The 55224-nt window shown below is 64.6% G+C and carries 58 protein-coding genes, 1 tRNA gene, 1 other RNA gene and 1 pseudogene (2 of these 61 cut by a window edge); 35 read left to right on the plus strand and 26 right to left on the minus strand.

Going from position 1 to position 55224, the window contains the following annotated elements:
- The 6 genes from FAZ69_RS25025 to FAZ69_RS25050 form a co-directional block, all read left to right on the plus strand.
- Positions 1–179: the 3' portion of a type 1 periplasmic-binding domain-containing protein gene (locus FAZ69_RS25025; RefSeq protein ID WP_136897783.1), read on the plus strand. It extends 589 nt beyond the left edge of the window; only the last 179 of its 768 coding nucleotides appear in the window; its start codon lies beyond the left edge, outside the window; it ends in the stop codon at positions 177–179.
- Between the two features lie 223 nt (positions 180–402).
- Complete coding sequence (locus FAZ69_RS25030; protein ID WP_136897784.1) at positions 403–1353, plus strand: branched-chain amino acid ABC transporter permease; 951 nt, start codon at positions 403–405, stop codon at positions 1351–1353.
- Between the two features lie 19 nt (positions 1354–1372).
- Positions 1373–2542, plus strand: coding sequence for an ABC transporter permease subunit (locus FAZ69_RS25035; RefSeq protein WP_136897785.1), 1170 nt, complete (start codon positions 1373–1375; stop codon positions 2540–2542).
- 18 nt (positions 2543–2560) lie between these two features.
- Complete coding sequence (locus FAZ69_RS25040) at positions 2561–3331, plus strand: ABC transporter ATP-binding protein (protein ID WP_136897786.1); 771 nt, start codon at positions 2561–2563, stop codon at positions 3329–3331.
- Positions 3331–4047 carry an ABC transporter ATP-binding protein gene (locus tag FAZ69_RS25045; RefSeq protein WP_136897787.1) on the plus strand — a complete coding sequence of 239 codons (717 nt, stop codon included), beginning with the start codon at positions 3331–3333 and terminating at the stop codon, positions 4045–4047. Before FAZ69_RS25040 ends, FAZ69_RS25045 begins: the two co-directional genes overlap by 1 nt.
- Positions 4048–4171: 124 nt before the next feature.
- Positions 4172–5296 carry a branched-chain amino acid ABC transporter substrate-binding protein gene (locus FAZ69_RS25050; protein WP_240702467.1) on the plus strand — a complete coding sequence of 375 codons (1125 nt, stop codon included), beginning with the start codon at positions 4172–4174 and terminating at the stop codon, positions 5294–5296.
- Between the two features lie 133 nt (positions 5297–5429).
- Here the strand turns inward: FAZ69_RS25050 and FAZ69_RS25055 are convergent, their stop codons facing one another.
- The 4 genes from FAZ69_RS25055 to FAZ69_RS25070 form a co-directional block, all read right to left on the minus strand.
- On the minus strand, positions 5430–6212 hold the full coding sequence (locus FAZ69_RS25055) for a carbonic anhydrase (protein ID WP_136897789.1): 783 nt from the start codon (positions 6210–6212) through the stop codon (positions 5430–5432).
- 191 nt (positions 6213–6403) lie between these two features.
- Complete coding sequence (locus FAZ69_RS25060; RefSeq protein WP_136897790.1) at positions 6404–6880, minus strand: GNAT family acetyltransferase; 477 nt, start codon at positions 6878–6880, stop codon at positions 6404–6406.
- Positions 6881–6894: 14 nt separating this feature from the next.
- A complete protein-coding gene (locus tag FAZ69_RS25065) occupies positions 6895–8079 on the minus strand; it encodes an acetylornithine transaminase (protein WP_136897791.1) in 1185 nt (394 codons plus the stop codon).
- 225 nt (positions 8080–8304) lie between these two features.
- Positions 8305–9336 carry a CDP-6-deoxy-delta-3,4-glucoseen reductase gene (locus FAZ69_RS25070; protein WP_136897792.1) on the minus strand — a complete coding sequence of 344 codons (1032 nt, stop codon included), beginning with the start codon at positions 9334–9336 and terminating at the stop codon, positions 8305–8307.
- A gap of 66 nt (positions 9337–9402) precedes the next feature.
- Here FAZ69_RS25070 and FAZ69_RS25075 point away from each other — a divergent pair, with 66 nt between their 5' ends.
- On the plus strand, positions 9403–10437 hold the full coding sequence (locus tag FAZ69_RS25075) for an NAD-binding protein (protein ID WP_136897793.1): 1035 nt from the start codon (positions 9403–9405) through the stop codon (positions 10435–10437).
- A gap of 71 nt (positions 10438–10508) precedes the next feature.
- Here the strand turns inward: FAZ69_RS25075 and FAZ69_RS25080 are convergent, their stop codons facing one another.
- The 6 genes from FAZ69_RS25080 to FAZ69_RS25105 form a co-directional block, all read right to left on the minus strand.
- Positions 10509–10697 carry a hypothetical protein gene (locus FAZ69_RS25080; protein ID WP_136897794.1) on the minus strand — a complete coding sequence of 63 codons (189 nt, stop codon included), beginning with the start codon at positions 10695–10697 and terminating at the stop codon, positions 10509–10511.
- 157 nt (positions 10698–10854) lie between these two features.
- On the minus strand, positions 10855–11559 hold the full coding sequence (locus tag FAZ69_RS25085) for a pseudouridine synthase (RefSeq protein ID WP_136897795.1): 705 nt from the start codon (positions 11557–11559) through the stop codon (positions 10855–10857).
- An 85-nt stretch (positions 11560–11644) separates the two neighbouring features.
- Positions 11645–12466: a quaternary amine ABC transporter ATP-binding protein gene (locus tag FAZ69_RS25090; protein WP_136897796.1), complete on the minus strand. Its 822-nt coding sequence runs from the start codon at positions 12464–12466 to the stop codon at positions 11645–11647.
- Between the two features lie 18 nt (positions 12467–12484).
- A complete protein-coding gene (locus FAZ69_RS25095) occupies positions 12485–13492 on the minus strand; it encodes an ABC transporter permease (RefSeq protein ID WP_136897797.1) in 1008 nt (335 codons plus the stop codon).
- A gap of 86 nt (positions 13493–13578) precedes the next feature.
- Positions 13579–14619, minus strand: a complete 1041-nt coding sequence (locus FAZ69_RS25100; protein WP_136897798.1) for an ABC transporter substrate-binding protein — start codon at positions 14617–14619, stop codon at positions 13579–13581.
- A gap of 38 nt (positions 14620–14657) precedes the next feature.
- Positions 14658–15797, minus strand: coding sequence for a mandelate racemase/muconate lactonizing enzyme family protein (locus tag FAZ69_RS25105; protein WP_136897799.1), 1140 nt, complete (start codon positions 15795–15797; stop codon positions 14658–14660).
- A 174-nt stretch (positions 15798–15971) separates the two neighbouring features.
- Between FAZ69_RS25105 and FAZ69_RS25110 the strand changes: the two genes are divergently transcribed.
- The 15 genes and pseudogenes from FAZ69_RS25110 (at position 15972) to FAZ69_RS25180 (ending at position 30338) form a co-directional block, all read left to right on the plus strand.
- Entirely contained in the window at positions 15972–17396 is a 1425-nt protein-coding gene (locus FAZ69_RS25110; RefSeq protein WP_136897800.1) for an aminotransferase-like domain-containing protein, read from the plus strand.
- A gap of 106 nt (positions 17397–17502) precedes the next feature.
- A complete protein-coding gene (locus tag FAZ69_RS25115; RefSeq protein WP_240702457.1) occupies positions 17503–17901 on the plus strand; it encodes a DUF2946 domain-containing protein in 399 nt (132 codons plus the stop codon).
- A gap of 107 nt (positions 17902–18008) precedes the next feature.
- Complete coding sequence (locus FAZ69_RS25120; protein ID WP_136897801.1) at positions 18009–18932, plus strand: hypothetical protein; 924 nt, start codon at positions 18009–18011, stop codon at positions 18930–18932.
- 14 nt (positions 18933–18946) lie between these two features.
- Positions 18947–19321, plus strand: a complete 375-nt coding sequence (locus FAZ69_RS25125) for a copper resistance CopC family protein (RefSeq protein ID WP_136897802.1) — start codon at positions 18947–18949, stop codon at positions 19319–19321.
- Positions 19322–19611: 290 nt separating this feature from the next.
- Positions 19612–20814 (plus strand): AAA family ATPase, encoded by a 1203-nt coding sequence (locus FAZ69_RS25130; protein ID WP_136897803.1) that lies wholly within the window; start codon positions 19612–19614, stop codon positions 20812–20814.
- Positions 20811–21401: a DUF4276 family protein gene (locus FAZ69_RS25135; RefSeq protein WP_136897804.1), complete on the plus strand. Its 591-nt coding sequence runs from the start codon at positions 20811–20813 to the stop codon at positions 21399–21401. Before FAZ69_RS25130 ends, FAZ69_RS25135 begins: the two co-directional genes overlap by 4 nt.
- A gap of 109 nt (positions 21402–21510) precedes the next feature.
- Positions 21511–21714, plus strand: a pseudogene (locus FAZ69_RS25140) (copper resistance protein CopC); the annotation flags it as partial.
- Between the two features lie 174 nt (positions 21715–21888).
- A complete protein-coding gene (locus tag FAZ69_RS25145) occupies positions 21889–22902 on the plus strand; it encodes an ABC transporter substrate-binding protein (protein WP_136897806.1) in 1014 nt (337 codons plus the stop codon).
- 104 nt (positions 22903–23006) lie between these two features.
- On the plus strand, positions 23007–23804 hold the full coding sequence (locus tag FAZ69_RS25150) for an ABC transporter ATP-binding protein (protein ID WP_136897807.1): 798 nt from the start codon (positions 23007–23009) through the stop codon (positions 23802–23804).
- A gap of 52 nt (positions 23805–23856) precedes the next feature.
- A complete protein-coding gene (locus tag FAZ69_RS25155) occupies positions 23857–24690 on the plus strand; it encodes an ABC transporter permease (protein ID WP_439654800.1) in 834 nt (277 codons plus the stop codon).
- A 66-nt stretch (positions 24691–24756) separates the two neighbouring features.
- Positions 24757–26127, plus strand: a complete 1371-nt coding sequence (locus tag FAZ69_RS25160) for a sensor histidine kinase (protein ID WP_136897809.1) — start codon at positions 24757–24759, stop codon at positions 26125–26127.
- Between the two features lie 9 nt (positions 26128–26136).
- Positions 26137–26811 carry a response regulator gene (locus tag FAZ69_RS25165; RefSeq protein ID WP_136897810.1) on the plus strand — a complete coding sequence of 225 codons (675 nt, stop codon included), beginning with the start codon at positions 26137–26139 and terminating at the stop codon, positions 26809–26811.
- A 124-nt stretch (positions 26812–26935) separates the two neighbouring features.
- Positions 26936–28138: a porin gene (locus FAZ69_RS25170; protein WP_136897811.1), complete on the plus strand. Its 1203-nt coding sequence runs from the start codon at positions 26936–26938 to the stop codon at positions 28136–28138.
- Between the two features lie 251 nt (positions 28139–28389).
- Positions 28390–30003 (plus strand): methyl-accepting chemotaxis protein, encoded by a 1614-nt coding sequence (locus FAZ69_RS25175; RefSeq protein ID WP_136897812.1) that lies wholly within the window; start codon positions 28390–28392, stop codon positions 30001–30003.
- Positions 30000–30338, plus strand: a complete 339-nt coding sequence (locus tag FAZ69_RS25180) for a DUF3579 domain-containing protein (RefSeq protein ID WP_136897813.1) — start codon at positions 30000–30002, stop codon at positions 30336–30338. Before FAZ69_RS25175 ends, FAZ69_RS25180 begins: the two co-directional genes overlap by 4 nt.
- A 69-nt stretch (positions 30339–30407) precedes the next feature.
- On the opposite strand, the gene FAZ69_RS34055 is transcribed toward FAZ69_RS25180, so the two are convergent.
- Positions 30408–30710, minus strand: coding sequence for a hypothetical protein (locus FAZ69_RS34055; protein WP_240702458.1), 303 nt, complete (start codon positions 30708–30710; stop codon positions 30408–30410).
- Positions 30711–30819: 109 nt separating this feature from the next.
- Positions 30820–31122 carry a hypothetical protein gene (locus tag FAZ69_RS34060; protein ID WP_240702459.1) on the minus strand — a complete coding sequence of 101 codons (303 nt, stop codon included), beginning with the start codon at positions 31120–31122 and terminating at the stop codon, positions 30820–30822.
- Positions 31123–31384: 262 nt separating this feature from the next.
- Between FAZ69_RS34060 and FAZ69_RS25195 the strand changes: the two genes are divergently transcribed.
- Positions 31385–32071 carry a glycine zipper 2TM domain-containing protein gene (locus FAZ69_RS25195; RefSeq protein ID WP_136897814.1) on the plus strand — a complete coding sequence of 229 codons (687 nt, stop codon included), beginning with the start codon at positions 31385–31387 and terminating at the stop codon, positions 32069–32071.
- Between the two features lie 120 nt (positions 32072–32191).
- Here the strand turns inward: FAZ69_RS25195 and FAZ69_RS25200 are convergent.
- The 3 genes from FAZ69_RS25200 to FAZ69_RS25210 all read right to left on the minus strand — a co-directional run bounded on the left by FAZ69_RS25200 (position 32192) and on the right by FAZ69_RS25210 (position 34525).
- Positions 32192–32276 (minus strand) — tRNA-Leu (locus FAZ69_RS25200).
- A gap of 116 nt (positions 32277–32392) precedes the next feature.
- Complete coding sequence (locus FAZ69_RS25205; protein ID WP_136897815.1) at positions 32393–33550, minus strand: ABC transporter substrate-binding protein; 1158 nt, start codon at positions 33548–33550, stop codon at positions 32393–32395.
- Between the two features lie 33 nt (positions 33551–33583).
- A complete protein-coding gene (locus FAZ69_RS25210) occupies positions 33584–34525 on the minus strand; it encodes a CysB family HTH-type transcriptional regulator (RefSeq protein WP_136897816.1) in 942 nt (313 codons plus the stop codon).
- 214 nt (positions 34526–34739) lie between these two features.
- On the opposite strand from FAZ69_RS25210, the gene FAZ69_RS25215 reads away from it, so the two are divergent.
- The 6 genes from FAZ69_RS25215 (at position 34740) to cobA (ending at position 41085) form a co-directional block, all read left to right on the plus strand.
- Entirely contained in the window at positions 34740–36419 is a 1680-nt protein-coding gene (locus FAZ69_RS25215; protein ID WP_136897817.1) for a nitrite/sulfite reductase, read from the plus strand.
- Between the two features lie 28 nt (positions 36420–36447).
- Entirely contained in the window at positions 36448–36999 is a 552-nt protein-coding gene (locus FAZ69_RS25220) for a DUF934 domain-containing protein (RefSeq protein ID WP_136897818.1), read from the plus strand.
- A complete protein-coding gene (locus tag FAZ69_RS25225; protein ID WP_136897819.1) occupies positions 36996–37748 on the plus strand; it encodes a phosphoadenylyl-sulfate reductase in 753 nt (250 codons plus the stop codon). Before FAZ69_RS25220 ends, FAZ69_RS25225 begins: the two co-directional genes overlap by 4 nt.
- 85 nt (positions 37749–37833) lie before the next feature.
- Positions 37834–38799, plus strand: a complete 966-nt coding sequence (gene cysD, locus FAZ69_RS25230; protein WP_136897820.1) for a sulfate adenylyltransferase subunit CysD — start codon at positions 37834–37836, stop codon at positions 38797–38799.
- A gap of 103 nt (positions 38800–38902) precedes the next feature.
- On the plus strand, positions 38903–40216 hold the full coding sequence (locus FAZ69_RS25235; RefSeq protein WP_136897821.1) for a sulfate adenylyltransferase subunit 1: 1314 nt from the start codon (positions 38903–38905) through the stop codon (positions 40214–40216).
- 104 nt (positions 40217–40320) lie between these two features.
- On the plus strand, positions 40321–41085 hold the full coding sequence (gene cobA, locus FAZ69_RS25240) for a uroporphyrinogen-III C-methyltransferase (RefSeq protein ID WP_136898010.1): 765 nt from the start codon (positions 40321–40323) through the stop codon (positions 41083–41085).
- 118 nt (positions 41086–41203) lie between these two features.
- Here cobA and FAZ69_RS25245 read toward each other — a convergent pair whose 3' ends face one another.
- The 3 genes from FAZ69_RS25245 to lptF are packed head-to-tail and all read right to left on the minus strand — an operon-like array spanning position 41204 to position 43845.
- Complete coding sequence (locus FAZ69_RS25245) at positions 41204–41584, minus strand: sirohydrochlorin chelatase (RefSeq protein ID WP_136897822.1); 381 nt, start codon at positions 41582–41584, stop codon at positions 41204–41206.
- A gap of 11 nt (positions 41585–41595) precedes the next feature.
- Positions 41596–42744, minus strand: coding sequence for an LPS export ABC transporter permease LptG (gene lptG, locus FAZ69_RS25250; protein WP_136897823.1), 1149 nt, complete (start codon positions 42742–42744; stop codon positions 41596–41598).
- Positions 42745–42747: 3 nt separating this feature from the next.
- On the minus strand, positions 42748–43845 hold the full coding sequence (lptF, locus tag FAZ69_RS25255; RefSeq protein WP_136897824.1) for an LPS export ABC transporter permease LptF: 1098 nt from the start codon (positions 43843–43845) through the stop codon (positions 42748–42750).
- A gap of 124 nt (positions 43846–43969) precedes the next feature.
- Here lptF and FAZ69_RS25260 point away from each other — a divergent pair, with 124 nt between their 5' ends.
- The 3 genes from FAZ69_RS25260 to FAZ69_RS25270 all read left to right on the plus strand — a co-directional run bounded on the left by FAZ69_RS25260 (position 43970) and on the right by FAZ69_RS25270 (position 46971).
- On the plus strand, positions 43970–45481 hold the full coding sequence (locus FAZ69_RS25260; RefSeq protein WP_136897825.1) for a leucyl aminopeptidase: 1512 nt from the start codon (positions 43970–43972) through the stop codon (positions 45479–45481).
- Between the two features lie 157 nt (positions 45482–45638).
- Positions 45639–46055, plus strand: coding sequence for a DNA polymerase III subunit chi (locus FAZ69_RS25265; protein ID WP_136897826.1), 417 nt, complete (start codon positions 45639–45641; stop codon positions 46053–46055).
- Between the two features lie 100 nt (positions 46056–46155).
- Positions 46156–46971 carry a DUF2486 family protein gene (locus tag FAZ69_RS25270; RefSeq protein ID WP_136897827.1) on the plus strand — a complete coding sequence of 272 codons (816 nt, stop codon included), beginning with the start codon at positions 46156–46158 and terminating at the stop codon, positions 46969–46971.
- Position 46972: 1 nt separating this feature from the next.
- Here the strand turns inward: FAZ69_RS25270 and FAZ69_RS25275 are convergent, their stop codons facing one another.
- Together FAZ69_RS25275 and ilvD are read right to left on the minus strand one after the other, a co-directional pair.
- Positions 46973–47299, minus strand: coding sequence for a c-type cytochrome (locus FAZ69_RS25275; RefSeq protein ID WP_136897828.1), 327 nt, complete (start codon positions 47297–47299; stop codon positions 46973–46975).
- Between the two features lie 94 nt (positions 47300–47393).
- Entirely contained in the window at positions 47394–49067 is a 1674-nt protein-coding gene (gene ilvD, locus FAZ69_RS25280) for a dihydroxy-acid dehydratase (protein WP_136897829.1), read from the minus strand.
- Positions 49068–49210: 143 nt separating this feature from the next.
- Between ilvD and FAZ69_RS25285 the strand changes: the two genes are divergently transcribed.
- Positions 49211–50188, plus strand: a complete 978-nt coding sequence (locus tag FAZ69_RS25285) for a LysR family transcriptional regulator (protein ID WP_136897830.1) — start codon at positions 49211–49213, stop codon at positions 50186–50188.
- Here FAZ69_RS25285 and FAZ69_RS25290 read toward each other — a convergent pair.
- Positions 50185–50730: a phenolic acid decarboxylase gene (locus tag FAZ69_RS25290; RefSeq protein ID WP_136897831.1), complete on the minus strand. Its 546-nt coding sequence runs from the start codon at positions 50728–50730 to the stop codon at positions 50185–50187. The two genes, FAZ69_RS25285 and FAZ69_RS25290, sit on opposite strands and share 4 nt — an antisense overlap.
- 180 nt (positions 50731–50910) lie before the next feature.
- Between FAZ69_RS25290 and lgt the strand changes: the two genes are divergently transcribed.
- Positions 50911–51816 carry a prolipoprotein diacylglyceryl transferase gene (gene lgt / locus FAZ69_RS25295; protein WP_136897832.1) on the plus strand — a complete coding sequence of 302 codons (906 nt, stop codon included), beginning with the start codon at positions 50911–50913 and terminating at the stop codon, positions 51814–51816.
- A gap of 96 nt (positions 51817–51912) precedes the next feature.
- Here lgt and FAZ69_RS25300 read toward each other — a convergent pair whose 3' ends face one another.
- From FAZ69_RS25300 to FAZ69_RS25320, 5 genes are all read right to left on the minus strand, one after another.
- Positions 51913–52623, minus strand: coding sequence for an SIMPL domain-containing protein (locus FAZ69_RS25300; RefSeq protein ID WP_136897833.1), 711 nt, complete (start codon positions 52621–52623; stop codon positions 51913–51915).
- A 135-nt stretch (positions 52624–52758) separates the two neighbouring features.
- Positions 52759–53217 carry an EVE domain-containing protein gene (locus tag FAZ69_RS25305; RefSeq protein ID WP_136897834.1) on the minus strand — a complete coding sequence of 153 codons (459 nt, stop codon included), beginning with the start codon at positions 53215–53217 and terminating at the stop codon, positions 52759–52761.
- Positions 53218–53282: 65 nt separating this feature from the next.
- A non-coding RNA gene (ssrS, locus tag FAZ69_RS25310) (6S RNA) lies at positions 53283–53464 on the minus strand.
- Positions 53465–53652: 188 nt separating this feature from the next.
- Positions 53653–53967 carry a cell division protein ZapA gene (locus FAZ69_RS25315; protein ID WP_136897835.1) on the minus strand — a complete coding sequence of 105 codons (315 nt, stop codon included), beginning with the start codon at positions 53965–53967 and terminating at the stop codon, positions 53653–53655.
- Positions 53964–54320, minus strand: a complete 357-nt coding sequence (locus FAZ69_RS25320; RefSeq protein WP_136897836.1) for an ATPase — start codon at positions 54318–54320, stop codon at positions 53964–53966. Before FAZ69_RS25320 ends, FAZ69_RS25315 begins: the two co-directional genes overlap by 4 nt.
- A 287-nt stretch (positions 54321–54607) precedes the next feature.
- On the opposite strand from FAZ69_RS25320, the gene FAZ69_RS25325 reads away from it, so the two are divergent.
- Positions 54608–55224 carry the 5' portion of a FecCD family ABC transporter permease gene (locus tag FAZ69_RS25325; RefSeq protein ID WP_136897837.1) on the plus strand. It continues 418 nt past the right edge of the window, so 617 of the gene's 1035 nt are visible here — the first part of the coding sequence; its start codon is at positions 54608–54610; its stop codon lies beyond the right edge, outside the window.

Genomic DNA, 55224 nt, shown 5'->3' on the forward strand with positions numbered 1-55224 from the left:
GGCGCGCCGTTTCTATCGATGCGCCCAAGGTGCTGGTTGCGACACCGTCGGCCCGTTTGCACAACGGAACCGTCGGCGCCGTCGCATTCGACGACAAGGGTGATTTGAAAGAAGGCGCCATTACGGTTCACGACTTCAAGGACAGCGGCATCGCGGTCCTCGAAGCCGTGGGCGCGTAGTGACGGAGCAAAACCTGACGGCACCGCACACCCGACGGTGCCGTTTTTGCATCCGCCTTTAACGAGCCGGTCTTTGCATCACAAAGGCGCGACCCGTTGGAAGACGGCTAACCCTTACCGGTCTTTTATATCAGTACCCGCAGTGCCGTTGCGATTCCGGAACTCGCCCGCCTACCCGCGGGGGAGCAACGCGAATCCAGTCGCACGGGCTAAGGAGCTTTAAATGGATATCTTCATCCAGCAGATCATCAATGGTCTGGTGCTTGGTAGTGTCTACGCCATCATCGCGCTGGGCTATACGATGGTGTACGGCATTCTGGGCATCATCAACTTCGCCCACGGCGACGTGCTGATGGTCGGCGCGATGGTGGCGCTCTCTGCGATCACCGTGTTGCAGAACCACTTCCCCGGCTTAGGCCATGTGCTGACGCTCGTCATCGGGCTGCTGATCGCGGCCGGAGTGTGCGCATGCGTCGGCTACACGATCGAAAAAGTCGCATACCGGCCGCTGCGCAAGGCGCCGCGTCTCGCTCCGCTGATCACCGCGATCGGCGTGTCGATCCTGCTGCAGACCTTCGCGATGATCATCTGGGGCCGCAACCCGCTCGCGTTCCCCCAATTGCTGCCGACCGATCCGATCAACGTGATCAAGGCGACGGAAACGACCCCGGGCGCCGTGATCTCGATGACTGAAATCATGATCATCGTGGTGGCCTTCCTGATGATGGGCGCGCTGCTCCTGCTCGTGCACAAGACCAAGCTTGGCCGCGCGATGCGCGCGATCGCCGAGAACCCGAATAACGCGAGCCTGATGGGCGTGAATCCGAACTTCGTGATCTCGGCGACGTTCATGATCGGCTCGGCGCTCGCGGCGCTGGCCGGCGTGATGATCGCCTCGGAATACGGCAACGCGCACTTCTACATGGGTTTCATCCCCGGCATGAAGGCGTTCACCGCCGCGGTGCTGGGCGGCATCGGCAACCTGGGCGGCGCGATGGTGGGCGGCGTCGTGCTCGGCTTGATCGAGCAATTGGGTGCGGGCTATATCGGCGATCTCACGGGCGGCGTGTTCGGCAGCAACTACCAGGACGTGTTCGCATTCATCGTGCTGATCGTCGTGCTGGTGTTCCGTCCTTCGGGTCTGTTGGGCGAACGTGTTGCGGATCGCGCGTAAGGGTTAAGGAGCAACGAACATGACTTCAATTCAACCGATCGAGCCGTCCACGACGCTCATCCCTGAGAAGAACGCGACGAAAACCGCGGTCGTCACCGTGCTGACCACGATCTTCGTGATCGCCGCGCCGTTCATCATCGGCGCGACCGGCGGCAACTACTGGGTCCGCGTGCTCGACTTCGCGATGCTGTACGTGATGCTCGCGCTGGGCCTGAACGTGGTGGTCGGCTTCGCCGGCCTGCTGGACCTGGGCTACATCGCGTTCTATGCAGTGGGCGCCTACACGGCCGCGCTGCTTTCCTCGCCGCACCTGTCCACGCAGTTCGCCTGGATCTCGCACCTCGCGCCGGGCGGCCTGCATGTCTCGATCTGGCTGATCGCGCCGCTCGCGATGGCGCTGGCCGCCGGCGCCGGCGTGCTGCTCGGCGCGCCGACCCTGCGTCTGCGCGGCGACTACCTCGCCATCGTGACCCTGGGCTTCGGGGAAATCGTGCGGATCTTCATGAACAACATGGACCGGCCGCTCAACATCACCAACGGGCCGCAGGGGATTACGGGCGTCGAGCCGGTTAAGGTCTTCGGCTTCAACTTCGCGCAGGCGCACACGATCTTCGGCTTCCAGTTGACGTCGGTGTACATCTACTACTACCTGTTCGTGCTCTGCGCACTGCTCGTGATCTGGACCTGTACCCGCCTGCAGCACTCGCGCATTGGCCGCGCGTGGGCTGCGATCCGCGAAGACGAAATCGCCGCCAAGGCGATGGGCATCAACACCCGTAACGTGAAGCTGCTCGCGTTCGCGATGGGCGCGTCGTTCGGCGGCTTGTCGGGCGCGATGTTCGGCTCGTTCCAGGGCTTCGTGTCGCCGGAATCGTTCACGTTCTGGGAATCGGTCGTGGTGCTCGCCTGCGTCGTGCTCGGCGGCATGGGCCACATCCCCGGCGTGATTCTCGGCGCGATGCTGCTCGCCGTGTTCCCCGAGTTCCTGCGCTCGACGATGGGTCCGCTGCAGAACGCGATCTTCGGTCATCAGATCGTCGATACCGAAGTGATCCGCCAGCTGCTTTACGGCCTGGCGATGGTGATCATCATGCTGTATCGCTCGGAAGGCCTGTGGCCGGCGCCGAAGCATGAAGACAAGATCGCGAAACTGGCTAAGCGCGCGAGCAAGAAGCCGGTGCGTGCTTAACGGACAGGAGAGATTCTAATGAGCAAAATTCGTTTGTCCGTCAAGGGCGTGAACAAACGCTTCGGCGGCCTGCAAGCGCTGTCGGAAGTGGGCCTTCAGATCGAGGAAGGCCAGATCTACGGGCTGATCGGCCCGAACGGGGCCGGCAAGACGACGTTCTTCAACGTCATCACGGGCCTCTATACGCCCGATTCGGGCGAGTTCAAGCTCGACGGCGAAGACTACAAGCCGACTGCGGTGTATCAGGTCGCGAAGGCGGGCATTGCGCGTACGTTCCAGAACATTCGCCTGTTCGGCGGCATGACCGCGCTCGAGAACGTGATGGTGGGGCGCCACGTGCGCACCAAGCACGGTCTGCTCGGCGCGGTGTTCCAGACGCCGGCCGAGCGCCAGGAAGAGCGCGAGATCAAGGAGCGCGCGCTCGAGCTGCTCGAGTACGTGGGCGTGCTGCAATACGCGGACTACACGTCGCGCAACCTCTCGTACGGCCACCAGCGCCGTCTGGAGATCGCGCGTGCGCTCGCAACCGATCCGAAGCTGCTCGCGCTCGACGAGCCGGCAGCCGGTATGAACGCGACTGAAAAGGTCGAGCTCACGAAGCTGCTCGACAAGATCCGCTCGGACGGCAAGACGATTCTGCTGATCGAGCACGACGTGAAGCTCGTGATGGGATTGTGCAACCGTATGACGGTGCTCGATTACGGCAAGGTGATCGCCGAAGGTCTGCCGCACGACGTGCAGAGGGACCCGAAGGTGATTGAGGCTTATCTGGGTGCGGGGGTCCACTGATGGCTACGGCAATGTTGAAAATCAAGGGCCTGCAGGTCAATTACGGCGGCATTCAGGCGGTCAAGGGCGTCGACATGGAAGTGCAGCAGGGCGAGCTCGTCACGCTGATCGGTGCGAACGGCGCGGGCAAGACCACGACCATGAAGGCGATCACGGGCCTGAAGCCCTACTCGGCAGGCGACATCGAGTACATGGGCCAGTCGATCAAGGGCATCCCGGCGCACGAGCTTCTGAAGCGTGGTCTCGCGATGGTCCCGGAAGGCCGCGGGATCTTCGCGCGCATGTCGATCATCGAGAACATGCAGATGGGCGCGTACCTGCGCAACGACACGGACGGCATCAAGAAGGACGTCGACCGCATGTTCGGCTTCTTCCCGCGCCTGAAGGAACGGGCGACGCAGTTCGCGGGTACGCTCTCGGGCGGCGAGCAGCAGATGCTGGCGATGGCGCGCGCGATCCTCTCCAAGCCGAAGCTGCTGTTGCTCGACGAGCCGTCGATGGGTCTCTCGCCGATCATGGTCGAGAAGATCTTCGAAGTGGTGCGCGAGATCTCGAAGGATGGCATCACGGTGCTGCTCGTCGAGCAGAACGCGCGCCTCGCGTTGCAGGCCGCGAATCGCGGTTATGTGATGGACTCGGGCATGGTGACGATGTCCGGCGACGCCAAGCAGATGCTTGACGACCCGAAGGTGCGTGCGGCGTATCTCGGCGAATAAGCGTAGTAGTCGAAAAACGCGGTGCTTGCGCGAATAGCGCAAGCACCGCGTTTTGTTTTACCTGCAGTAACCGTAGTCACTACAACTAGTCTAAACAAGGAAACATGTCGTGAAAGTCAGCGCTTTGAAACATTCGGCAGTTGCCGCTCTCGCATTGTTTGCGGCTTGCAACGTCGCCTCGGCCGACACCGTCGTCAAGATCGGCCACGTCGCGCCGCTCACGGGCGGCTCCGCTCAGCAGGGCAAGGATAACGAGAACGGCGCGCGTCTCGCGATCGAGGAGATCAACGCGAAGGGCCTCGTGATCAACGGCCAGAAGGTCACGCTCGAGCTCGACCCGCAAGACGACGCCGGCGACCCGCGCACGGCGACGCAAGTGGCGCAGAAGCTCGTCGACGACAAAGTCGTCGCGGTGGTCGGCCACGAAACCTCGGGCACGTCGATCCCGGCTTCGAAGATCTACAGCGATGCGGGCGTCGTGCAGATCTCGCCATCGGCGACCAACCCGACGTACACGCTGCAAGGCTTCAAGACGACCTACCGGGTCGTCGCGACCGACGCGCAGCAAGGTCCCGCGCTCGCCAACTACGCTGCCAAGGTGATGAAGGTGAAGAGCGTCGCCGTCGTCGACGATTCGACCGCTTACGGCCAGGGTCTCGCGAACGAGTTCGAGAAGACCGCCAAGGCGATCGGCCTGAATGTGCTGTCGCACGACGCGACCAACGACAAGGCTGTCGACTTCCGCGCGATTCTGACGAAGATCAAGGGCGAAAACCCCGACGCGATCATGTTCGGCGGCATGGACGCCACCGGCGGCCCGTTCGCGAAGCAAGCGAAGCAGCTCGGCATGCGCGCGCGCATTCTGGCGGGCGACGGCGTCTGCACGAGCAGCATCGCGGCGCTCGCGGGCAACGGCACCGACAACATCGTCTGCTCGGAAGCCGGCATGGGCCTCGAGAAGATGGACGGCGGCACGGCGTTCGAAGCGAAGTACGAGAAGCGCTTCGGCCAGCACATCCAGCTCTACGCGCCGTACACGTATGACGCGGTGTACATCGTCGTCGACGCGATGAAGCGCGCGAAGTCGACCGATCCGGCGAAGATCGTCGCGGCGATGCCGGCGACCGACTACAAGGGCGTGATCGGCGAAACCACGTTCGACTCGAAGGGCGACCTCAAGCACGGCGTGATCTCGCTGTACGGCTACAAGGACGGCAAGAAGGCGCTGCTCGACGTGGTGAAGATGTAACGATGCTTCGCAAAGCCGGCGGCGCGTTTGCGTGCCGCCGGCCAGGCATGAAAAAGGGCTCTTCGCAGATGGGTGCGAAGAGCCTTTTCGTTTTTGGGCGGCGCCGCGGCAGCGCGTCGCTTCGGGCCCGATCTCAGTCGACTTCGAGAATTTCGCGTCCGTTGAGCGGTTGCACAGGACGTTGATTGTGATCGTAGAACCCGCGCATCGCCTCCAATTGTGCGCGGCTGATCGTCACCGGTTCCTTCAGTTCGATCCAGGTGACGCCCTCGCTGCACGGCGGCGTCGTCAGCGAGCCGGAGTAGGTGTAGTAGCCCGATTTCGTCGCCGGCAGCAGGCCGAGCGGATTGACGAGCAGCGCATTGTCGGTCTTTTCTTCGCCGGGGTTCATCGGGATGTCGTCGAGCAGTGCGCCGAGCACCGGGTTCGGCGTATCGCCCACGACGAACTGCACAGCGACGACGAGCAGCTTGCCGCTCGCGTCGGCGTGGACCAGATGCAGATCCATCGGCGAGGCGCGGCTGGCGAAACGCTCTTCGCCCGGCGAGTGGAAGTGGAATTGGACCAGCTGGTAGCGCGTGTCGCCGAGCGTGACCGAGTCCTTGCCGGGCGTTGCCGCGAATTGAATCGCGTGGCCGGTGTTCAGGAGATGCACGGGCACCGGCTCGTACGAAAACTGGATGCGCGGCGTGTCGGCCGGTGCTTTCTTGGTCGAGCGGATGTCGATCGGCGATTCCGCCCTGCCGGATTCGCAGGTGTGAAAGGCCTCGCTGATCTGCGCCCAATGCTCGGGGCCGCTTGTGCCCGAATAGGTCCAGTGGGAGGCGCTGCCCGGCGCGTGTGCGTGTGTGGCGTCGTCCGCGAGCGCGCCGGATGCCGCGCAGGCGAGCGCCAAGGCCAGAATTGCCTGTCTCATTTCGGGACTCCTGTTCGATCGTGTTGGGGGAGGGGGCCGATTTTATGCAGGCGGTCGTTTTGGCCGTCTCATTAAGCGGGTGGCCGATCGAGGCAGGGGGCAGGGTGTGTGGCGATGCGAGGACCGGCCGGACGCTTCGTTTCGAAACGTCCGGCCGGAGCAGTAGCGCTATTGCGTAATGAGGCCGACGGCTAGCGATCGCCGGCTGTTGCCGAAGGCGGCGCCATGAGCCGCTTGCCGAGACTCACGACCGCATCGGCGCGATAGCCGATCGCCTCGTAGAAGCCCTGGACGTCGCGCTTCGCCGTCAGCACCTGCAGGTTCACCTTCATGCAGCCGAGCGCCGCGAGCGCGCGCTCGGCATGCTCGACGAGCGCGCGTCCGAAGCCTCGGCCGCGCATGTCGGGCGTCACGGCGAGCGAATAGAGCCAGCCGCGATGTCCGTCGTAGCCGGCCATCACGGTGCCGGCCATGCGGCCGTCGAGCAGCGCGACGAAGAACAGCTCCGGCTGCACCGCGAGCTTGTTCGCGATCGACAGGCGCGGATCACGCTGCGGCTTTTGCGGATCGCGGTACTCGGGAAAGGCGTCCTGCCAGATCGCGAGCACGGCGTCGGTATCGCTTGCCGCATCGAACGGGCGGATCGAGAGGGCGGCGGGTGCTGTCATCGTCACGGGCCCGATCAAAGCGAGTCGAGCACGGTGCGCAGCATCGCCATCATCTGGTCGATCTCGTCGCGGGTCACGTTCAGCGCGGGCATGAAGCGCAGCAGGTTGGGGCGCGCGGCGTTCAGCAGCACGCCGTCCGGCTGCATGAGACGCGCCTTCTCGACGATCTGCGGGCCGATGTCCTTGCCGAGCAGGAGCGCGCGCAACAGGCCTTCGCCGCGCTCGCCTTCGAAGCCACGCTCTTCCGACAGCTCGAGCAGCTTCGCCTTGAGATACTCGCCGCGCGCGCGCACGCCTTCGAGAAAGCCCGGTGCCAGCAGCTGCGAGATCACCGAATGGCCCACCGCCGTCATCAGCGGATTGCCGTTGTAGGTGCCGCCCTGGTCGCCCGCTTCGAACACGGCGATCTCCGCCTTCGACAAGAGCGCCGCGAGCGGCACGCCGCCGCCGATGCCCTTGCCGAGCGTCATGATGTCGGGCTCGATGCCGGACAGCTCGTAGGCGAAGAGCGTCCCGGCACGGCCGCAGCCGCTTTGCACTTCGTCGACGATCAAGAGCACGTTGTGGCGCTTCGTCAGCTCGCGCAGCTGCTGCATGAACTCGCGCGTGGCCGGGATCACGCCGCCTTCGCCCTGGATCGGCTCGAGCATCACGGCAACCGTCTTCTCGCTGATGAGCTTCTCGACCGAGGCGATGTCGTTCAGGTCCGCTTTCGGGAAGCCCGGCACTTGCGGCGCGTAGATCGTGTCCCAGCCGGCCTTGCCGCTCGCCGACATCGTCGCGAGCGTGCGGCCGTGGAAGCTGTGGTCGAAGGTGATGATCTCGTATGCGCCGTGCTTGAACTTCTTGCCCCACTTGCGCGCGAGCTTGATCGCGCCTTCGTTGGCCTCGGCGCCGCTGTTCGCGAAGAAGACCTTGTCGAAGGCGCTGTTTTGCGTGAGCAGCCCGGCGAGCTTCGCCATCGGCTCGTTGTAGAACGCCGGCGACGGGTTGATGAGGAGCCGCGCCTGCTGCTCGAGCGCCGCGATCATCCCTTCGTTGCAATGCCCGAGGCTGTTGACGGCCCAGCCTTGGATGAAGTCGAGATAGCGCTTGCCCTCGTTGTCGTAGATCCAGGAGCCCTTGCCGTGCGTGAAGACGATTTCGGGGCGATTCGTGATGTACATCAGTGACTGCGTCGGATACTCGGTGAATTGCATGGCGGCAGGCTCCAGGAGGTGCAAAAGAAATACACGAAAAAAAGCCACGGATTTCCGTGGCTTTTCATGTTTCGACCGATTGGCGCCTGCGATGTTGCTGCAAGGCGCGAACCCATGACTAGCCGACGGCTTCCCAGGCGGGCAGCGCGCGTCGGCGTCGGAGTTCGGTTTGGATGCGGTTCATGGGCGACAGAATACGATAACGAGATAGCTGGTGTAAACCCGTTATACCGCGTTCGCGAGATCGGCCTCGCTCGTGAACGAGTCCGCGTAGAACTCGTCTTCCGGCAGGCAGTGATGGCTCGTGAAGTCGCGCTGCGCCGATTCGACCATCACCGGTGCGCCGCAGGCGTACACCTGATAGTTCGACAAGTCTGGCAGGTCCTCGATGACGGCGCGATGAACGAAGCCCGTGCGCCCGGTCCAGGCGTCGCTTTCGTCCGGCTCGGAGAGCACCGGCACGAACTTGAAGTGCGGATGGTCCTTCGCCCATTGCTCGGCGAGCTCGAGCAAGTAGAGGTCTTTCTTGCGGCGCGCGCCCCAGTAGAGCGTCATCGGACGGTCGAGGTTCTTGAAGAGCGCGTGCTCGACGATCGCCTTGATCGGCGCGAAGCCCGTGCCCGAGGCGAGCAGGACGATGGGCTTGGCGGAGTCTTCGCGCAGGAAGAAGGTGCCGAGCGGGCCTTCGAAGCGCAGGATGTCGCGCTCCTTCATCGTGTTGAAGACGTGGTCGGTGAACACGCCGCCTTGCATGTGACGGATGTGCAGTTCGATCGGGCCTTCCTGGTGCGGCGCGCTCGCCATCGAGTAGCTGCGGCGCTTGCCGTCCTTCAGGATGAATTCGACGTACTGGCCGGCGAGGTACTGGAGGCGCTCGTTGGCGGGCAGCTGGAGCTTCAGGAGCATCACGTCGTCGGCCTTGCGCTCGAGCGCGTTCACGCGGCACGGCAGCTTCTTCACCTGCACGTCGCCGACGCCCGCGACTTCGCGCACGTCGATCTCCAGGTCGCAGTTCGCGGTGGCGCAGCACAGGAGCGCCATGCCGCGCGTCTTTTCATCGTTCGACAGCGCCGACGACGAATGCGCGCGCTGCTCGACTTCGCCGGCGACGATCGCGCCCTTGCACGATCCGCACGCGCCGTTCTTGCAGCCGTACGGCAGGCCGACGCCCTGGCGCAGGGCGGCGGTCAAGATGGGTTCGTCGGGTTCTACCTGAAACTGCCGGCCGCTTTGCCGGAGGGTTACGTTGTATGCCATAGCTCCATCGAAACGAAGAATCGGAAACAGGTGAGCATCGTCTGCCACCGCTACAATGCGTCCACTATGAATGCGACACGAATTTTGCGCCGGCCGCGGGTGCTGATCGTCGGCTGCGGCGATGTTGGCATGCGCTGCGTGGAACGTCTGCGACGTCTCTACGCTCGCACGCGGATCGTCGCGCTCACGAGCCACCTTGAGCGCGTGGCGGAATTGCGCGGCGCGGGTGTGACGCCGATCGTCGGCGATCTCGACGCGCCGCACAGCTTGCGGCGTTTGAACGGCATCGCATCGACCGTCCTGCATCTCGCGCCGCCGCAAAAGGCCGGCGACGACGATCGCCGCACGCGTGCGCTGATTGCGGCACTTTCCGCGCCGCGCCGCCTGCGGCCCAGCTCGCCGCGCGTGGCTGCGACAGGGCGCCGTCTGGCGGCCGTGCGTGCGCGTCGCGCCGGGATTTCAGCCAGCGAAGCAGCGCGTATTGTACCCGACGCACCTTTCTGGTCTGCGCGGCCGGTTGCGCCGATTCGCCTTGTTTACGCGAGCACGACGGGAGTCTACGGGGATTGCGGCGGTGCCCTGATCGACGAGACGCGTCCGGTCAACCCGGCCAACGAGCGGGCGAAGCGCCGCGTCTCGGCGGAGCGGCAGCTGCGGCGCGCGAGTGCGCGCGGCGTGCTGGCGGCGAGCATCGTGCGAATTCCCGGGATCTACGCGCGCAACCGGTTGCCGCTCGCCCGCCTGGAGAAAGGCACCCCGGCGCTCATCGCAGAGGACGACGTCTACACCAACCACATCCACGCGGACGACCTAGCGGCCATTTTGCTGCGAGCGGCACGGCGCGCGCGCGTCGCTCGCGTGATTCATGCCTCCGACGACAGTGCGCTGAAGATGGGGGAGTACTTCGACCGGGTCGCGGACGCATTCGCGTTGCCGCGTGCGCCGCGCATCACACGCGAAGCCGCCGAGCAGCAGCTCGAGCCGATGCTGCTGTCGTTCATGCGGGAGTCGCGGCGCTTGTCGAATGCGCGGCTCAAGCGCGAACTGCGCATCCGGCTGCGCTATCCGAGCGTCGACGATTTTCTGAGTACGGTGCGCTGATTGATTTCCGGCGCCGCGGCATCGAGTAACGGCGCGCGGCGCCGGTTACAGGCGTGAACCTGCTGTTTGCGTCAGGTAATGGCGGGGAGCGTTTCGAGCAGCAGGAAGCACAGGAACGCGCCGATCAACGCCCCGATGAGATTCGGGTGGTATTTGCGCTTCAAGTGCATGGACGTGAGCAGGGCGCCGATGATGATCGCGCCCAGAGCGGCAAACGCGAGCACCAGGTACGAGATCTCGAAGGTATCGCTGATCACCATGATGCGTCTCCCTGGCAATATTTTGTAATAAGTGACTTAAAGCCAGTATAGAGCGCTTTTTGGCCCAAATCATGCTGTGGCGCAGCGGGTGAAACCCTTAAGTGTTGGATCGCGCACACCAGCGCCAAATACGCGCTTAGGGCCGTTCGAGAGCGTGCTAGCCGGTGCGCAAGGCCTGCAAATCGTCGTCCTCGAGCCACTGCCATTGCCCCGGCCCCAGCCCGTCAGGCAGCGCCAGGCCGCCGACCCGTTCCCGATGCAGCGCCTCGCAGCGGTTGCCGATCGCCGCGACCATGCGCTTTACCTGGTGATATTTCCCCTCCAGCACGGTCAGTTCGAGCAGCCGCTCGCCGCGCGAGCGCGCCGCGACGGCCGTGATCGGCTTCGTTTCGCCGTGCAGCAGCACGCCGTCGCGCAGCGTGGCGAGCTGGGCGTCGTCGAGCGGGTGGCGGGTGGCCGCCAGATAGACCTTCGGCACCTTGCGCTTGGGCGAGGTGTAGGCGTGCACGAATTGGCCGTCGTCGGAGAGGAGCAGGAGGCCGGTCGTATCCTGGTCGAGCCGGCCGACGCACTGCACGCCGCGCGTCGCGAGCGGCGGGGGTAGAAGACTGAACACGCTCAGGTGATGCTGCGGATCGCGCGAGCACTCGTAGCCGGCGGGCTTGTTGAGCAGGATGTAGGCGTGCTCGCGGTAGCGCCATGCGGCGCCGTCGACTTCGAAGGTCAGCGATGCGACATCGAATTCGGCGCCGGGATCGGTGCAAGTGGCGCCGTTCACCGCGACGCGAGCATCCGCGATGAGCGCGCGGCATTGGCGGCGCGCGCCGAAGCCCTGGGAGAAGAGAACGCTTTCGAGATCCATGCGCGCGGCGGGAGATGGCGGATGCGGAAGGAAAGGCCCGCATTCTACCAAGCGCGCCGCGCGCGCCTTGCCTCCAGGCGCGCGCCTACTGCACGCTGGCGCGCCGCTCGACGAAGCGCCGCACGTAGTCGTCGGCGGGGCGGTGGACGATGTCGTCGGGCGTGCCGACCTGCACGAGCAGGCCGTCCTTCAGGATCGCGATGCGATCGCCGATGCGCAGCGCCTCGTCGAGATCGTGCGTGATGAACACGATCGTCTTGTTCAGGTTCGCCTGCAACTGCAGCAACTGGTCCTGCATTTCGGTGCGGATCAGCGGGTCCAGCGCGGAGAACGCCTCGTCCATGAGCAGCACGTCGGTATCCGCGGCGAGCGCGCGGGCCAGGCCGACGCGCTGGCGCATGCCGCCCGACAGCTCGTCCGGATAGTGCTGGCCGTAGCCGTCGAGCCCTACCCTGCCGAGCCACAGCTTCGCTTTCTCGAGCGCTTCGGCTTTCGGCTCGCCGCGCGTCGTCAGCGCGTAGGCGGTGTTGTCGATGACGGTCTGGTGCGGCAACAGACCGAAGTTCTGGAACACCATGCTGACCTTGTAGCGGCGCAGCTCGCGCAGGCCTTTCGGGTCGAGCTTGATGACGTCGCTGCCGTCGATCACGATCTCGCCCGCGGTCGGCTCGATGAGGCGGTTGAAGTGCCGCACGAGCGTCGATTTGCCGGAGCCGGAAAGGCCCATGATGACGAAGATCTCGCCTTCGCCGATATGCAGGCTCACGTCGTTCAGGCCGACGTTGCAGCCGGTTTGCGCGAGCACTTCGGCCTTGCCCTTGCCGCTCTTCAAGAGGTCGAGTACGCGCGAGTAGGCGTTTTGCTGGCCGAAGAGCTTGTAGACGTGCTTGACTTCGATCGCTGCCATGACGGGCTCCTTTGCCGATTACTTGGCGGCTTTCGTGGTGTAGCCGGCTGCGGTTTGCGCATCGGCTGCGCCTTGGTCGCCGGCCTTTGCTTCGGCCGCATCGACCGCCGCGCCGGCCGCCGCGTTGTGATACGGCACGCGCGAGGCTGCTTTCGCGCGCTTCTTCAGCGCGAGCAGCCGCCGCGTGCGGCGGTCCTGGCCGTAGCCCTGGCTGATGCGGTCGATGACGATCGCGAGGATCACGATCGCGATGCCGGCCTGCATGCCACGGCCGACGTCGAGCGTCTGGATGCCCGCGAGCACGTCTTCGCCGAGGCCCCGCGCGCCGATCATCGAGGCGATCACGACCATCGACAACGCCATCATCGTCGTCTGGTTGATGCCGGCCATGATGCTTGGCCGGGCGAGCGGCAGCTGCACGTTGATCAGCAGCTGCCAGCGCGTGGTGCCGAACGCGCGCGCCGCTTCGACGACTTCGGCGTCCACGTGCCGGATGCCGAGGTCGGTCAGGCGGATCAGCGGCGGCAGCGCATAGATGATCGTCGCGAAGATCGCGGGCACCTTGCCGAGGCCGAACAGCATCAGCACCGGTATCAGGTACACGAAGCTCGGCAGCGTCTGCATGATGTCGAGGATCGGCAAGAGCACGCGCCGCAGCCATGCGCTTCTCGACGTGAAGATGCCGAGCGGCACGCCGAGCGCGACCGAGAGCACGGTGGCCACGAGCATCAGCGCGAGCGTCTGCATGAGTTTGTCCCACAGCCCGAAGCAGCCGATCACGTAGAGCAGCAGCACGAAGAAGGCGGCGACGCCGACGCGGCGCGTCGCGTTCCACGCGAGCAGGCCGACCGCCACCAGGATCAGCCACGGCGGCACGGCACGCAGCGCCATTTCGATCGGCACCAGCACGTAGCGCAGGATCGACGTGCTGAAATCGTGGAAGCTGTCGCCGTACGCGGTGACGAACGACTGCACGGCGTTGTTGACCCAGTCGGCAATCGACAGGTGCAGAAAGATCGAATTCATGGTGTTACCTCCTGGGCGTGCCGACCGGAGTTAGCGCTTCAGCACTGACTACAGCCCCATGCAGAGCGCTTACTCCGGTCCCATGCTTACGCGCCCGCAAGCGCCGCTTGCACCTTCTGGGCGACGTCGGCCGGCACCCACTGCTTCCACATCTCAGGATGCGTTTTCAGGAACTCGCGCGCCATGGTCGGGCCGTCGATTTTCTTGCTCGTCATCTCGAGGATCGTCTTGTTCAGGAAGTCCATCGGGAAGCTGACTTTCGAGTAGGCCGCGACGACGTCCGGCTCGGCCTGGGAGAACGGCGTCGACACGCCGACCTTCAGGTGCGACACCAGATACGACGACGCGCATTGCGACGCGCTGCTGTCCGCGCGCAGCGTCTCCCAGCACTTCTGGTTGAACGGCGGCATCTTCAGCTGGACGAACTTGTACTTCGCCATCAGCGCGGCCGGCTCCCAGTAGTAGAAGACGATCGGCTTGCCGCGCTCGTAGGCCGAGGTGATCGCCGCATCGAGCGCGGCGCCGGTGCCGGGACGGAAGTCCGTGTAGCTGTCGTCGAGCTTGAGCACTTTCAGAAGCCGCGTGTTCACGCGCTCGCAATCCCAGCCCGACGGGCAGTTCAAAAAGCGGCCCTTGCCCGGCTCTTCGTCGTCGGGGAAGACGTCCTTGTACTTCGGCAGGTCGGCCACCGACGCGAGGTTCGCCGCGACCGGCTTGATGTTGCGGCCCGGGTCGCCCTTCACGACGTACTCGGGCACGTACCAGCCTTCGTTCGTGCCGCCCGGCAGCGTGTCGCCGACCAGCTTCACACTGCCGTCCTTGATGGCCTTGGCGATGATTTCGGAACGGCCTGTCCACTGCTCGGCCCACACCTGCAGGTCGTTGCGCGAGAGCGCGGTTTCGGTGGCGGCGGTGTTGCCGGGCACGGTGTCGGTCTTGCAGCCGTAACCCTTCTCGGTGATGAAGCGCAGCACCTCGGTCGTGAACGAGCCGCTTTCCCACGTCACGCCGGCGAAGCGCACCGGCTTGCCGCTCGAGCACCACGTGCCCGCGTGCGCCGCGGCCGGCATCAGCGCGCCCGCTGCCAGGGCGATACATGACGCGCGCATCCATTGCTTGATTTGCATCCTCGTCTCCAGTTGGTTCGTTTATTTGAAACGCCTTTTCAGGCGTAGGTGCTGCGCTTCGCGAGCGTGGCGTCGAGCGCGGCTTCGTCGATAGCCAGGCCAAGCCCTGGTGCATCGGACAAATTCAGCCAGCCTTCGGAGTCGATATCGATCGGGGCTTGCAACATGAAGTCGCGACGCTCGATCGACCACTCGGGCGGGTCGTACGGGAACTCGATGAAGGGCGCATTGGCGGCGCCCGCGGTCAGGTGAAGGTTGGCGGCGAGGCCGATGCCGTTGCCCCACGTGTGCGGCGTGAACACCTTGCCGCGCGCCTCGACGGCCTGCGCCAGCTTGCGCAGGCCTTCCATGCCGAGCGTGCAGGCGACGTCCGGCTGCACGACGTCGAGGCATTCGCGTGCGAGCAGCTCGTCGAACTCGTAGCGCTCGCGCGTGAGCTCACCGCCTGCGATGCGCACCGGCGTGCGTTGCCGCAGCTTCGCGTAGCCGTCGTAGTCGCCGCGATGCAGCGGCTCTTCCATCCAGTAGACGTTTTGCTTTTCGAGCTCGCGCGCGACGGCAAGCGCTTCGTCGACGGTCCAGGGCGCCTTGGTGTCCCACGGCATGCGCCAGCCCTGATTGCAGTCGACCATCAGCTCGAGCTTGCCGCCGACCGCATCGCGCACGGCGGCGAGCGCGTCGAGATCGCCGGCGAGGCGCGTGCGGCCGAAGCGGATCTTCAGCGCCGGAAAGCCGCGTTCGACGACGTGCTGCGCCAGCTTCGCCATCTCGCCGGGCGTGCGGTGCACGCCGCTCGATGCGTAGGCGCGCACGCGGTGGCTGCGCCCGCCCATCATCCTCCAGCACGGCTCGCCGCGGATCTTGCCGGCGAGGTCCCAGAGCGCGATGTCGAGCGGCCAGGGGCGGCCTGCGTGGAAGCCGATGTTGTCGAGCACGGCGCTGTGGCGGGGCAGGTCGAGCGGGTCGGCGCCGATGAACAGGTGCTCGTAGTCGGCGAAGCCGTACATTGCGTCGCCGGAGCCGAAGCCGACGCGGCCGGCGTCGTCGGTGATGCGCACGATCGTCGCGGGAAATTTGCGGCGCGGCTGGCTATCCCAGGACGCGGGGAACGGCGGGTCGAGCTCGAGCTGATGGTGCGTGATGTCGATCCGCGTGATGCGGTGGGCAGAGCTAGGCATCCTGGGCTGTCTCCATTAGGTAAGTCGCCAGGGGCGGCGCTTCCGTTTCGGTGTATTGACTGCATCCTATGGGTGCAAAAGCCGCAACTCAATCGCTTCAATCGAAGTAAATGACTGCATTCATTCTGTCCGGGCTCGCGCGCATAATGCGTCAATACAAAAGGAGAGCTGTTCATGGCAATGACTGCATGGCTGCCGAAACTGGAGACAGGAAGCGACCCCAAATACCAGGTGATCGCGCGGGCGTTTGCGCAGGCCATCCTCAACGGCCAGCTACCCGCGGGCGAGAAGCTGCCGCCGCACCGCTCGCTCGCAAGCGAGCTGCGCGTCACCACGGGCACGATCAGCCGCGCGTACGCCGAGCTCGAGCGGCAGGGGCTCGCGAATGCGCGCGTCGGCGACGGCACCTATGTCGCCCAGGCGCGCGCCAGGGAGGCCGCACCGGCGCCGTCCATCGCGCGCGGCGCGGCGTCCTCGCCCTCCACGCTGATCGATCTCGGGCAGAACGTCCCTCAGCCGACCGCCGAAGCGCAGGTGCTCGTCCGGGCGCTGCGCGAGATCGCCGGCGACGAAGCGCTCGCCGCCGAATTGCTGCAATACGCGCCGGAAGCCGGGTTGATGCGCCACCGGGAGGCGGGCGCGAAGCTGTTCGCGCGCGCCGGCATGGCGGCCGCGAATCCCGCGCGCGTGCTCGTCACGCAGGGCGCGCAGCATGCGCTCGCGTCGGTGCTGCGCGCGGTCACGCGTCCCGGCGACACCGTGCTCGCCGAGATCGTCAGCTATCCGGGGATCATCGGGCTCGCGCGCCAGCTGCGGCTGCATCTGGTCGGTATCGAAGTCGATCACGAAGGGATCGTGCCCGCCGCGCTCGATCTCGCGTGCAAGTCGCTGCATCCGCGTGCGGTCTTTTGCGTGCCGACGATCCACAATCCCACCACGGCGACGATGTCCGGTGAACGGCGCGACGCCGTCGCGTCGATCCTCGACCGCTATGGCGTGCTGCTGATCGAGGACATCGTCCCGGCCATGTTGCTCGAAGCGCCGCCCGCGCCCGTTGCCGCGCGCCTGCCGGAGCAGTCGTTCCTGATCACGGGGCTCGCCAAATCGGTGGCGCCGGGGCTGCGCGTGGGCTACGTGCAGGCGCCTCAGGCATGGTGTTCGAAGATCGCGGCGGTGGTGCGCAGCGATTGCTGGATGACCGCGCCGTTGCTCTCGGAGATCGCCGCGCGCTGGATCGAGAACGGCGAGATCGAGCGGCTCGACGGCTTGCAGCGCGCCTATGTCGAGACCCAGCAGACGGTGGCGCGCGAGGTGCTCGCGGGCGTCGCCTACCGGCATGCGGCGGCGAGCTCGCATCTGTGGCTGCCGTTGCCCGAGCCTTGGCGCGCGGCCGAGTTCGCCGCGGCGCTCCGTCAGGAGGGCGTGCTCGTGAAGACCGCCGACAGCTTCGTCATCGGCCGCAATGCCGCGCCGCACGCGGTGCGCATCTGCATGACGGGCGCGCGCTCGATCGCGGCGCTGACGCGCGGCCTGTCGATCATTCGCGCGACGCTCGAGCATGGGCTCGAAGGCGAGGTGGCGGCGCCGTATGCGCCGTGACGTCTCCGCAGCGCGTGTGATCCGCGACATCCGTCGACGCGGCTTGCGCAGAGAAGGGCGCATGGCATAATCCAGCCCCATCGCCGCCCTCCGGCGTCTTTTTCCTGTGCTCGCCGTCAGCATGTTCCGCCGCCGTCTCCAGAAGATCGGAAGCCTGTTGGGATTGCTCGCAATCCTGATGAGCACGCTCGCGCCGACGGTATCGCAGGCGCTCGCGGCGCGTGATCGCGTCGACATCGCGCTCGAAGCGTACTGCACGGCGCAGCCGTCCTCCGCCGAGTCGCGCGACAACGGGCAAGCTTCCGGGCCGCATGCACTGCTGCATTGGCAGGCCTGCGCGTATTGCGGCCTGCTGGCCCATGTGCCGGTGTTGCCCGGCGTGTACGCAAGTTTCGCCGCCGCCTCGATGGCGGCGCGCGCACCGGTCTTCGCCCAGCGCAGCGAGGTCCGCGCCGCTTCCTTCTTCACGGCCGCCCAGCCGCGCGCGCCGCCTGCCGTCTCCTGATTCGAATCCGTTTAGTCCACCGATAAATCGCGCAACGCTTTTTGACGGCGTTGCGGTACCGCCGCTCGCGTGAGCGGCGGTACTTCATATGATTCGAAAGGAACCTCATGCGCACGTTTCTCGAACGGAGACCGGCGTGTCTCGCCTCGGCCATCTACGCGGCCCTCGGCGCGGCGGCGTGTCTGACAGCATCTCCCGCGGCTCACGCCCACGCCGTGGTCGGCGACCGCGTTTTTCCGGCGACGATGGCCGTCGACGATCCCGGCGTCGGCGACGAATTCAACATGGAGTTCAGCCACATCAAGACGTCCGACAGCAACGGCAACGACATGAACGTCAACACCGTCTCGTACGAGTGGGACAAGCTGATCACGAAGAACCTCGCGTTCAGCATCGCGAGCAACTACACGAGCCAGAACTCGCCGGACGGCAGCGCGAAGGGCTGGGACAATTTCACGCTCGGCGCGAAATATCTCGTCTATGCGAACGCTCGGCATGAATTCATGGCATCGGTCGGGCTCCTCGCGACGCTCGGCGGCACCGGGTCGAAAGCAATCGCGAATTCGTTTTCGACGTTCACGCCGACCGTCTATTTCGGCAAGGGCTTCGGCGATTTGCCGAATTCGCTCGCTTATCTGCGTCCCTTCGCGATCACGGGCACGATCGGCCCGAACCTGACGACCGCGTCGTCGGACCAGGGACCGAACTCGCTCGGCTGGGGCGTGACGCTGCAGTACAGCATTCCGTACCTGCAGCAACAAGTGAAGGATCTCGGGCTGCCGCAGCCGTTCGCGAATCTGATTCCGGTCGTCGAGTTTCCGATGAGCACCTGCACGGCGGGCGCTTGCGCGGGCCAGACGACGGGCACGATCAACCCGGGCTTGCTGTGGCTCAACCGCTACGGGCAGTTCGGCGTCGAGGCGCAGATTCCCGTCAACAGCAGGGCCGGCACGCACACGGGAATATTGCTGCAGGCTCACGTGTATTTCGACGATATCTTCCCTAACTCTTTGGGCAAACCGCTCTTCTGACCGTGAACATGACCATGAAAACTTCCCTGATCTCTCTTTCGATGCGCGGCGCGGCTGCCGCGCTGACCCTGACGCTCGCGCAGCTCGCGTTCGCGCATGCCTATCCGACCAAGCAAGTGCCGGGCGCCGGCGCTGCCGTGACGACCTCGCAAAAGGAAGTCGCGATCGATTTCGACGACGCGCTCGAACCCGCGTTCAGCTCGATTGCCGTGACGGATGCGTCGGGCAAGTCGGTCGTGAGCGGCAAATCGGCGGTGGATGCGTCGAACGCGAGGCACATGTCGGTCGCGCTCGCGGCGTTGACGCCGGGCGTCTACACGGTCGCCTGGGTTGCCGTTGCCGCCGATGGCCATCGCACCCAAGGGCACTACACGTTCACCGTGAAGTGAGGTGGGCGCGTGCCCGTGCGTCTTTTCAGTGCGGAGGCTGTGGGCGTTTCAGGCGGGTTTGAGCCCCTGCCGCTGCGCACCTGTAATTCGTCGGGGCGCTTGAATTACCGCCCTGGCCCCGGCGCCCCCACGCTGATACGCACAAAATGCAAGCTTGCAGCGTAGGCGGAGCGGGCGGGCAATCGATGATTGACGGGTCTGCCCGCTGAAATCCATGACGACCCCCTAGGTGCTTATTGGTTGCGTCACGGGCTGGTACTATCCGGTTTCTTCCTACGGATTCGAGTTCAATGAGCGTCTCGCCGTTTATCTCGCGCGTAGTTTTGCGCAACTACCGCAGCGTCGGCCAGTGTGATGTCTCGCTTGGTCCCTTGACTTACTTGGTTGGGGCGAACGGCGCCGGCAAGAGTAACTTTGTTGACGCCCTGCATCTGGTATCGGATGCATTGACGAGTTCTCTGGATCAAGCACTCAGCCGTCGCGGTGGATTGGCCGAGGTTCGACGACGTTCCAGCGGACACCCGACACATTTTGGAATTCGCCTTGAGTTCACTTTGGGCGGAAGAGTTGGGCATTACGCTTTCAATATTGGATCACTTAAAAATCGCGGTTTCGAAGTCCAGACGGAAGAATGTAGCCTCGGAGGGATAGGAAGCGGACCGTACTATCGAATCGAGCATGGTCAGGTAAAAGCGAGCAGTGAGCCGACCTTGCCGGCTTTGACTGAGGACCGTTTGGCTCTGGTCGCCTTGTCCGGGTTGAGTGCATTTAGGCCAATTTTCGACGCCCTTACGGGGATGGGTTTTTACAACCTCAACCCCAAGCTGATGCGCGAGCTACAAAAAGCTCAGGAAGGCCGACTCATGAAGCCGGAGGGGGAGAACATCGCTAGCGTTATTGGTCACCTGGACAAAGTCAACGCGCAAGCCCTCCGAGTAATCGAAGAATATTTACAAACAGTGGTGCCGACGGTGCATGCGGTCAAGCGAGTTCAAGTGGGACCGATGGAGACGTTGGAATTTCGTCAGGACGTGCCGGGCGCCAAAGACCGTTGGCGCTTCGCCGCGCAGAACATGTCTGACGGCACGTTGCGCGCTCTGGGCGTGTTGACCGCGCTTTTTCAAAGCAACCGCGATTTCGCACCGACGCTGATTGGTATCGAAGAGCCCGAAACAGCTTTACATCCGGCTGCCAGCGCAGCACTTCGTGAAGCCCTGCAGCGTGCTTCGTCGCAGACTCAGGTCATTGTCACGAGTCATAGTCCGGAGCTTCTTGATGACATGTCTATCCGAGACGATCAGATCATCGCTGTGGTCTCTGATGCTGGCGAGTCCAAACTTGCACGAATTGATCCCGCTTCGCGCGAAGCTATCCGCAAGCATTTATTTTCTGCAGGCGAGTTGTTGAAGCTGGGCCAGCTCCAGCCAGATCCCGATGCAATTCGGGATCAGGCTACGCGCCAAGCTTCGCTCTTTGACGGAGGAGCAGTTTGACTCGGTTATCCAGCATAGTGGAAGGGCACGGCGAGGTTGCCGCGTTACCGGTTTTGCTGAGGCGGATTGCTCTTTGGCGATCACCTCATACGCATGTCGACGTTCAAACTCCGATACGCGTGCATAGAGATCGTTTCCTGAATCGAGCGGACGAATTTAGCCGACATCTGACGTTGGCGGGAGACAAGTGTGGTGACGACGGCTGGGTTTTGATTTTGCTGGATGCTGATGACGACTGTCCTGCCGTTCGAGGCCCGGAGATTTTGGCGCGCGCACAACAAGTATTGCCGCATCGAACGGTCTCTGTGGTATTGGCAAATCGCGAGTTCGAAGCATGGTTTATTGGGGCGGCTGCTTCATTGAACGGTCAGCGCGGCCTTTCTATTACGGCGGCGGCTGACTTGGAAGTCGACGCAGAGTCGCCGCGAGACGCTAAAGGGTGGCTTCGAGAGCGAATGTCGGGTGGAACCTACGGTGAAACGACTGATCAACCTGCGTTTGCGGCCCGGATCGATTTGCAACAAGCATTGGAGCGCTGTAGATCGTTTCGCAAGCTTTGCGATGAATGGGATAGAAGTGTCGCCTGAATTCGCTGGCGGTTTCTGCAGTTGCAAAACCGACGCCGATCACGCGGTCTGATTTCCAAAAGGGCGATGAGGGGATAAAAATACAAAACCCACGTCATTATTGGAAGATGAACCCGCGTTCAGCTCGATTGCCGTGACGGATGCGTCGGGCAAGTCGGTCGTGAGCGGCAAATCGGCGGTGGATGCGTCGAACGCGAAGCACATGTCGGTCGCGCTCGCGGCGTTGACGCCGGGCGTCTACACGGTCGCCTGGGTTGCCGTTGCCGCCGATGGCCATCGCACCCAAGGGCACTACACGTTCACCGTGAAGTGATGTTCCGGGTGCGGCCGGCGCCGGCGCCGGGTCCCGCCGGCCGCGCCCTCATGGAAATCCCGTACGGAAGCGGCATCTTCATGAAAGCATGAAGAAGGGTTCCCGCCTCTAGAATCCCGCCATCGACACCAGACGAGTGGCATCCCGCCGCTCCGACAAGAACGGAGACAATCGATGCGACCCACCTTCCGCGCACTTCGCCATATCGCTCTCGCTTCCAGCCTGTTGTTCGGCATTGCATCGCAGCATGCGATGGCCGACGACGGCGGCAAGGTCACGATCATGGTCGGCGGGATCACGAAGCTGATTTATCTGCCGGCTCGCCTGACCGAGCAACTCGGCTATTTCAAGGACGAAGGGCTCGACGTCGAGCTGCTGTCGCAGCCGGCCGGCGTCGATGCCGAAAACGAGCTGCTGGCCGGCGCAGTCCAGGGCGTGGTCGGCTTCTACGACCACACCATCGACTTGCAGACCAAGGGCAAGGAAGTCAAGGCGATCGTCGTGTTCGGGCAGGTGCCGGGCGAAGTCGAGATGGTGTCGACCAAAGCCGCCGACTCGATCAAGTCGATGGCCGACGTCAAGGGCAAGACGCTGGGCGTGACGGGCCTCGGCTCGTCGACGAGCTTCCTCACGCAGTTCCTCGCCGGCCAGCACGGCATCCAGTCGACCGAATACACGATGCTGCCGGTGGGCGCCGACGCGAGCTTCATCGCGGCGGTCAAGCAAGGCCGCATCGACGCCGGCATGACCACCGAGCCCACCGTTTCCGCGCTGCAGAAATCCGGCGACGCGAAGGTGCTCGTCGACATGCGCTCGGTCGAAGGCACCAAGGCCGCGCTCGGCGGCACCTACCCGGCTTCGAGCCTCTACGTTCAAGCAGCGTGGGCCGACACGCACAAGGCCCAGGCGGCCAAGCTCGCTCACGCGTTCGTGCGCACCATGCAGTTCATCCACACGCACAGCGCGGAAGAAATCGCCGCGAAGATGCCCGACGACTACCAGAAGGACAAGGCGCTCTACGTGAGCGCGCTGAAGGCCTCGCTGCCGATGTACACGGCGGACGGCAAGATGCCGGCCGACGGCCCGGAGACGGTGCTCAAGGTGCTGTCGGCGTTCAATCCGTCGGTCAAGGGCAAGCACGTCGATCTGTCCAAGACCTACACGAACGAGTTCGTCAGCTCGAAATAAATCGGCCCGGGCCGGCCGCGCTCGCGCGGCCGGCATCGCCGAAAGGCTTCGTTGCACTCGAGGCGCCGCCTGTCGCGGCTCCGGTTTTTCCAGGGATGTGCCCCATGAACCAAGTTCCTTCTCAAGGCGCGCCGGCCATCGAGTTCCGCTCGGTGTCGTGCCGCTTCATTTCTCCCGACGGCAAGCCGACCGTCGCGCTGCGCGATTTCAGCATGTCGGTGGCGCAGGGCGAGTTCATCGCGATCGTCGGCCCCACGGGCTGCGGCAAGTCCACCACGCTCAGCATGATCACGGGGCTCCTGAAGCCCACGGCGGGCGAGGTGCGCGTGATGGGCGCGCCCGTCAACGGCATCGATCCGCGCATCGGCTTCGTGTTCCAGGCGGACGCGGTGTTCCCGTGGCGCTCGGTGCTCGACAACGTCGCGGCCGGACCGCTGTTTCGCGGCCGCTCGAAGTCGGCGGCCTACGACGAGGCGAACGACTGGCTGCGCCGCGTCGGCCTCGAGAAGTTCGGCAAGCACTATCCGCATCAGCTTTCGGGCGGCATGAGGAAGCGCGTCGCGCTCGCGCAGACCTTCATCAACAAGCCGGAAATCCTCTTGATGGACGAGCCGTTCTCCGCGCTCGACATGCAGACGCGCACGCTGATGCAGGACGAGCTGCTGCAGCTGTGGTCGGCGAATGCGGGCTCGGTGGTGTTCGTCACGCACGACCTCGAAGAGGCGATCGCGCTCGCCGACCGCGTGTTCGTGCTGACCGCGCGCCCGGCGACGCTCAAGAAGGTGTACGAGATCGACCTGCCGCGTCCGCGGATCACCTCGGAGATCCGCTACGAGCCGCGCTTTATCGAAATTTCGCGCGACATCTGGCACGATCTGCGCGAGGAAGTCCAAATTGCTTAATACGACAGTACGACGGAATACACTCATGGCATCCCGTGATAGCGCTTTGAAAATGGACCTCGAAACCGCCTCCGCAGACGAGATCGAGCGGATGGCCCGGCGCCGCCTGCAGCAGCGGCACGCATTGATCATCAGCCTGCGGATCCTCGTGCTGGTCGTCGTGCTGGGCGGCTGGGAGATCTCCGGCCGCATGAAATGGATCGACCCGTTCTTTTTCTCGATGCCGTCGCTGATCTTCCTGCAGATCATCGACTGGTTCCAGAACGGCACCTCGCAAGGCCCGCTGCTCGTGCAGGTGTGGGTCACGCTCGAAGAGACGCTGCTCGGCTTCCTTATCGGCTCGGCCGGCGGCATCGTGTGCGGCGTCGTGCTGGGCCGCAACAAGCTGCTCGCCGACGTGTTCGACATCTACATCAAGATCGCCAACTCGATTCCGCGCGTGGTGCTCGGCTCGGTGTTCGTGATCGCGCTCGGCCTCGGCATGGCTTCGAAGGTCGCGCTCGCGGTGGTCATGGTATTTTTTGTGGTATTCGGCAACGCCTTCCAGGGCGTGCGCGAAGCCGACCGCTACATGATTGCGAACGCGCAGATCCTCGGCGCTTCGAAACGGCAGCTGACCACCTCGGTGGTGATTCCGTCGGCGCTCTCGTGGATTCTCGCGAGCCTGCACGTGAGCTTCGGCTTTGCGCTGGTCGGCGCGGTGGTCGGTGAATTCCTCGGCTCGAAGCAGGGTATCGGTCTCTTGATTTCGACGGCGCAGGGCGCCTTCAACGCGAGCGGCGTGTTTGCGGCGATGATCGTGCTGGCCGTGGTCGCGCTCACGACGGACTATCTGCTTACCGCACTGGAAAAACGTCTGCTGAAATGGAGGCCTTCGTCATTCTGACGCTCGGAATCGAACGCGAACGTCCTTGCCTGCCGGCAGGGACGTTGTTGCATTGGAGAGTGTGCAATGTTGCTTAGCTTGCGCGCGCGCCTGCTGGTGTGGCTGCTGCTGCCGCTCGCGCTGTTCGTCTTCGTGACCGGCAGGATGTCCTACGACGCGGCCCGGCAGACCGCCGACCTGCTGCAAGACAACGCGCTGCTCTCTTCCGCTCGCACCATCATCGAAGACGTCGACTGGCAGAACGGCGCGCTGACGGCGAACATTCCGCCCGCCGCGCTGGAGATCTTCGAATCGCCCTATCAGGACCAGGTGTTCTACAAGGTGGTCGTCGATCACGACAGGCTGCTGGGCGGCAGTCCCGATCTGCCGCCGCCCGCGGACAGCCGCCGCTTCCCGGTGTTCTACAACACCTCGCTCGGCGGGCTGCCGATCCGCGCGGTGGCTTACCAGCGGGAGCTTTATGACTCGGGCAAGGCCCAGCAGGTCACGGTGATCGTCGGCAAGACGCAGGCGTCGCGGCAGGCCATGCTCGAAGACCTCTGGCATCCGCAGTTGATCCGCCAGTGGCTGATGCTGGCCCTGGTCGTGGTGCTCGTGCCGTTCGGGCTCACGATGGAGCTGAGGCCGCTGATGAAGCTCAAGGACGATGTCGCCGATCGCGGGCCGATGGAGCTCCAGCCGATCCGCGTGCACCATCTGCCTTCCGAGCTGCGGCCGATCGTCGATGCGATCAACCAGTGCATCGCGCGCCTCAAGGTGCATGCGGCGACCCAGCGTCAATTCATCGCCGATGCGGCGCATCAATTGCGCACGCCGCTCACGCTGCTCGACACGCAGGTGCAGTGCGCGAGCCAGTGCGACCTGCGCGATCCGTCGCTCACCGAGGCCTTGACCGGCATCCGCCGCACGAGCCAGAAGATGGCCGACGTGACGAGCCAGCTGCTGCTGCTCGCGCAGGCGGAGTCGGTATCGGCGCCGCGCATGCAGGCCAGGATCGATCTGGCGGCAGTGGTGTCGGCGGTGCTCGAGGAGCTCGTGGTTGCGGCGCAGCAGCGTCAGATCGATCTCGGCGCGGAGCTGGCGGACGGCATGCATGTCGCGGGCAACGCGAGCCTGCTCGAGGCGCTCGTGACGAATCTCGTCGACAACGCAGTCCGCTATACGCAGGAAGGGGGGAGCGTGACCGCGATCTGCCGCCGCGAGGGCGGCGACGTGGTGATGCAAGTGGTGGACAATGGTCCCGGCATCCCGGCCGAAGCGCGCGCGCACGTGTTCGAGCGCTTCTACCGCGTATCGGCCGATGTCGAGGGCTCCGGCCTCGGCCTTGCGATCGTCCACCAGATCGCGCTCGCGCACGGCGGCACGGTTGCTATCATGCCGGGCCCGCAGCGCGTCGGGCTCGTCGTGACGGTCCGCCTGCCTGCATGGAGTGATTGAGGTAAGAGAATGAAGCTGCTGTTAGTCGAAGACAACATCGAACTGTCGCATTGGATCGTCAATTTGCTGCGCGCCGAGAATTTCGCCGTCGATTGCGTGCCCGACGGCGAATCGGCCGATTCGGTGCTGACCACGCAACGCTACGACGTCGTGCTGCTCGACATGCGCTTGCCGCGCATGAGCGGCAAGGACGTGCTCGCGCGCCTGCGCCGCCGCCGCGACAACGTGCCGGTGCTGATGCTGACCGCGCACGGCTCGATCGACGACAAGGTCGATTGCTTCAGCGCCGGCGCGGACGACTACGTGGTCAAGCCCTTCGACGGCCGTGAGCTGGTGGCGCGCATCAAGGCGCTGATCCGCCGGCAGCTGAGCGACAAATCGGGCTGGCTCATGTGCGGCGACCTGCAATACATCTCCGATACGCGGGAGTTCCGCCACAACGACGTGCCGCTGAACCTGCGCCGCCGCGAGCACGCGATCCTCGAGACGCTGATGCTGCGGCAGGGCAAGACGGTGTCGAAGAACACGCTGATGGACAGCGTGTTCGGCCTCGACGACGAGCCGAGCGCCGACGCCATCGACATCTACATCCACCGGCTGCGCAAGCACCTCGCGGCCTCGAGCGCGCAGATCATGACGCTGCGCGGGCTCGGCTACATCCTGCGGTCGAAGGAAGAGGCGTAGTGCGGTTGAGGTTGCGGCGGCCCCTATCAGTAGTATCACTTAGTTGTTCGAATGAGACACGAAAGGAGCGTGAAGGATTGAGGTAACTAGGATTCGTCTCATCCGTTGAACGTCGTGGTTGCCGATGACTTGGCAGGCGGTGGTAATCGACAGCGGACCAATCAGAACTTCAACGCAGCACCCTGAGGAGACAATCTTGAAGCAAAAGTACCTCGCGTTCGCCGTCACGGCAGGCGCACTCGCAGCAAGCAACGCACACGCGCAATCGAGCGTGCAGCTCTATGGCCTCATCGACCTGTCCGCCGTCGCCTACACGACGAACGCCGACAAGGCCGGCAACCACGTGATCGGCATGGGCCACGACGGCGAGCCATGGTTCAGCGGCAGCCGCTGGGGCCTGCGCGGCGCCGAGGACATCGGCGGCGGCTCGAAGATCGTCTTCACGTTGGAAAGCGAATTCGTTGCCGCGAACGGCAACATGGAAGATTCCGGTCAGATCTTCGACCGTGACTCGTGGGTCGGCATCCAGAACGACACGTTCGGCGAGTTTTCGGCCGGCTTCCGGGACACCGTTGCGAAGGACTTCTCGGGACTCTACGGCGACCCGTACACCAGCGCGGAGTTCTCGACGAAGGAAGGCGCCTACACCAACTCCAACAACTTCAAGCAACTGATTTTCTACGCGGCTGGCCCGACGGGTACGCGTACCGAGAACGGCATCCAGTGGCGCAAGCTCTTCAGCAACGGCATTTATGCGGCTGCTGACTATCAGTTCAGCAACTCGACGCAGTTCGCCAACGGCTCGGGCTACCAGGCCGCGCTCGGCTGGAACGTTGGGCCAGTCTCCTTCGGCGGCTTCTACGATCACACGAACAACGGCGGCTTCGTCGATCAGACGTACTCGGTGGGTGGCGACTATCGCTTCGGCATCGGCCGTGTCAACGCCGGTTACTTCCATTACACGGGCAAGCAGGGCTCGCTGCCGGACCGGGTGGACAACGCGTGGACGGTATCGTTCAAGCTCGCGCCGAAGGGCCCGCTGGACTATGAGCTCGGCTATCAGCAGATGCACGTGAAGAATGCCGCCTACAACAGCAGCGGCGATATCCCGAACGCCAACTCCGGCTCGTTCGACACGACGGCCACGACGGTCAACAACGGCTACAAGGAAACGGTCTACGCGTCGACCTTCTATCACCTGTCGAAGCGCACCGAGCTGTACCTGGCTGCCGACTACATGAAGCTGCACGGCGGCTACACGGTGGCGGGAACGAACGGCCACAACAGCCAGCTCGAAGTGGCGACGGGCATCCGCACGCGCTTCTGATCCAAGGATCGTCCTCCTCGCAGCACAAACCTCGACTGAATGTGCTCCGATTTGCGGCGGCGGACTTGTCCGCTCGCCGCTTTTTTCTGTCGACCTGAGTCAGCGCTTCAGCGTGTCGACCAGAGTTAGTGCTTCAGCACTTACTCTGGTCCCATGCAGAGCCTTGCTCCGGTCCCATGCTGTGGTTGCCTGGAGTTGGTGCTTTAGCACTTGCTCCAGGCCCGCAGCGCTCGATGCATCAGAGGGCAACCATGTTCAGGAACGCTACCGTCCGCATGGCGCTGACGCTGACGATCGCAGGATTTACGGGGGCGCTGATGCTGGTGATCGCAGCGTCGATCGCCGGCCTGCAGACCGCCAACCGCGCGCTCGAAAAGATGTACAGCGAAGAGACCGCCGCGCTGCAACACTTGACCGCGAGCAGCGAAGCCCTGCTGCAAGTGCGGGTCGATCTCGGCGCGTACGAGACGCTCGTCGCGCAAGGCAAACCCACGGCCCCGGTGCTGGCCCGCGTGCATGCGGAGCTGGCCGACAGCAATCGCGAGCTGGCGGGCTACACCGCCTTGAACCGCTCGAGCGACGCCGAGAAGGCGCTCGCGGACGCGCTGCACGCCAGGCGCGACAAGCTATTGAACGACGTGCTGACGCCCGAGATCGCGGCGCTGGACCAGGACGATTTCATGACGTTCCGCACGACGGAGCGGCAAGCGCCCGAAGCCGTGTTCAGCGACTACAAGCACGCGGCGCTCGCACTCGAAGATTTCCAGATCCAGCATCAGAAGGCCCGCTTCGAATCCGCGCAGCAGAATTTCCACGGGCTGCTTTGGCTGTTCGGCGCGATCGGCGCGGCAGCGATCGCGCTCGGGCTCTTTGCACGCTACGCGCTCACGGCATCGATCGTGAAGCCGATCAATGCGGCGATTCATCATTTCGAGCGGATTGCGGCGGGCGACTTGACCAATACGATCGATACGCAGCGCACGAACGAAATGGGCCGGCTGCTCGCGGCGCTCGCGCGCATGCAGGCGGGCCTCGTTGCCGCGGTGGCGCAGGTGCGTCACGGCACGGCCGCGATCACGCACGGCGTGCGCGAGATCGCGAGCGGCAACGCCGACTTGTCGGCCCGCACCGAGCAGCAGGCGGCCACGCTCGAGGAAACCGCCTCGAGCATGGAGGAGCTGACCGCGACGGTCCGGCAGAACGCGGACAACGCGCGGCACGCCAGCGAGCTCGCGGAAAACGCCGCGCGCATCGCGGCGCGCGGCGGCGAGGTGGTGGGCCAGGTTGTCGACGTGATCGAGGACATGTCGTCGGGCTCGAACCGGATCGTCGACATCATCGGCGCGATCGAAGGGATCGCATTCCAGACCAACATCCTCGCCTTGAACGCAGCGGTCGAAGCGGCACGCGCCGGCGAGGAAGGGCGTGGCTTCGCAGTGGTCGCGGGCGAGGTGCGCGCGCTCGCGCAGCGCTCGGCCGCAGCGGCAAAGGAGATTCGCGAGCTCATTGGCGAATCCGTCGCGAAGGTGCACAACGGCTCCGAGCTCGCGGCGCGCGCCGGCGCGACCATGGCTGAGATCGTCGATGCCGCGCGCAGCGTGACGGGCATCGTCGGCGAAATCAGCGTGGCGTCGGAGGAGCAGTCGCGCGGCATCGACCAGATCAATCGCGCGGTGTCGCAGATGGATAACGTGACGCAGCAGAACGCCGCGCTCGTCGAAGAGGCCGCGGCGGCGGCGGCATCGCTGGACGAGCAGGCGCGTGCGCTCGATGACGCGGTGGCGGTGTTCCAGCTGCGCCAGGCTGCCGCGGAAGATGGGCAACAGAACGGCCCGGCGTTCGCGCTATCGCCGGCATACGCATGACGACATCAGACGAGAGCATTGAAACGTTCTGCATCAAGGGCATCACGCACCAGGGCAAGACCTTCCGTCCGGGAGACTGGGGTGAGCGCCTGATGGGCGTCATCACGCTTTACGTCGGAGAGCGCCGGCCGGGGCTGCATGTCGCGTCGACGCGGCTCGCGATGCCGGTCGTCGAGGCCGGCGTCAAATGTCTGATCGTTTGCGGCGAACTGCGGCGCGTTTGCCCCGACGCGTTCGATTTCGTCATACGCTTCGCGCGCGACAACGACTTGCCGGTCGAGACTCGCGCCCGCTCGCGCGAGGCCGCCTATGCGAGCGCGGCCTGGACGGGCTGAGGCGGCAGTCTCTTGCCTTCCTGCCGCCCCGCGCAGGCAAGCATCGCGCGATGCGACGCGTTTGCAGCCTCAGTTGGCACTCGCGCAGATCACGTCCGGTGCGGTATAGGGCGACGGATAGAAAGACTTGGGGCCGCTCAGGACGCGCAAACGCTGTGTCGCCAGCACGTCGGCTTCCGTTTGCTCGCGGCGGGTGAGCGCAGCCGCTACTTCGCCGTTGGGAAGCGGCTCATTGACGGCGCATTGCAGCGTCTTGCCGTTGGCTAGCTGCACCGTCGTCACGTAGGCGTAGTCGGGTTGCGCGGCCATCGAGCCGGCAGCCCAGAGCGCGGCGACGCTCAGCAGCGCGCAGGTGAGGCTTCGGATTTTCATGACGTGCTCCTCCTTGGTTTTACGTCCCTGTCTATTTGACAGCGGCAGGAGCAGTCGAGATCTGCCAGGTCCCGGGAATCGATGGACGCGTCGAGCGGACCGCCCGCCCTTAGCCGGCGCTTGCGCAACTCACGGCTGGCGCCGTGTAGGGCGACGGATAGGGGGATTCGGGGCCGCTCAGGACGCGCAGGCGCTGCGTCGCGAGTACGTAGGCTTTCGTTTGCTCGCGGCCGGTGAGCGCGGCCGCCGCTTCGCCGTTGGGAAGCGGCTCATTGACGGCGCATTGCAGCGTCTTGCCGCTGGATAGCCGCACCGTGGTCAGGTAGGCGTAGTCGGGTTGCGCGGCCATGGTGCCGCCGGCCCAGAACGCGGCGACGCTCAGCAGTGCGCAAGTCAGGCTATGGACTTTCATGATGTGCTCCTCGAGGTTCATCACTGTCATTTGAAGACTGCGGGAGCCGTCGAAAAATGCCGTATCGCGAAAGTCTTTTTTTCACGAAATGCGCTTTCCCGCGCGAATGCGATGACCTACGGCGGCAATCGCACTGCTTGCGATGCGGGCGGTCCCGTCATCGCGCCGAGGCGTGAACATCTGCTTACAGATCTCACATGTCCGTTGTGCACCTCTGGTTTGCCAGGGACGTTCTAGCTGGCATACATCAACGGAGGCGAACATGAACCCCTACCCGGATTCCGATTCCTTGCAAGGCCGTCGTATTCATCCCTTGGTCGCGAGCGCGGCTGTGGCTGTGATCCTGGTCAGTGCGACCGGCATCGCGGCAATAACGGGGATTCTGCCGTCCTCCCACGCAGTCCAGGCGCCGGCCGCGCAATTGGAGCCTGCCGCCGCGCAGGTCGCGAGCACGCCGGCCGTGTCGCCGCCAGCCGTCGCAGCCCCGCGCTCGACGGAAGCGCCACCCCAGACATACGTCCACCATCGCCATCCGGCGCCGGTCGAGCAGGCCCGATCCGGCGACCGGGACGCGTGGCGGAACCCGTCACAGCCCGCGCGGCAGGCGGTCACCGCCGACCCGTACGCCGGTGAGGTGGTCGCCGTCAATACCGTCGAGACCCCCGAGCCGACGACGGGTGTCGGCGCGGTCGGCGGTGCTGTCGCCGGCGGATTGATCGGAAATCAGATCGGAAACGGGCGGGGCCGCTTGCTCGCGACCATTGCCGGTGCAGTTGGCGGTGGATTCGCCGGCAACGGTATCGAGCACGCAGTACGCAAGGAGACCTCGTACCAGGTGCAGGTCAGGATGCAGGATGGCAGTTACCGGAATTTCAGCTATCCGACACAGCCGCCGGTTCAGGTGGGTGAACGCGTTCATGTGTCCGGGGATTCGCTGGTCGCGTCGTGATTGCTTCCCGGCGGAGGTGCCGCTGCGCTGCGATTTATTGCCGTAAAAGACAAAAGCCCTGCTAGAACAACGGTCTAGCAGGGCTTTTTAGATTCCGTGGACCGTTCGGACCAATCTGACTGGTGCCCAGGGCCGGACTCGAACCGGCACGCCTTGCGGCGGGGGATTTTGAGTCCCCTGCGTCTACCTGTTTCACCACCTGGGCTTACTGACGCGCCACGCTTACGGTCCTTACGGCCGCGCGTGACGGAAGACGGCGATTATGGCGGAAAACGTCGAAACGATCAAGTTCACCGGTTCCGCCCCTGCAGCACGAACCCATCACTGGCTCAGATAGACAAACGATCCATTCCTGATCACGCCCATCACGCTCGCCCGCTGATCGAGCCCGACGTGGTCCTTCGCGCTCGTACTGACGATCCCGTTCGGCACCACGAGCTCATGCGCATGCTCGAGCTCATCGCGCAATGCAGCGCGAAACGCGGGCGTCCCCGGTTGGGCCGTCTTCAGCGCTCGCGCAACCGCATCCTGAAGCCGCGGATAAACCCCCGCCGCGTCGCCCGCGAACTGCGTGACCGTCCCCGGCCCGTATTTCGCCTCGTAGGCGCTCACGAACGCAAGCGCCGCCTTCTTCGCCGGATGATCGGCCGGCAGCGTGCGCGCGACCACCACGGGCTGGGTCGGAAACAGCGTCCCTTCGACATCCTTGCCGCCCAGCTTGATGAACTCGGGGGTGGCGATGCCGTGCGTCTGGTAGATCGGCCCCTTGAAGCCGCGCTCGACGAGCGTGCGCTGCGGCAGCACGCTCGGCGTGCCCGCGCCGGCAACGAGGATCGCGTCGGGCCGCGCGGCCATCAGCTTCAGCACTTGGCCCGTGACGCTCGTATCGGTGCGATTGAAGCGCTCGGCCGCGACGATCTTGATATGGCGCAGCTCGGCGAATTTCGAGAACTCGTTGTACCAGCTGTCGCCGTAGCTGTCGGCAAAGCCGATGAAGCCGACCGTCTTCACGTCGTGGTTCGACATGTAGCGCGTCATCACGTCCGCCATCGCGCTGTCGGTCTGCGCCATCTTGAACGCCCACACGCGCTTGCCTTCCTGCGGCTCGACCACGGCGGCCGAGCCGATCAGCGTGATCATCGGCGTCCGGGTCTCGGACACCGGGTCGAGCGCGGCGAGCGCCGCCGGCGTGATGTTCGGGCCGACGATCACGTCGACCTTGTCCTCGCTCACGAACTTGCGGATGTTGCGCACGGCGGCGCCTGGATCGGAGCCGTCGTCGAGGATGAGGTACTGCGCGTTCTGGCCCGCGATCGTCTGCGGCCACATCAGCATCGCGTTCTTGCTCGTGATGCCGATCGTGGCGGCGGGGCCGGTCGTGGACAAGTCGATGCCGATCTTGATGTCGGCGTGCGCAGCGGCGCCAAGCGCGAATGCGGCCAGCGCGAGCGCGCCGCGCAGGGTTTGGGACAACGCCATCCGGGTCTCCATGCGGGGGGAATCAAAGCGGAATCAAAGCTCGTAGCTTTCGTGCTCGCCCTTCAGCGCCTGCTCGATCAGCTTGCGGTTGAGCGTCGGCGACAGCAGCTCGACGAGCGTATAGACATAGCTGCGCAGATACGCCCCTTGCTTCAACGCGACGCGCGTCACGTTGCTGCCGAACAGGTGGCCGACCGGCATCCCCCGAAGGTGCCGGTCGCGCTCCGCGTTGAAGGCGATGTCTGCCATGATCCCGACGCCGAGCCCGAGCTCGACGTAGGTCTTGATCACGTCGGCGTCGATGGCTTCGAGCACGATGTCGGGCGACAGGCCGCGCAGCTGGAACGCGTGGTTGATCTTCGAGCGTCCGGCGAACGCGTTGTCGTAGGTGATGAGCGGATACTGCGCGAGGTCGTTCAAGGACAGCATCTTGCGCTCGAGCAGCGGGTGATCGGCCGGCATCACGGCCAGGTGGTGCCACTGGAAGCAGGGCAGCGACACCAGATCCTTGTAATCCGCGATCGCCTCGGTCGCGATCGCGAGGTCGGCCTGGTCGTGCATGACCATCTCGGCGACCTGCGTCGGGCTGCCTTGCAGGATTGAAAGGTGGACCTTGGGATAGCGCTTCTTGAATTCGGCGATCGCGGCCGGCAGCGAGTAGCGCGCCTGGGTGTGGGTGGCGGCGATCACGAGGTTGCCTTGATCCTGCGCAGCGAAGTCCTTGCCGACGCGCTTCAGGCTTTCAACTTCCTGAAGAATCCGCTCGACCGACGCCAGGATGATCCGCCCCGGTTCGGTCAGCGCGCGCACGCGCTTGCCGTGGCGTGTGAAGATTTCAACCCCCAGCTCGTCCTCGAGCTCGATGATCGCCTTGGAGACCCCAGGCTGGGACGTATACAGCGCTTTGGCGGCTTCGGTCAGGTTGAAGTTCTGCCTGACGGCCTCGCGGACGAAGCGAAACTGGTGCAGGTTCATTTATAACCCTTCCGCATATGGAAACAATTTTTTAGTCGTTTGAAATATAAGACCAGTTTATTACGATCACCGCAGGTTTTTCAATATCGATATCTGTTTTTGTCATTAGCAAATGAGCAGACGGTCTAAACTACCGCCGCTCCTGCGAATCGACAGCTGTTTCGGGCGTTGCGTGGCTAGGACGCAGCGCGGCACATAACACTGGGGTCCCCGAATGTACCAATACGATCAGTACGACCAGACCATCGTCGACGAGCGCGTCGCGCAGTATCGCGACCAGGTGCGCCGCCGGCTGTCCGGCGAATTGAGCGAGGATGAGTTCCGCCCGCTGCGGCTGCAAAACGGCCTGTACATGCAGCGCCACGCCTACATGCACCGCATCGCGATTCCTTACGGCAACCTGCGCAGCGACCAGCTGCGCATGCTCGCCCACATCGCGAGCAAGTACGACCGCGGCTACGGCCACTTCTCGACGCGCACCAACATCCAGTACAACTGGATCAAGCTCGAGGAAACGCCCGATCTGCTCGCGGATCTCGCCAGCGTGCAGATGCACGGCATCCAGACCTCGGGCAACGACATCCGCAACATCACCGCCGACCAGTTCGCCGGCGTGGCGCCCGACGAGATCGTCGATCCGCGTCCGTGGTCCGAGATCCTGCGCCAATGGTCGACGTTCCACCCCGAATTCAACTGGCTGCCGCGCAAGTTCAAGATCGCCGTGTCGGGCTCGAAGGAAGACCGCGTCGCGGTGCAGATCCATGACCTGGGCGTCTATCTGTCGAAGAACGAGGCGGGCGAAGTGGTCTGCGCGATCCTCGCGGGCGGCGGTCTTGGCCGCACGCCGATCATCGGCTCGGTGATCCGCGAGAACCTGCCGTGGCAGCACCTGCTCACGTATTGCGAGGCGGTGCTGCGCGTCTACAACCGCTTCGGGCGCCGCGACAACATGTACAAGGCGCGCATCAAGATCCTCGTGAAGGCGCTCGGCGCCGAGAAGTTCGCGCAGCAGGTCGAAGAGGAATGGCAGCACCTGAAGGACGGCCCGTCGACGCTCACGCAAGCCGAATACGACCGCGTCGCGCAGCACTTCCAGCCGCCGCAGTACGAGAAACTGTCGGATACCGATGCGTCGTTCGAGAAGCATCTGCTCGAAAACAAGGCGTTCGCTCGCTGGATCGAGCGCAACCTGCGTCCGCACAAGGTGCCGGGCTACGCCGCCGTGACGCTGTCGCTGAAGCCGGCTGTCGGCGCGCCGGGCGATGCGACGGACGCGCAAATGGAAGCCGTCGCCGACTGGGCCGACCAATACTCGTTCGGCGAGATCCGCGTCTCGCACGAGCAGAACCTGATTCTCGCCGACGTCAAGAAGCGCGACCTCTTCGCGCTGTGGGAAGAGGCGAAGAAGCAGGGCTTCGCGACGCCGAACATCGGTCTCCTGACCGACATCATCGCGTGCCCGGGCGGCGATTTCTGCTCGCTCGCGAATGCGAAGTCGCTGCCGATCGCGCAGGCGATCCAGGACCGTTTCAGCGATCTCGACTACGTGTACGACCTGGGTGATCTGTCGCTGAACATCTCGGGCTGCATCAACTCGTGCGGCCATCACCACGTCGGCAACATCGGCATTCTCGGCGTCGACAAGGACGGCTCCGAGTGGTACCAGGTGACGCTCGGCGGCGAGCAGGGCACGGGCGCCACGGGCGCGCATCTCGGCCGTGTGATCGGGCCGTCGTTCTCGGCCGAGGAAATGCCGGACGTCTTGTCGAAGGTGATCGATACCTTTGTCGAGAACCGCATCGACGCTGAACGCTTCATCGACACGTACAACCGCATCGGCGTCGCGCCGTTCAAGGAACGCGTCTACGCCTCGCGCCAACCGGCGCACGCCTGATTCGCGACTGAGCAGAGGATTTTTGCAGATGACTTCGATTATCAAGAACCGCTCGGTCGTGAGCGACGACTGGACCGTCGTGCGGGCTGCGGAAGACGGTGCGCTGCCCGCGGCCGCTGCGCTGCCGGCCGGCAAGGTGCTCGTGCCGCTCGCGCTGTGGCAGGCCGAACGCGAGACGCTGGCCGCGACCAAGAGCAAGAGCGAGCTCGGCGTGTGGCTGGCCCCGGACAGCGAGCCGGCCGATTTCGTCGCCGACTTCGGCAAGATCACGCTGATCGGCGTCGATTTCCCGGTGTTCCGCGACGGGCGTGGCTACAGCACGGCGCGTCTCTTGCGCGAGCGCTACGGCTGGAAGGGCGAGCTGCGCGCGATCGGCGACATCATGCGCGACCAGCTGCACCATCTCGCGCGCTGCGGCTTCGACGCGTTCGCGGTGCGTGCCGATAAGGACATCCACGACGCGCTGAAGGCGTTCACCGAGTTTTCGGTGCTCTACCAGGGCGCGTTCGACGAACCGAATCCGCTGTTCCGCCGCCGTGCCGCGGTGGCTGAAGCGGTTGAGCAAAAGGCCTCGGCATGAGCGCCGCGACCTCCGTCCCCACCATCGACGCAGCCTTGAGCGCGAAGATCGAGCGCCTGAACGCGCTGATCGATTCGATCGCCGCGCGTCACGCGAACGTGAAGCTCGCGAGCAGCCTCGCCGCGGAAGACATGCTGCTCACGCACGCGATCCTGTCGCGCGGCGCGAAGATCGGCATCTTCTCGTTGAACACGGGCCGCCTGCATGCGGAAACGCTCGGCATGATCGACCGCGTGCGCGAGCGCTATGGCTACGAGATCGAGCAATTCCATCCGCAGCAGGATGCCATCGATCAATACGTCGCCGAGCACGGCCTGAACGCTTTCTACGAGAGCGTCGAGCTGCGCAAGCGCTGCTGCGAAATCCGCAAGGTGGAGCCGCTCAACCGCGCGCTCGCCGGCGTAGAAGCGTGGGTGACGGGCCAGCGCCGCGAGCAGTCGGTCACGCGCTCGGAGCTGCACGAGGAAGAAACCGACTCGGCGCGCCAGATCGCCAAATACAATCCGCTCGCGGATTGGACCGAGGCCGACGTGTGGACGTACCTGAAGGCGTTCGACGTGCCGGTCAATCCGCTGCACGCGCGAGGCTACCCGAGCATCGGCTGCGAGCCCTGTACGCGAGCGATCCGCCCCGGCGAGGACAGCCGGGCCGGCCGCTGGTGGTGGGAGTCGCGCGACACGAAGGAATGCGGCTTGCACATCACGACGATTCCGATCGTGCCCGCCTCGGAAAACGCTGCTGCCCGATAGCTTCACCCGACGACGAATCCTGTCGCGGCGCCGGGCACCACCGTGCGACGCCGCCCGCAACATGACGCAAAGAAGGACCTAGAACATGAGCACGACGCTCGAACCTACTGCTGCCGCCCAACCGGTCTCCGTCACGGCCAACCGGATGGACCACCTCGATTGGCTCGAAGCCGAGTCGATCTACATCCTGCGCGAACTGGTCGCCGAATGCAGCAAGCCTGCGCTGCTGTTCTCGGGCGGCAAGGATTCGGTGGTGGTGCTGCACCTGGCGCTGAAAGCCTTCGGCCTCGGCGCGAACCGCAAGACTTCGCTGCCGTTCCCGCTCGTGCACATCGACACGGGCCACAACTACGACGAAGTGATCGATTTTCGCGACCGCCGCGCCGCCGAGATCGGCGCGCAGCTGGTGGTCGGCCACGTCGAGGACTCGATCAAGCGCGGCACGGTGCGCCTGCGCCGCGAGACCGATTCGCGCAACGCCGCGCAAGCGGTCACGCTGCTGGAAACCATTGAAGCGCACGGCTACACCGCGATGATCGGCGGGGCGCGCCGCGACGAAGAGAAGGCGCGCGCCAAGGAGCGCATCTTCTCGTTCCGCGACGAGTTCGGCCAATGGGACCCGAAGGCGCAGCGCCCGGAGCTCTGGAGCCTCTACAACGCCCGCCTGCACGCAGGCGAGCACCTGCGCGTGTTCCCGATCTCGAACTGGACCGAGCTCGACGTGTGGCAGTACATCGCCCGCGAAGGGCTCGAGCTGCCCTCGATCTACTACGCGCACCACCGCGAGATCGTGCGCCGCAACGGGCTGTTGGTGCCGGTCACGCCGCTCACGCCGATGCGCGAGGGCGAGACGAGCGAGACTGCGCTCGTGCGCTTTCGCACCGTGGGCGACATCAGCTGCACCTGCCCCGTGGAGAGCGACGCGGACGACGTCGAGAAGATCATCGCCGAGACGGCGGTGACCGAGATCACCGAGCGCGGCGCCACGCGGATGGACGACCAGACCTCGGAAGCTGCGATGGAGCAGCGCAAGAAGCAAGGCTATTTTTAAATGCCCCCAAACCTGGCGCTGCGCGCCAGGCCCCCCGAGGGGGGCAGGAAAACTTGGGGCGGCCCGGCGTTTTCCTGAGAGCACGAACGAGAACAGGACAATCATGAGCATTCATCAACCGGAAGACCTCGGCGTGCTGCGCTTCATCACGGCGGGCAGCGTCGACGACGGCAAGAGCACGCTGATCGGGCGCCTGTTGTACGACAGCAAGGCGGTGTTGTCCGATCAACTCTCGGCGCTCTCGCGCGCGAAGAACAAGCGCACCGCGGGCGACGAGATCGACCTGTCGCTGTTGACCGACGGGCTGGAGGCCGAGCGCGAGCAAGGCATCACGATCGATGTCGCGTACCGCTACTTCGCCACCGCCAAGCGCAAGTTCATCATCGCCGACACGCCGGGCCACGAGCAGTACACGCGCAACATGGTGACGGGCGCGTCGACGGCGCACGCGGCGATCATCCTCGTCGACGCGACGCGCGTGACGTTCGAAAATGGCGCGACGGTGCTCTTGCCGCAGACCAAGCGCCACAGCGCGATCGTCAAGCTGCTCGGGCTGCAGCACGTGATCGTGGCGATCAACAAGATGGACCTCGTGGAGTACAGCGAGGCGCGCTTCAACGAGATCCGCGACGCGTACGTGGAGCTGGCGCACCAGCTGGGTCTCGCGGGCGTGCGGTTCGTGCCGGTGTCGGCCTTGAAGGGCGACAACATCGTGACGGCGAGCGAGCGCATGCCGTGGTACGCGGGCGAGCCGCTCCTGGACGTGCTCGAGGCGCTGCCGGTGGAGCCGGCAGCGAGGCACACGCTGCGTTTCCCGGTGCAGTGGGTGGCGCGCCAGGACGGCAGCCAGGCCGACGACTTCCGCGGCTACATGGGGCGGGTGGAAGCGGGCGAGGTGAAGGTGGGCGACACGATCGTGGTGCTGCCGGCCAACCGTGAGGCGACGGTCGAGGAGATCATCGCGCCGGTGCCGGGCGGCACGGCGCAGGTGGACCGCGCGTTCGCGGGGCAGACGGTGACGATCCGGCTGGCGCAGGACGTGGACGTTTCGCGCGGCGACACGTTCGTGCTGCGCGAGGAAGCGCCGCAGCCGGCGAAGAAGCTGGACGCGGACCTGTGCTGGTTCGACGAGGAGCCGCTCTCGACGCAGCGCAAGTACCTGCTGAAGCAGACGACGAACACGGTGTTCGCGCGCATCGGGGCGATCAAGGAGGTGCTCGACGTGCACACGCTGTCGCACACGGGCGATGCGCACAACCTGAAGATGAACGACATCGGGCGGGTGGCGCTGACGCTGCAAAAGCCGATCGTCTGCGATGCGTACGACACGCATCCGGGCACGGGCGCGTTCGTGCTGATCGACGAGGCCACGCATCATACGGTGGCCGCGGGGATGATCCGCTCGTACAGCGCGTGAGCGCGAGTTGAAACGATCGGATTGGCGCACATGGGCAAACGTCGGCACAATTCGGGTTTAGGCCGCTAATGGACCAGCGAGACCAACGGAACGGACGAATGCAAATGGGCAAGGTGTATCTGATCGGAGCGGGGCCGGGCGCGGCGGATCTCATCACCGTGCGCGGCGCTCGCCTCCTCGGCATGGCGGACGTCGTGCTCCACGACGCGCTCGTCGAGCCCGAGATGCTCGAGTACGCACCGCACGCGCGCAAGATCGCGGTCGGCAAGCGCTGCGGCCAGCGTTCGACCGCGCAGCAGTTCATCAACAAGCAGATCGTCGACGCGGCGCGCGAGCATGCCGTGGTGGTGCGCCTGAAGGGCGGCGACCCGATGCTGTTCGGCCGTGCCGACGAGGAAATGCGCGCGCTCGAAGAGGCCGGCATCGGCTACGAAGTCGTGCCGGGCATCACGGCGGCGCTCGCGAGCGCGGCGACGCTCAGGCGCTCGCTGACGCTGCGGGGCGTGTCGCGCAGCGTCGCGCTTGCCACGCACAGCCGGGCCGCCGATACCGAAGCGATCCGCGAGCAGGTCAACGCGGATTCGCTCGTCTTCTACATGGGCCGCGACAGCGCGCCCGATATCGCGCAGCAGCTGATCGACGCGGGGCGCGCGGGCTCGACGCCGGTCGCCATCGTGGAAGCGTGCAGCACGCCGCGCGAGCGCATGCTCACGCTGACGCTCGAAGCGCTCGCGATGGGCGAGGCGCAATTGTGGCTCGATCCGGCGCAGCCGAGCTTGCTGATGATCGGCGATGCGTTTGCCGAGCGCAAAGGCGCCGTCAAGACGGAAGAAGCTCCGAGTGTCGCGGGGATGCTGAACGCCGCTTGAGCAGCGGCGTCATTTGAAGAGGAACGGCAGATCTGCCGGCGCTGAGTGGCCGCGGGCCGTATCCAACTTGCGCAACTCGCGCAACCCGCGCAACCCGCGCAACCCGCGCCTGACCAGCCTAACGCGCCGCCTCGAGCACGCAGTATTGAACGACGGCATCGAGCACGGCGTCATCTTCTCCTGCCGCCACCGCGCAACGAATCTCCACACCCGGATGTGCCGCCCGGCACACGTCGATCACGTTCGGCAGATCGCGCCGGACATGTCCCCCTTGACCGAAGAACACTGGCACGACCGTGATCCGGGTGCAGCCGCTCGCGGCTTGCTCGGCCACCGCGGCTGGCAAATTGGGTGTCATCAGCTCGAGAAACGCCAGCGACACCGGCCCTGCTGTTGCGCCTCGGGCCGCGCGCAGCTTGTCGGCGAGCCGCTGGAACGGCTCTGCCCAGCGCGGATCGCGTGCGCCGTGGCCGAACAGGATGATGCCGTGCGTGCTCATGGTGCCGTCCGCTAGTGCCTATCCACCCACTTCAAGCCGACAAGCCCCAGCACGAGATAAATGAGCCCGGGCGTCGCTGCCGTAATCGGCGCAGGCCAGGTGTTCAGCGTGCCGATGTGCGAGAAGAGCGTATTGATCAACTGGAAGCTCATCCCGAGCATGATCCCGCCGAACACCTTCACGCCGACCACGCCCGCGCGCGTATGGAGGTACGCGAACGGCAGCGACAGCACCAGCATGACGAGCACCGCGAACGGGTAGAGCAGCTTCTTCCAGATCGCGATTTCATAGCGCTGCGTGTCCTGGTGGTTCTCGACCAAGTGCTGGATATAGCGGAACAGGTTGAAGATCGACATCCGGTCCGGCGACACCAGCAGCACCGACAAGATCTGCGGCGTGAGCTCGGAGCGCAGCGAGTATTCGGGCACCTCGATCTGGTTCGCGCGATAGACGGGGTTGAGCGCATCGGTGGGCTTGCCGTCGGTGGGGGCGATATCGGTCAGCTGCGTATCCGTCACGCCCGTGAGCAGCCAGTGCCCCGGCGATTCATAGCGCCCGCTCTGCGCGATGCGCACGTTCGCGAGGCGAAACTTCGAATCGAACTCGTAGATGCGCACGTTGCTGATCGTCGAATCGGGCATCAGCTTGCCGACGTTGACGAAGCGCGTGACCTGCTCGCCGTCCTCGCGCTTCGAGAGCGTGTCCTTCACCCAGACGCCCGATTCGAAATTGGTCGACACCGCTGAGCCGAGCGCTTCGAGCCGCACGCGCTCGGAGAGCTGATCGGTGTAAGGGCCGACCACCTCCCCGATGAAGTAGGTGACCGCGACGAGCGGAATGCCGATCTTCAGGAGCGAGCGCAGCGCCTGGCCCGTCGAGAGCCCGGAGACGCGAAAGATCGTGTACTCCGAGTTCGCGGCCATCTGCGCGAACACGTAGATCGAGCTGATCAGCGCCGCGACCGGGATGATTTCGTAGAAGCGTGACGGCGTCTGCAAGCCGACGCGCAGCACCGCATAGCCGAACTTGTAATTGCCCTGGCCGACCGTGTTCAGCTCGTTGATGAGGTCGAAGAAGAAGAACAGGCCCGAGAACGCGAACAGGATGAAGACGAAGGCGAGGTAGACCTGGCGCGCGAAGTACTTTTCGTAGATACGCATCGGTCAGGCCCCCTGCGAGCGCGTGAACATCGCGCGCGAGATCAGCGGCCGGTTGCGCACGCGCAGCCAGAACAGGAACACGACGAGCGCGGCGATGACGACGTGCAGGCCGACGAGACCGACGCCGAACGACAGCTTGCCCTGCTCGATGTACGACTGGGCGATGTTGAGCAGGTTCGAGTACGTGAAGAAGATCAGGACGGCCATCACGAGGTTGATCGTGCGTCCGCGGCGCGGGTTCTGGTAGGCGAGCGGAATGCCCAGCAGCATCAGGTTGATCGCCATCAGCGGCAGGCCCGTGCGCCACGCGAATTCGGCGAGCTTGTCGGGGTTCGGATGGCGGAACAGGGCGGGTGTGGACATGCCGCGCGTCGTCTGCTGGTTCACCACGGGCTGGCTCGTGATCTTCACGCCGTAGCGCTCGAACTCCATGATCCGGAAGTCGGGCTTGCCGGGTTCGCCGTCGTAGCGGCGGCCGTTCTCGAGCACGACGAAGCGGTCGCCGTCCTTCATCGTTTCCGTGTGTCCGCGCCTCGACACGACGACGTTGACCTTGCCGTTCTCGGTGCTCGTCACGAACACGTTCTCGACGTGGCTCTGGTCGGGCGTCATCTTCTCGATGAAGAACACGCGATGGCTCGTCGGCGATTCGCGGAACTGACCCGGCGCGAGCAGCGAGACTTCGTCGCGCTGCTGGAAGCGCTCGCGGATCAGCTTGCTCTGAGCGTTGGACCATGGCCAGCCGACGTACGCGAAGAACGCGACGAGCAGGATGATCGGCGCGGAAAACATCGCGATCGGCTTGATGAAGCGCGCGAGGCTCACGCCGGAGGCGAGCCACACGACCATTTCGGAGTCGCGGTACCAGCGGGTGAGCACGAAGAGGATCGAGACGAACAGCGTGACGACGAGCATCACGGCGAGATAGCCGATGATCTGCAGGCCGATCAGCACGACGACGTCCTTCGGGTCGACCTCGCCGGACGCGGCGAAGCCGACGATGCGGATCATCAGCGTCGTCAGGAAGATGGTGAGCAGCACCATGAATACGGCGCCGGCCGTATACGCGAGTTCGCGCTGCAGGGAGCGTTCGAAAATCATTGTCGACGGAGAGAGAGCGGGCGAGGCGCGCCGGTTGCGTCTCGCAAACTTCCGCTGTGGGAAAAATAGCGGATAATTGCGGCTTTCATCCTAAGCCTAGATATTTTATCCGAGGACAAGCGCGATGGACTTTAGCATAAAAGCCTGTGATTGGACCAAAGGCACGACCAGCGTGTTCCTGACCGGCAAATCCGACTGTATCGTGCTCGGGATCTTCGAGTCGCAAACCCTGTCCGGGGCCGCGCTCGAGATCGACGCCGCGACCAAGGGCCTCATCACGCGCATCATCAAGGCCGGCGACATGGACGGCAAGAGCGGCGCCACGCTGTTTCTGCACGAGGTGTCGGGCATCGGAGCCTCGCGCGTCCTGCTGGTGGGTCTGGGCAAGCAGGATGCCTTCGGACAAAAGGCTTACGGCGAGGCCGTGCGCGCCGCGTGGCGCGCGCTTCTGTCCACCAAGGTCGTCCAGGTCACCTTCACGCTCGCGCAACTGCCGGTGCAAGAGCGCTCGGCCGACTGGGCCGTGCGCGCCGCGATCCTCGCGCTGCGCGGCGAGACCTACAAGTTCACGCAGATGAAGAGCAAGCCCGACACGCAGGCGCGGGCGCTCAAGCGGATTGTCTTCAGCGTCGGCAGCGCCGACGAGAAGGCCGCCAAGGTCGCCGCGAAGCAAGCCGTGGCGCTTGCCAACGGCATGGACCTCACGCGCGACCTCGGCAACCTGCCGGGCAACGTCTGCACGCCGACCTACCTCGCCAACACCGCGAAGAAGCTCGCGAAGGACTGGAAGCTGAAGGTCGAGGTGCTCGGCGAGAAGCAGCTCGAAGCGCTCAAGATGGGCTCGTTCCTGTCGGTGACGAAAGGTTCGGTCGAGCCGGCGCAGTTCATCGTCTTGCAGTACCAGGGCGGCGCGGCGAAGGCGGCGCCCGTGGTGCTGGTCGGCAAGGGCATCACGTTCGACACCGGCGGCATTTCGCTCAAGCCCGGTGAGGGCATGGATGAGATGAAGTACGACATGTGCGGCGCGGGCTCGGTGCTCGGCACGCTGCGCGCGGTCGCGGAGATGGGGCTGAAGCTCAACGTGGTCGGCATCATCCCGACCTGCGAGAACATGCCGAACGGCAACGCGACGAAGCCGGGCGACATCGTCACCAGCATGTCCGGCCTCACGATCGAAGTGCTCAATACCGACGCCGAAGGGCGCCTGATCCTCTGCGACGCGCTGACCTACGCGGAGCGTTTCAAGCCGGCCGCCGTGATCGACATCGCCACGCTCACGGGCGCCTGCATCATCGCGCTCGGCCACCACAACAGCGGCCTCTATTCGAAGGACGATGCGCTCGCCGGCGAGCTGCTCGACGCCTCGCGCGAAGCGTCCGACCCCGCCTGGCGCATGCCGCTCGACGAGGAGTATCACGAGCAGCTGAAGTCGAATTTCGCGGACCTCGCGAACATCGGCGGCCGTCCGGCCGGCAGCGTGACGGCGGCGTGCTTCCTGTCGCGCTTTACCGACGCCTATCCGTGGGCGCACCTCGACATCGCGGGCACCGCGTGGAAGAGCGGCGCGGCGAAGGGGGCGACGGGGCGCCCGGTGCCACTGCTCGCGCAGTTCCTGATCGACCGCGCCGGGCAATGATCGATCGCGGCACCTCCCGTCGAATCGTCGGCAGCGCTCGTGAGGAGCGCCGCCGAGCTTTGCATGGGGCCGGAGTAAGCGCTAAAAGCGCTAACTCCGGATCGACAGCTTTGCATGGGACCGGAGTAAGCGCTAAAAGCGCTAACTCCGGATCGCAATGACGCGGATCGATTTCCATACGAATGTCGGCGATTCGCTGCTGTACGCTTGCCGCCTGGTGCGCAAGGCTTACCAGGCCGGCCAGCCGCTCGTGGTGCTCGCCGAACCCGCGCGTCTGCGCGCCTTCGACGAGCGGCTCTGGACCTTCTCGCCGCTCGACTTCATCCCCCATTGCATGGCGGACAACGCGCTCGCCAACGATACGCCGGTCGTGCTGGCGACGGATCTCGAACGCGCGCCGCATCACCAGATCCTCTTGAATCTCGGTGCGGCGGTGCCTGCGCAGTTCGCGCGCTTCGAACGTCTGATCGAAGTGATCGGCAACGCACACGACGAGCTGGCTGCAGGACGCGAACGCTATCGTTTCTATCGCGACCGCGGGTATGCTTTGAACAACTATAAGCAAGGCGCCTGACGGCCGAATCGCTCCCCAATCGTCTACCTTTTGCCTGATTTCGATCCGGCATGACGATTGCTGCGTCTCACGTCAGGGCAACTATCGATGGAGTTCTCTCGTGCGCGATCCCAACGACGATACCTCGATCCCGATGCTGACCGACGTGCTCGTGCCGGCCAAGGCGGAGCACAAGGAAGGCGACGAGAACAAGAATCCGGCGGCAGCCGGCGATGACGCTTCCATTCCCGTACTGAGCGACGTGCTGAAGCCGGGCTCGCAGGCGCCGATTGCTGCCGGGGAACCGGCGCGGGCTGCGGCATCCGATGAAGAGTCGATTCCGGTATTGACCGACGTGGTCACGCCGGCTGCGGCGCAATCCGTATCGCAACCGTTGCATGACGACTCGATCCCCGTGCTGACCGACAGTCCCGCCGCGGTTTTGATGGAGTCGCAACCGGCGCACGAGACGGAAAGCAAGACCGTCGAAGACGAAGCCCATCCTCATCGCCACGCTCGACGCAGTCATCACGCCAAGCCGGAACCGCAAGACGACCATCTGGAAGGCGAGGAGAGCCACGCGAAATCTCACGCTCGAGAACCGGCAGCGGACGAGCACCACGAGGAGACGGCGGCGCATCACCGTGCGAAGCCGCATCGCACGGCGGCGCATGCCAAAGCCGAGCACACCGGCGAGCTGCAGGGCCTGGACGCCGGCCTCATCGCCGAGCGTTTGCGCGGGCGTTTCGCGAGCTACTTGATGGGCGAGGGGCGCGGGCTGATCGAAGCGCGCTGCCGCGACGCATTGCAGGATCACACGAACTGGCTCGTCAACCAGATCACGCGCGAAGTGGCGCTGGCGCTCGAGGTGGAGGTGGCCGGCTGGGTCCGTGAGGCGGTGCGCGAAGCGATCGCGAAGCACGCCGACAACCCCTGAGCTATTTCAGCGACAACACCCAGGTGGCAAGCGCGTGCGCGTCATCGGGCGTCAGCTGGGTGTTCGCCGGCATCGGCACGCGTCCCCAGACGCCCGCACCGCCGTCGCTGATCTTGCGTGTGAGGTAGGCGATGGCGTCGGGGCGCGACGCGTATTTCGCTGCGACGTCGCGAAACGCCGGGCCCATCAACGGCCGCTTCTCGGCATGACAACTCATGCAATTGCGTTGCTGCGCAAGCGCCAGTCCCGGTGCGGGCTCGGCGCTTGCGGGAACACAGAGCGCCCAGGCCGCGGCCAACGCCGCGGCATAAAACGGCAATCGATTCATTCCGGTCTCCGTCGGCTACATGGCTCGACTTGTGGTGCGACGCATTATAGACAGGGCGTTGCGCGCCTTGCCGAATCGAGCCGCTTTGCCGCGGTCACCCCGTTACCGCGCCCTCGTTCGCCGGGCGCGCCAGCGCAGCATACTTCGCGAGCACGCCGCGCGTGTAACGCGGCGCCGGCTGCTTCCACGCCGCGCGCCGCCGCTCGAGCTCCGCATCGTCGACATTCAATTGCAGCAGCAGCTTGTGCGCGTCGATCGTGATCGAATCGCCTTCCCGAACGAGCGCGATCGCGCCGCCTTCGAACGCTTCGGGCGCGACGTGCCCAACCACCATGCCCCACGTGCCGCCCGAGAAGCGGCCATCGGTGATGAGGCCGACCGACTCGCCAAGGCCCTTGCCGATGATCGCCGAGGTCGGCGCAAGCATCTCCGGCATGCCGGGGCCGCCCTTCGGACCGAGGTAGCGCAGCACGATCACATCCCCAGCCTTGATCTTGTCGGCGAGGATCGCTTCCATCGCGCTTTGCTCGTCGTCGAACACGCGCGCCGGGCCAGTGATGACCGGGTTCTTCAGGCCCGTGATTTTCGCCACGGCGCCTTCGGTCGCGAGGTTGCCCTTCAGGATCGCAAGATGGCCTGACCGGTAAAGCGCCTTGTCGATCGGGAAGATTACCTGCTGGTCCGCACGCGGCTGGCTTGGCACGTCCTTCAGCTCTTCGGCGATCGTCTTGCCCGTGATCGTCACGCAATCGCCGTGCAAAAGGCCCGCGTCGAGCAGGATCTTCATCACTTGCGGAATGCCGCCGGCCTTGTGCAGATCGGTCGCGACGTAGTCGCCCGACGGCTTCAGGTTGCAGATCACCGGCACTTTCTTGCGCATGCGCTCGAAGTCGTCGATGGTCCATTCGACCTCGGCCGCGTGCGCGATCGCGAGATAGTGGAGCACGGCGTTGGTCGAGCCGCCCGTCGCCATGATGACGGCCACCGCGTTCTCGATCGACTTCTTCGTGATGATGTCGCGCGGCTTCAAATCCTTCTTCACCGCTTCGACCAGCACGCGCGCCGACTCGGCCGCCGAGGCGACCTTCTCGTCGTCCGGGTTCGCCATCGTCGACGAGTACAAGAGCGACATGCCGAGCGCCTCGAACGACGAGCTCATCGTGTTGGCGGTGTACATGCCGCCGCACGAGCCCGTGGTCGGACAGGCGTTTTTTTCGACCCCCTCGAAATCTTCCTGTGACATGCGCCCGGCCGTGAACTCGCCGACGGCCTCGAACGACGACACGATCGTGAGGTCACGGCCCTTCCAGTGGCCCGGCTTGATCGTGCCGCCGTAGACGTAGATGCCCGGCACGTTGATGCGCGCGAGCGCGATCATGCCGCCCGGCATGTTCTTGTCGCAGCCGCCGATCACGACCACGCCGTCCATCCATTGGCCTTGCACGCAGGTCTCGATGCAGTCGGCGATCACTTCGCGCGACACGAGCGAGTACTTCATGCCTTCCGTGCCCATCGACATGCCGTCGGAGATTGTCGGCGTGCCGAAGATCTGCGGATTCGCGTCGGCGCCCTTGACCGCGGCGACGGCTGCGTCGGCCAGGCGCTGCAGGCCGGCGTTGCAGGGCGTGATCGTCGAGTGGCCGTTGGCGATGCCGATCATCGGCTTGGCGAAGTCGTCTTGCTGGTAGCCGAGCGCGTAGTACATCGAGCGATTCGGCGAGCGCGCGACGCCTTGCGTGATGTTTTTCGAGCGACGGTTGTAGGACATGGGGGACTCCGGTTTGGTGTGATCTGGCACGCCGTCCGGCTGGGCGGCCCGAGCGTGCCGGTAAAGAATGCGGACTCTCTTGGGGCGTGTCCAATATATTATTGAGCGTCGATTAGGTCGAAAGGCATATCAGAGGAGAGATCGTGACCCCGGATTTGCGCCAGTTGCGCTATTTCGTGGCCGTTGCCGAAGAGCGGCATTTCGGGCGTGCGGCGGCGCGGCTGTCGATGACGCAGCCGCCGCTGTCGCAGGCGATTCGCGCGCTCGAGGAGACGCTCGGCGTCGAGCTTTTCGCGCGCACCAAGCGCTCGGTGGAGCTGACGGCGGTGGGCGCCGACCTGCTGCCCGAGGTGCGCAAGCTGCTGGCGAGCGCCGACGGGTTGCGCCCGCTCGCGCAAAGCCTCGCGCGCGGCGAGGCTGGCGTGCTTTCGCTCGCATTCGTTTCGACCGCCGATTACGGGCTGCTGCCGAACCTGCTGCGCGATTTCGGCGCGCGCTACTCGCGCGTGCGCCTGCAGCTCGCCGAGGCGACGAGCGACGTGCAGATCGACGAGCTCGTGGCGGGCCGCATCGACGCCGGCCTTGTGATTCCGCCGCTGCCGCCGCAGCACGCGGCGCAGCTATCGTACTTGCCGATCGCGCGCGAACCGCTGGTGGTCGCGATGCCTACCGGCATTGCACGCGAAGCGGGCTGCCGGCTCGACAGCCGTCATCAAGCGGACTGGGACGACGAGCCGGTGAGCCTCACCGCATTCGCCGATGCCCCGCTCGTGATCTTTCCGCGGCGTCTCGCACCGGGCTTCTACGACATCATCATGGATTGCTACGGAGCGGCGGGCTTGACGCCGCGTGTCGGGCAAGAAGCGATCCAGATGCAGACGATCGTCAGCCTGGTTTCCGCGGGGATGGGTGTCGCGCTGGTGCCGCAATCATTGCGCAACCTGCGCCGCACGGGCGTGGTGTACCGGCCGCTCGCCGAAGCGGTGCCGGTCGTCGAAACGGGGCTCGTCTGGCGGACCGCCGAGGTGAGCCCCGTGCTGGCCGGCTTCATCGACATCGTGCGCGCCTACGCGGCGCCAGTCGTCGATACGCGGGCCTTGCCGAAACGGCGCGCGCGTTAGTTGGCGCGCTGGCTGAAGCCTGCTTCCAGTTCACCCGGCGCTTTCGAGATCACGGTCTCGTCGTCGGCGCCGACGTGTTCGAACAGCGTGATGCGCGCGAACTCGGGGACGACTTCGGCCGGATAGGTCGGGCCCGCGTCGCGGAACTGATGCATCTGATCGAGAAAGTCGTTCTGGAACAGAATGGTTTTCTCCGGCGTGTTGGCGATCCAGCGCGGGAAGAAGATCGTGCCGTGCAGGCGGCGTTTGCCCGGCATGATGTCGACGCAGACCGTGGTGCCGGTCGGCTCGGCCCACGACACTTTGTAGGCGTCGTCGAGCTGCACGAGATCGACCTTCTGGCCCTTGACCCAGCGGCCGCCGACCATGCCGCTGTGAATGCGGTAGTCGATCGTGGTCGCGTTCTTCACGTACATCTCGTATTGCCAGCCGTTCGCATACGTATAGATGAAGCGGTGCCCGACGATGCCGGAGAGGTCTTGCGGCGGGACCGGATGCTCGACGGAGGTCACGAAGCTGCTGTTCTTGGTGTTCTTAGCCATATTGATTTCTCCCATCCACAAATCAGTTGTGGTGAATTGATTATTTCATATAACTATTTTACGTGCGGTGAATAGCCCACTGCCGGCCCCGCAATAATTAACGCCTGTGCCGGTGCTGTAAGGCTTTTATGACATCATTACGGGCGTCGTCGCTCGTCCCTCTCTGACCCACGCTGATTCATGTTCATACACCCCAACTTCGACCCCGTCGCGATTCATCTCGGTCCGCTCGCCGTGCGCTGGTACGGCCTCATGTATCTCGTCGCGTTCATCATGGCGATCGTCGTCGGCCGCCTGCGGCTGCGCATGCCGCACGTCGCCGCGCAAGGCTGGACCCCGAAGGACATCGACGACATGATGTTCTACGGCGTGCTCGGCACGATCCTCGGCGGCCGTCTCGGCTACGTGCTGTTCTACAAGGCGAGCTATTACTTCGCGAATCCGCTCGACATCTTCAAGGTGTGGGAGGGCGGCATGTCGTTTCACGGCGGCTTCCTCGGCGTGACGTTCGCGATGATCCTGTTCGCGTACCAGCGCAAGCGCACGTGGCTGCAGGTGACCGATTTCGTCGCGCCGATGGTGCCGACGGGTCTCGCCGCGGGGCGCCTCGGCAACTTCATCAACGGCGAACTGTGGGGCCGCGTGACCGATCCGCACGCGCCGTGGGCGATGATGTTTCCGACTGCGCTGAACGAAGACGCCGCGTGGCTCGCGACGCATCCGCAACTGGCGGCGAAGTGGGATCTCGCGCAGGTGTACGCGCAATATCACATGCTGCCGCGCCATCCGTCGGAGCTTTACGAGATCGCGCTCGAAGGCGTCGCGCTCTTTCTCGTGCTGTGGTTCTTCACGCGCAAGCCGCGCCCGATCGGGGCGGCCTCGGCGGTGTTCCTGATCGGCTATGGCCTCGCGCGTTTCACCGTCGAATTCGCGCGCGAGCCCGACGATTTCCTGGGCCTGCTGGCGCTGGGTTTTTCGATGGGGCAGTGGCTATCGCTGCCGATGATTCTCGCCGGCGTGGGCTTGCTCGTGTGGTCGTATCGGCGCGGGAATCGCGTGCAGTCGCAGCCGGTCAACGCGAATTGATGCGCGAAGCCGTCTGGGCTTGAATGAGAAAACGCCGGCATTTGCCGGCGTTTTTGCTTGCGCGAGCGTTTGCCGCTCGTTTGTGCTTGGCTTGGCTCAGCGCGTCATCTGCACCGAGCCCGACACGTTGACGGTCACCGTCGACGTGCCGCCTTCGATTGGCATCGGCGCGGGCGCGTTCGCATCGGCGCCGGCCGCGCGCATGCTCATCATCATCACGGGGCGCGGCGGCACGCCGTTGTGGCCGACATTGACCTCGCGAATCGTGTAGCCGCTGTAGCCGAATGCCTGCGCCGATGCCGACGCCTGCTGACGGAACGACGCGATCGCCTGGCCGCTCAGTTTCTCTTCGGCGGCGCGCTGCGCTTCCGGCGACAGCGAGAACGCGACGTTGCCCACTTGCATATTCGAGCTCATCTGGCCGGCGAGCTTTGACGCCGCGGCGAAATCGCGCGACTCGAGCACAACCTCGGTGCGGCCGCGCCATGCTGAGATGCGGCCGTCGCGACCGGTCGACGGATAGATCGAGAACGAGCCTGTGCGCGCGGTCACGCCGGCGATGCCCTTGGCCTGCTTCAGCGCGGCGTCGGCGTGCTGGTTCAGCACATCGGTGAGCGACGCCGGGTCCTTGGCTTCCTGCTCGTAGAAGAGCGTGATGTCGACGACGTCTTGCGGAACTTCGGTGCTGGCTTGCGCCGAGAGCGAGAGCACGCCGGACGGCTGGTTCTGCATGACCACCGTATCGGCGTATGCGGCAGGCACGGCGAAGAGGGCGGCGGCGAGCACGACAGCAGTTTTCGTTTTCATGGTTCGACTCCTTCGGGAAGGGCTCGCGCGTGCGTGTCGGTGACGATATGGCACAGCGCTTGCGAGCCCGTTAGTCGGGGCGGGCGCGGCCTTAGTTCCCTGATTGGAGTCCTCGTTCGACGCGGTTTCAACGCCTCACGCAAGCCGCTTGGTGATGAAGCGCCATTCGCCGTCCGTCACCGGCGTGATCGACAGGCGATTGCCTTTTGCGAGCACGCGCATGTCATTGAGTTCGCCATGTTCGCGCAGCGCCGCGAGCGGAATGAGCGGCGTCTTCTTGACGAAGCGCACGTCGACGAGCATCCAGCGCGGCATCTCCTGCGTCGATTTCGGATCGTAGTAGGGACTCTTCTTGTCGAATTGCGTGGGGTCGGGATAGGCCGTGGAGACGACTTCGGCGAGGCCCGCGATGCCTGGCTCGGGGCAGCTCGAGTGATAAAACAGCACGCCGTCGCCGATTTGCATCGTGTCGCGCATGAAATTGCGCGCCTGATAGTTGCGCACGCCGGTCCACGGCAGCGTTTGCTTGGGGGCGTTGGCGAGGTCGTCGATGCTTGCTTCGTCCGGTTCGGACTTCATCAGCCAATAGCGCATGGTTTGCCTCGTTTTTTTACGGCCCCAAATGAAAACGGCACCGGAGGGTATCCGATGCCGTTGAATAGGTCCCCGCCTTAGCCGCTAGGCCGGCATCCTGAACCTGAGGTTCAGAATTGGTCGCAGTTAGCAGCACTTCGGGTACATCAGACAGAGTGACGCGCACGCCCGTGCTACAAATTTCCGCAACCGTGCACATGGCATTGGTTCAAGGAATATATGACCTTGGCGAACCAGGCAGGGAAGCTGCTAAAACTATTTGCTATTCAGTGCTTTAAGGAAGCCGCCTCGCGAAAGGTCTTCGCGTTGGCATGAATTAAAGCGTTTGCTGAATCGCGACCGGCGTTGCCGCCGGCTGGTGTTCGAAACTTTATTGGAAGCATCGCATGCTTGGCAAGCGTTTTGATTCGTTCGCTTGCGATGACGCACACTTTGCTACTGCGCTACGTGCTGCTCGATCACTGCTTCGAGTTGCTCGTTCATTTGGTGCATTGTACGACGGATTTCCTCGGCGGGAAACGCTTCGCCATGACGAATGCTCTCTTGCAGCTTGATCAATTCCGATGCGAGCGAGAGCGCCGCCATCACTGCGATGCGGTCGGTGCCGCGTACCGAACTGTGTGTGCGGATCTTCGTCATTTCCGAGTCGACGCGCGCCACGGCGTCGAGCAGTGCGGCTTCGGTTTCCGGCGAGCAGGCGAGGCGATAGGGTTGGCCAAGAATCGAGACTTCGACCTGCTTGGTCGTCATGCGTTTTCTCCGTGTCGGTTGGATGCGCCGTGTTCCTCATCCTCTTGTTGCGAGGAGGCCAGGAGATCGAGCTGACTATCCGGTTCGTACTGTGCTTTCGCGCGCGGCAGTTTTTCCAGGATCGCGTTCAGGCGCACCTGGGCGTCGTCGATCTTCGCGGACAGCGCATCGCGTTCCGCCTGCAGCGTGTTGCGCTCTTCGCGCAGCAGCGCAAGTTCCGCACGTGCCACTTCATTTTCCGCGCGCAGTTGCGCGAGTTGCTCTTCGAGCGCGTGACGGGCCTGCAGATGGCGCTCATTGATCGCGATCAGCCGGCCGATATTCTGTGACAATGTTTCGAGTTCGTTGAGCATGTGCTGCGTCCTCTAAAGACCACGCATTTTAGCGCGGATTAAAGGCGTTTCCGATAATTGTCTCGTTTCTAGACGTAACAGCATTGCTTCTTGCCGCCAAAACGCGGGCAAGCGTCGCCGCCCGGAATTTTCGCGGCGCTATCGTCGCACGGAAAACCCCTGTAAAAAGCGGGTTTGACCATTTTTGACGCTTGGCTCCCCGGGGGGCTTCCCTTGAACAGAACTGTGAAAATGCGTAGACGCACAACACGCCCGAGCGTGGGGCTGATTCGTGCGGGCGGCGCGCGATGAGCAGGGTCATGCTTGCACTGCCGCCGGGCATGACCGCGAGGCGCGCGGCCGCGATCTGGCTCGTGCTCGGCGCGCTCGCGCTGGCGGTGTTCGTCGCCTCGCTCGGGATCGGCAGCGTGACTGTCTCGCCGCAGCGGGTGCTCGCGGCGTTGCTGCATGTTCCGGGCAACGATGGCGACATGTCCGGCGAGATCGTGCGCACCCTGCGCCTGCCGCGCGCGCTCGCCGGCTTCGCGTGCGGCGCGCTGCTGGCGCTGGCCGGTGCGCTTTTGCAAGTGCTGTTGCGCAATCCGCTCGCGGAGCCCTACGTGCTTGGCGTGTCGGGCGGCGCGGCGACCTTTGCCGTGATCGCGATGCTGGCAGGCTGGGCGTGGTGGTGGGTTGATGCGGCGTCGTTCGCGGGCGCGTTCGTATCGATCCTGCTCGTGCTCGGTCTCGCGAGCCGGGAGCTGTGGCGCGGCGAGCCGCTGGATGCGTCGCCGCGTCTCCTGCTGACCGGCGCCGTGATTGCGGCGGGGTGGTACGCGGGCATCACGCTGCTGCTGTCGCTTGCGCCGGAGAGCCATCTGCGCGGCATCCTCTTCTGGCTGACGGGCGATCTCAATGGCGTCGG

This window comes from Trinickia terrae (assembly GCF_005144415.1).
In the GTDB taxonomy this organism is placed as follows: domain Bacteria; phylum Pseudomonadota; class Gammaproteobacteria; order Burkholderiales; family Burkholderiaceae; genus Trinickia_A; species Trinickia_A terrae.

Coding starts and splice junctions, on each gene's coding strand:
- FAZ69_RS25065 (WP_136897791.1), bottom strand. CDS start 8,079: ATGCAATTCACCGAGTATCCGACGCAGTCACTGATGTACATCACGAAT.
- lptF (WP_136897824.1), bottom strand. CDS start 43,845: ATGATTTTCGAACGCTCCCTGCAGCGCGAACTCGCGTATACGGCCGGC.
- FAZ69_RS25070 (WP_136897792.1), bottom strand. CDS start 9,336: ATGGCATACAACGTAACCCTCCGGCAAAGCGGCCGGCAGTTTCAGGTA.
- FAZ69_RS34060 (WP_240702459.1), bottom strand. CDS start 31,122: ATGAAAGTCCATAGCCTGACTTGCGCACTGCTGAGCGTCGCCGCGTTC.
- FAZ69_RS25175 (WP_136897812.1), top strand. CDS start 28,390: ATGTTCAGGAACGCTACCGTCCGCATGGCGCTGACGCTGACGATCGCA.
- FAZ69_RS25160 (WP_136897809.1), top strand. CDS start 24,757: ATGTTGCTTAGCTTGCGCGCGCGCCTGCTGGTGTGGCTGCTGCTGCCG.
- FAZ69_RS25215 (WP_136897817.1), top strand. CDS start 34,740: ATGTACCAATACGATCAGTACGACCAGACCATCGTCGACGAGCGCGTC.
- cysD (WP_136897820.1), top strand. CDS start 37,834: ATGAGCACGACGCTCGAACCTACTGCTGCCGCCCAACCGGTCTCCGTC.
- FAZ69_RS25110 (WP_136897800.1), top strand. CDS start 15,972: ATGGCAATGACTGCATGGCTGCCGAAACTGGAGACAGGAAGCGACCCC.
- FAZ69_RS25150 (WP_136897807.1), top strand. CDS start 23,007: ATGAACCAAGTTCCTTCTCAAGGCGCGCCGGCCATCGAGTTCCGCTCG.
- FAZ69_RS25045 (WP_136897787.1), top strand. CDS start 3,331: ATGGCTACGGCAATGTTGAAAATCAAGGGCCTGCAGGTCAATTACGGC.
- FAZ69_RS25080 (WP_136897794.1), bottom strand. CDS start 10,697: ATGGTGATCAGCGATACCTTCGAGATCTCGTACCTGGTGCTCGCGTTT.
- FAZ69_RS25195 (WP_136897814.1), top strand. CDS start 31,385: ATGAACCCCTACCCGGATTCCGATTCCTTGCAAGGCCGTCGTATTCAT.
- FAZ69_RS25290 (WP_136897831.1), bottom strand. CDS start 50,730: ATGGCTAAGAACACCAAGAACAGCAGCTTCGTGACCTCCGTCGAGCAT.
- FAZ69_RS34055 (WP_240702458.1), bottom strand. CDS start 30,710: ATGAAAATCCGAAGCCTCACCTGCGCGCTGCTGAGCGTCGCCGCGCTC.
- lgt (WP_136897832.1), top strand. CDS start 50,911: ATGTTCATACACCCCAACTTCGACCCCGTCGCGATTCATCTCGGTCCG.
- FAZ69_RS25155 (WP_439654800.1), top strand. CDS start 23,857: ATGGACCTCGAAACCGCCTCCGCAGACGAGATCGAGCGGATGGCCCGG.
- FAZ69_RS25125 (WP_136897802.1), top strand. CDS start 18,947: ATGAAAACTTCCCTGATCTCTCTTTCGATGCGCGGCGCGGCTGCCGCG.
- FAZ69_RS25085 (WP_136897795.1), bottom strand. CDS start 11,559: ATGGATCTCGAAAGCGTTCTCTTCTCCCAGGGCTTCGGCGCGCGCCGC.
- FAZ69_RS25225 (WP_136897819.1), top strand. CDS start 36,996: ATGAGCGCCGCGACCTCCGTCCCCACCATCGACGCAGCCTTGAGCGCG.
- FAZ69_RS25305 (WP_136897834.1), bottom strand. CDS start 53,217: ATGCGCTATTGGCTGATGAAGTCCGAACCGGACGAAGCAAGCATCGAC.
- FAZ69_RS25275 (WP_136897828.1), bottom strand. CDS start 47,299: ATGAATCGATTGCCGTTTTATGCCGCGGCGTTGGCCGCGGCCTGGGCG.
- FAZ69_RS25315 (WP_136897835.1), bottom strand. CDS start 53,967: ATGACGACCAAGCAGGTCGAAGTCTCGATTCTTGGCCAACCCTATCGC.
- FAZ69_RS25260 (WP_136897825.1), top strand. CDS start 43,970: ATGGACTTTAGCATAAAAGCCTGTGATTGGACCAAAGGCACGACCAGC.
- FAZ69_RS25265 (WP_136897826.1), top strand. CDS start 45,639: ATGACGCGGATCGATTTCCATACGAATGTCGGCGATTCGCTGCTGTAC.
- FAZ69_RS25165 (WP_136897810.1), top strand. CDS start 26,137: ATGAAGCTGCTGTTAGTCGAAGACAACATCGAACTGTCGCATTGGATC.
- FAZ69_RS25105 (WP_136897799.1), bottom strand. CDS start 15,797: ATGCCTAGCTCTGCCCACCGCATCACGCGGATCGACATCACGCACCAT.
- FAZ69_RS25320 (WP_136897836.1), bottom strand. CDS start 54,320: ATGCTCAACGAACTCGAAACATTGTCACAGAATATCGGCCGGCTGATC.
- ilvD (WP_136897829.1), bottom strand. CDS start 49,067: ATGTCCTACAACCGTCGCTCGAAAAACATCACGCAAGGCGTCGCGCGC.
- FAZ69_RS25035 (WP_136897785.1), top strand. CDS start 1,373: ATGACTTCAATTCAACCGATCGAGCCGTCCACGACGCTCATCCCTGAG.
- cobA (WP_136898010.1), top strand. CDS start 40,321: ATGGGCAAGGTGTATCTGATCGGAGCGGGGCCGGGCGCGGCGGATCTC.
- FAZ69_RS25030 (WP_136897784.1), top strand. CDS start 403: ATGGATATCTTCATCCAGCAGATCATCAATGGTCTGGTGCTTGGTAGT.
- FAZ69_RS25100 (WP_136897798.1), bottom strand. CDS start 14,619: ATGCAAATCAAGCAATGGATGCGCGCGTCATGTATCGCCCTGGCAGCG.
- FAZ69_RS25170 (WP_136897811.1), top strand. CDS start 26,936: ATGACTTGGCAGGCGGTGGTAATCGACAGCGGACCAATCAGAACTTCA.
- FAZ69_RS25060 (WP_136897790.1), bottom strand. CDS start 6,880: ATGACAGCACCCGCCGCCCTCTCGATCCGCCCGTTCGATGCGGCAAGC.
- FAZ69_RS25210 (WP_136897816.1), bottom strand. CDS start 34,525: ATGAACCTGCACCAGTTTCGCTTCGTCCGCGAGGCCGTCAGGCAGAAC.
- FAZ69_RS25180 (WP_136897813.1), top strand. CDS start 30,000: ATGACGACATCAGACGAGAGCATTGAAACGTTCTGCATCAAGGGCATC.
- FAZ69_RS25055 (WP_136897789.1), bottom strand. CDS start 6,212: ATGAGACAGGCAATTCTGGCCTTGGCGCTCGCCTGCGCGGCATCCGGC.
- FAZ69_RS25090 (WP_136897796.1), bottom strand. CDS start 12,466: ATGGCAGCGATCGAAGTCAAGCACGTCTACAAGCTCTTCGGCCAGCAA.
- FAZ69_RS25205 (WP_136897815.1), bottom strand. CDS start 33,550: ATGGCGTTGTCCCAAACCCTGCGCGGCGCGCTCGCGCTGGCCGCATTC.
- FAZ69_RS25130 (WP_136897803.1), top strand. CDS start 19,612: ATGAGCGTCTCGCCGTTTATCTCGCGCGTAGTTTTGCGCAACTACCGC.
- FAZ69_RS25220 (WP_136897818.1), top strand. CDS start 36,448: ATGACTTCGATTATCAAGAACCGCTCGGTCGTGAGCGACGACTGGACC.
- FAZ69_RS25245 (WP_136897822.1), bottom strand. CDS start 41,584: ATGAGCACGCACGGCATCATCCTGTTCGGCCACGGCGCACGCGATCCG.
- FAZ69_RS25075 (WP_136897793.1), top strand. CDS start 9,403: ATGAATGCGACACGAATTTTGCGCCGGCCGCGGGTGCTGATCGTCGGC.
- FAZ69_RS25235 (WP_136897821.1), top strand. CDS start 38,903: ATGAGCATTCATCAACCGGAAGACCTCGGCGTGCTGCGCTTCATCACG.
- FAZ69_RS25040 (WP_136897786.1), top strand. CDS start 2,561: ATGAGCAAAATTCGTTTGTCCGTCAAGGGCGTGAACAAACGCTTCGGC.
- FAZ69_RS25120 (WP_136897801.1), top strand. CDS start 18,009: ATGCGCACGTTTCTCGAACGGAGACCGGCGTGTCTCGCCTCGGCCATC.
- lptG (WP_136897823.1), bottom strand. CDS start 42,744: ATGCGTATCTACGAAAAGTACTTCGCGCGCCAGGTCTACCTCGCCTTC.
- FAZ69_RS25300 (WP_136897833.1), bottom strand. CDS start 52,623: ATGAAAACGAAAACTGCTGTCGTGCTCGCCGCCGCCCTCTTCGCCGTG.
- FAZ69_RS25095 (WP_136897797.1), bottom strand. CDS start 13,492: ATGAATTCGATCTTTCTGCACCTGTCGATTGCCGACTGGGTCAACAAC.
- FAZ69_RS25145 (WP_136897806.1), top strand. CDS start 21,889: ATGCGACCCACCTTCCGCGCACTTCGCCATATCGCTCTCGCTTCCAGC.